This is a genomic window from Streptosporangium sp. NPDC049248 (assembly GCF_040678965.1).
GTDB classification, from domain to species: domain Bacteria; phylum Actinomycetota; class Actinomycetes; order Streptosporangiales; family Streptosporangiaceae; genus Streptosporangium; species Streptosporangium fukuiense.
The window spans coordinates 1-57671 of sequence record NZ_JBFAQY010000008.1; the positions used below are offsets into that span (position 1 = coordinate 1).

General features: G+C 70.5%; 44 protein-coding genes, 1 tRNA gene and 1 pseudogene (1 of these 46 running past the window's edge). 25 read left to right on the top strand and 21 right to left on the bottom strand.

The annotated features are described in order from the left end of the window. Positions 1–845, top strand: a pseudogene (locus tag AB0K21_RS16880) (phospholipid carrier-dependent glycosyltransferase); the annotation flags it as partial. Here AB0K21_RS16880 and AB0K21_RS16885 read toward each other — a convergent pair. Then, positions 793–2358 (bottom strand): hypothetical protein, encoded by a 1566-nt coding sequence (locus AB0K21_RS16885; protein WP_343962630.1) that lies wholly within the window; start codon positions 2356–2358, stop codon positions 793–795. The pseudogene AB0K21_RS16880 and the gene AB0K21_RS16885 overlap by 53 nt on opposite strands. A gap of 101 nt (positions 2359–2459) precedes the next feature. Here AB0K21_RS16885 and AB0K21_RS16890 point away from each other — a divergent pair, with 101 nt between their 5' ends. The 3 genes from AB0K21_RS16890 (at position 2460) to AB0K21_RS16900 (ending at position 6660) form a co-directional block, all read left to right on the top strand. Continuing rightward, positions 2460–3716, top strand: a complete 1257-nt coding sequence (locus AB0K21_RS16890) for a glycosyltransferase (RefSeq protein ID WP_343962627.1) — start codon at positions 2460–2462, stop codon at positions 3714–3716. A gap of 25 nt (positions 3717–3741) precedes the next feature. Next, positions 3742–5523 (top strand): methionine--tRNA ligase, encoded by a 1782-nt coding sequence (gene metG, locus AB0K21_RS16895; RefSeq protein WP_343962625.1) that lies wholly within the window; start codon positions 3742–3744, stop codon positions 5521–5523. 276 nt (positions 5524–5799) lie between these two features. Continuing rightward, a complete protein-coding gene (locus AB0K21_RS16900) occupies positions 5800–6660 on the top strand; it encodes a TatD family hydrolase (RefSeq protein WP_364150845.1) in 861 nt (286 codons plus the stop codon). 5 nt (positions 6661–6665) lie between these two features. Here the strand turns inward: AB0K21_RS16900 and AB0K21_RS16905 are convergent, their stop codons facing one another. The 3 genes from AB0K21_RS16905 to iscB (AB0K21_RS16915) all read right to left on the bottom strand — a co-directional run bounded on the left by AB0K21_RS16905 (position 6666) and on the right by iscB (AB0K21_RS16915) (position 11320). After that, the gene (locus AB0K21_RS16905) at positions 6666–8051 is read right to left on the bottom strand and encodes a hypothetical protein (RefSeq protein ID WP_364150848.1); all 1386 of its coding nucleotides are present in this window, start codon (positions 8049–8051) and stop codon (positions 6666–6668) included. After that, positions 8048–9784, bottom strand: coding sequence for a protein kinase (locus AB0K21_RS16910; protein WP_364150851.1), 1737 nt, complete (start codon positions 9782–9784; stop codon positions 8048–8050). Before AB0K21_RS16910 ends, AB0K21_RS16905 begins: the two co-directional genes overlap by 4 nt. Positions 9785–9976: 192 nt before the next feature. After that, entirely contained in the window at positions 9977–11320 is a 1344-nt protein-coding gene (iscB, locus tag AB0K21_RS16915) for an RNA-guided endonuclease IscB (protein ID WP_343962615.1), read from the bottom strand. A gap of 528 nt (positions 11321–11848) precedes the next feature. Between iscB (AB0K21_RS16915) and rsmA the strand changes: the two genes are divergently transcribed. From rsmA to AB0K21_RS16930, 3 genes are all read left to right on the top strand, one after another. Continuing rightward, positions 11849–12709, top strand: a complete 861-nt coding sequence (gene rsmA, locus AB0K21_RS16920; protein WP_343962613.1) for a 16S rRNA (adenine(1518)-N(6)/adenine(1519)-N(6))-dimethyltransferase RsmA — start codon at positions 11849–11851, stop codon at positions 12707–12709. Positions 12710–12799: 90 nt separating this feature from the next. Continuing rightward, on the top strand, positions 12800–13702 hold the full coding sequence (locus AB0K21_RS16925; RefSeq protein WP_343962611.1) for a 4-(cytidine 5'-diphospho)-2-C-methyl-D-erythritol kinase: 903 nt from the start codon (positions 12800–12802) through the stop codon (positions 13700–13702). 144 nt (positions 13703–13846) lie between these two features. Beyond that, the gene (locus AB0K21_RS16930) at positions 13847–15658 is read left to right on the top strand and encodes an ABC-F family ATP-binding cassette domain-containing protein (RefSeq protein ID WP_343962609.1); all 1812 of its coding nucleotides are present in this window, start codon (positions 13847–13849) and stop codon (positions 15656–15658) included. 74 nt (positions 15659–15732) lie between these two features. Here AB0K21_RS16930 and AB0K21_RS16935 read toward each other — a convergent pair whose 3' ends face one another. Beyond that, positions 15733–16284: a MarR family transcriptional regulator gene (locus AB0K21_RS16935; protein ID WP_343962607.1), complete on the bottom strand. Its 552-nt coding sequence runs from the start codon at positions 16282–16284 to the stop codon at positions 15733–15735. A 56-nt stretch (positions 16285–16340) separates the two neighbouring features. Between AB0K21_RS16935 and AB0K21_RS16940 the strand changes: the two genes are divergently transcribed. Continuing rightward, positions 16341–17105 carry a trans-aconitate 2-methyltransferase gene (locus tag AB0K21_RS16940; RefSeq protein ID WP_343962605.1) on the top strand — a complete coding sequence of 255 codons (765 nt, stop codon included), beginning with the start codon at positions 16341–16343 and terminating at the stop codon, positions 17103–17105. A 113-nt stretch (positions 17106–17218) separates the two neighbouring features. Further along, positions 17219–18697 carry a CYTH and CHAD domain-containing protein gene (locus AB0K21_RS16945; protein WP_364150857.1) on the top strand — a complete coding sequence of 493 codons (1479 nt, stop codon included), beginning with the start codon at positions 17219–17221 and terminating at the stop codon, positions 18695–18697. A 55-nt stretch (positions 18698–18752) separates the two neighbouring features. Here the strand turns inward: AB0K21_RS16945 and AB0K21_RS16950 are convergent, their stop codons facing one another. From AB0K21_RS16950 to AB0K21_RS16965, 4 genes are all read right to left on the bottom strand, one after another. Beyond that, entirely contained in the window at positions 18753–19631 is an 879-nt protein-coding gene (locus AB0K21_RS16950; RefSeq protein WP_364150860.1) for an NUDIX hydrolase, read from the bottom strand. Beyond that, on the bottom strand, positions 19624–21687 hold the full coding sequence (locus AB0K21_RS16955) for an RNA degradosome polyphosphate kinase (RefSeq protein ID WP_343962598.1): 2064 nt from the start codon (positions 21685–21687) through the stop codon (positions 19624–19626). The genes AB0K21_RS16950 and AB0K21_RS16955 overlap by 8 nt, the downstream gene beginning before the upstream one ends. A 62-nt stretch (positions 21688–21749) precedes the next feature. Next, on the bottom strand, positions 21750–22829 hold the full coding sequence (locus tag AB0K21_RS16960; protein WP_343962596.1) for a TetR family transcriptional regulator: 1080 nt from the start codon (positions 22827–22829) through the stop codon (positions 21750–21752). A gap of 280 nt (positions 22830–23109) precedes the next feature. Continuing rightward, positions 23110–24051, bottom strand: coding sequence for a fatty acid desaturase (locus AB0K21_RS16965; protein ID WP_343962594.1), 942 nt, complete (start codon positions 24049–24051; stop codon positions 23110–23112). A gap of 310 nt (positions 24052–24361) precedes the next feature. Here AB0K21_RS16965 and AB0K21_RS16970 point away from each other — a divergent pair. The 5 genes from AB0K21_RS16970 to pth all read left to right on the top strand — a co-directional run bounded on the left by AB0K21_RS16970 (position 24362) and on the right by pth (position 28688). Further along, positions 24362–24433 (top strand) — tRNA-Gln (locus tag AB0K21_RS16970). Between the two features lie 166 nt (positions 24434–24599). Continuing rightward, positions 24600–26051: a bifunctional UDP-N-acetylglucosamine diphosphorylase/glucosamine-1-phosphate N-acetyltransferase GlmU gene (glmU, locus tag AB0K21_RS16975; protein WP_343962592.1), complete on the top strand. Its 1452-nt coding sequence runs from the start codon at positions 24600–24602 to the stop codon at positions 26049–26051. A gap of 73 nt (positions 26052–26124) precedes the next feature. Beyond that, a complete protein-coding gene (locus AB0K21_RS16980) occupies positions 26125–27102 on the top strand; it encodes a ribose-phosphate diphosphokinase (protein WP_343962590.1) in 978 nt (325 codons plus the stop codon). A gap of 319 nt (positions 27103–27421) precedes the next feature. Beyond that, entirely contained in the window at positions 27422–28027 is a 606-nt protein-coding gene (locus AB0K21_RS16985; RefSeq protein ID WP_343962588.1) for a 50S ribosomal protein L25/general stress protein Ctc, read from the top strand. Positions 28028–28091: 64 nt separating this feature from the next. Continuing rightward, on the top strand, positions 28092–28688 hold the full coding sequence (gene pth / locus AB0K21_RS16990) for an aminoacyl-tRNA hydrolase (protein WP_343962585.1): 597 nt from the start codon (positions 28092–28094) through the stop codon (positions 28686–28688). 149 nt (positions 28689–28837) lie between these two features. Here pth and AB0K21_RS16995 read toward each other — a convergent pair whose 3' ends face one another. Beyond that, the gene (locus tag AB0K21_RS16995; RefSeq protein WP_364150868.1) at positions 28838–29446 is read right to left on the bottom strand and encodes a 3'-5' exoribonuclease; all 609 of its coding nucleotides are present in this window, start codon (positions 29444–29446) and stop codon (positions 28838–28840) included. Between the two features lie 198 nt (positions 29447–29644). Between AB0K21_RS16995 and AB0K21_RS17000 the strand changes: the two genes are divergently transcribed. The 4 genes from AB0K21_RS17000 to cysN all read left to right on the top strand — a co-directional run bounded on the left by AB0K21_RS17000 (position 29645) and on the right by cysN (position 34073). Further along, positions 29645–31030 (top strand): sugar transferase, encoded by a 1386-nt coding sequence (locus AB0K21_RS17000; RefSeq protein WP_364151225.1) that lies wholly within the window; start codon positions 29645–29647, stop codon positions 31028–31030. Then, positions 31030–31797 carry a 3'(2'),5'-bisphosphate nucleotidase CysQ gene (locus AB0K21_RS17005; RefSeq protein ID WP_364150871.1) on the top strand — a complete coding sequence of 256 codons (768 nt, stop codon included), beginning with the start codon at positions 31030–31032 and terminating at the stop codon, positions 31795–31797. The genes AB0K21_RS17000 and AB0K21_RS17005 overlap by 1 nt, the downstream gene beginning before the upstream one ends. Before the next feature lie 19 nt (positions 31798–31816). Beyond that, entirely contained in the window at positions 31817–32731 is a 915-nt protein-coding gene (gene cysD / locus AB0K21_RS17010) for a sulfate adenylyltransferase subunit CysD (RefSeq protein ID WP_343962578.1), read from the top strand. A 79-nt stretch (positions 32732–32810) separates the two neighbouring features. Beyond that, positions 32811–34073, top strand: a complete 1263-nt coding sequence (gene cysN / locus AB0K21_RS17015; RefSeq protein WP_364150874.1) for a sulfate adenylyltransferase subunit CysN — start codon at positions 32811–32813, stop codon at positions 34071–34073. A gap of 137 nt (positions 34074–34210) precedes the next feature. Here cysN and AB0K21_RS17020 read toward each other — a convergent pair whose 3' ends face one another. Together AB0K21_RS17020 and AB0K21_RS17025 are read right to left on the bottom strand one after the other, a co-directional pair. Beyond that, complete coding sequence (locus tag AB0K21_RS17020; RefSeq protein ID WP_343962574.1) at positions 34211–35272, bottom strand: hypothetical protein; 1062 nt, start codon at positions 35270–35272, stop codon at positions 34211–34213. Then, a complete protein-coding gene (locus AB0K21_RS17025; protein ID WP_343962572.1) occupies positions 35265–35789 on the bottom strand; it encodes a hypothetical protein in 525 nt (174 codons plus the stop codon). The genes AB0K21_RS17020 and AB0K21_RS17025 overlap by 8 nt, the downstream gene beginning before the upstream one ends. 496 nt (positions 35790–36285) lie before the next feature. Here AB0K21_RS17025 and AB0K21_RS17030 point away from each other — a divergent pair, with 496 nt between their 5' ends. The 5 genes from AB0K21_RS17030 (at position 36286) to AB0K21_RS17050 (ending at position 41754) form a co-directional block, all read left to right on the top strand. Next, entirely contained in the window at positions 36286–36855 is a 570-nt protein-coding gene (locus tag AB0K21_RS17030; RefSeq protein ID WP_364150878.1) for a hypothetical protein, read from the top strand. A 438-nt stretch (positions 36856–37293) separates the two neighbouring features. Continuing rightward, the gene (locus tag AB0K21_RS17035; protein WP_364150881.1) at positions 37294–38382 is read left to right on the top strand and encodes a virginiamycin B lyase; all 1089 of its coding nucleotides are present in this window, start codon (positions 37294–37296) and stop codon (positions 38380–38382) included. Positions 38383–38600: 218 nt separating this feature from the next. Then, complete coding sequence (locus tag AB0K21_RS17040; protein ID WP_364150889.1) at positions 38601–39533, top strand: sulfotransferase; 933 nt, start codon at positions 38601–38603, stop codon at positions 39531–39533. Then, entirely contained in the window at positions 39530–40471 is a 942-nt protein-coding gene (locus tag AB0K21_RS17045) for a glycosyltransferase (RefSeq protein WP_343962563.1), read from the top strand. Before AB0K21_RS17040 ends, AB0K21_RS17045 begins: the two co-directional genes overlap by 4 nt. Positions 40472–40497: 26 nt before the next feature. Then, complete coding sequence (locus tag AB0K21_RS17050; RefSeq protein ID WP_364150892.1) at positions 40498–41754, top strand: WecB/TagA/CpsF family glycosyltransferase; 1257 nt, start codon at positions 40498–40500, stop codon at positions 41752–41754. Between the two features lie 27 nt (positions 41755–41781). Here the strand turns inward: AB0K21_RS17050 and AB0K21_RS17055 are convergent, their stop codons facing one another. From AB0K21_RS17055 to AB0K21_RS17085, 7 genes are all read right to left on the bottom strand, one after another. After that, complete coding sequence (locus AB0K21_RS17055) at positions 41782–42684, bottom strand: sulfotransferase (protein WP_343977900.1); 903 nt, start codon at positions 42682–42684, stop codon at positions 41782–41784. Positions 42685–42701: 17 nt separating this feature from the next. Next, positions 42702–44000, bottom strand: a complete 1299-nt coding sequence (locus AB0K21_RS17060; RefSeq protein WP_364150895.1) for a lipopolysaccharide biosynthesis protein — start codon at positions 43998–44000, stop codon at positions 42702–42704. Then, on the bottom strand, positions 43988–44845 hold the full coding sequence (locus tag AB0K21_RS17065) for a sulfotransferase (protein ID WP_343977880.1): 858 nt from the start codon (positions 44843–44845) through the stop codon (positions 43988–43990). The genes AB0K21_RS17060 and AB0K21_RS17065 overlap by 13 nt, the downstream gene beginning before the upstream one ends. Continuing rightward, positions 44842–45849 carry a hypothetical protein gene (locus AB0K21_RS17070; protein ID WP_364150898.1) on the bottom strand — a complete coding sequence of 336 codons (1008 nt, stop codon included), beginning with the start codon at positions 45847–45849 and terminating at the stop codon, positions 44842–44844. Before AB0K21_RS17070 ends, AB0K21_RS17065 begins: the two co-directional genes overlap by 4 nt. Next, positions 45849–47204 carry an RNA-guided endonuclease IscB gene (gene iscB, locus AB0K21_RS17075; RefSeq protein WP_364150901.1) on the bottom strand — a complete coding sequence of 452 codons (1356 nt, stop codon included), beginning with the start codon at positions 47202–47204 and terminating at the stop codon, positions 45849–45851. Before iscB (AB0K21_RS17075) ends, AB0K21_RS17070 begins: the two co-directional genes overlap by 1 nt. A gap of 328 nt (positions 47205–47532) precedes the next feature. Next, entirely contained in the window at positions 47533–48840 is a 1308-nt protein-coding gene (locus tag AB0K21_RS17080; RefSeq protein ID WP_364150904.1) for a hypothetical protein, read from the bottom strand. Then, positions 48837–50057 (bottom strand): Wzz/FepE/Etk N-terminal domain-containing protein, encoded by a 1221-nt coding sequence (locus AB0K21_RS17085; RefSeq protein WP_364150906.1) that lies wholly within the window; start codon positions 50055–50057, stop codon positions 48837–48839. The genes AB0K21_RS17080 and AB0K21_RS17085 overlap by 4 nt, the downstream gene beginning before the upstream one ends. Positions 50058–50367: 310 nt before the next feature. Here AB0K21_RS17085 and AB0K21_RS17090 point away from each other — a divergent pair, with 310 nt between their 5' ends. After that, positions 50368–51543, top strand: coding sequence for a hypothetical protein (locus AB0K21_RS17090; RefSeq protein ID WP_343977865.1), 1176 nt, complete (start codon positions 50368–50370; stop codon positions 51541–51543). A 30-nt stretch (positions 51544–51573) separates the two neighbouring features. Here AB0K21_RS17090 and cysC read toward each other — a convergent pair whose 3' ends face one another. Continuing rightward, positions 51574–52803 carry an adenylyl-sulfate kinase gene (gene cysC / locus AB0K21_RS17095; protein WP_343977862.1) on the bottom strand — a complete coding sequence of 410 codons (1230 nt, stop codon included), beginning with the start codon at positions 52801–52803 and terminating at the stop codon, positions 51574–51576. A gap of 100 nt (positions 52804–52903) precedes the next feature. Continuing rightward, positions 52904–53632, bottom strand: coding sequence for a class I SAM-dependent methyltransferase (locus AB0K21_RS17100; RefSeq protein ID WP_343977859.1), 729 nt, complete (start codon positions 53630–53632; stop codon positions 52904–52906). 634 nt (positions 53633–54266) lie between these two features. Between AB0K21_RS17100 and mfd the strand changes: the two genes are divergently transcribed. Beyond that, positions 54267–57671, top strand: the 5' portion of a protein-coding gene (gene mfd, locus AB0K21_RS17105; protein ID WP_343977856.1) for a transcription-repair coupling factor. The gene runs 153 nt beyond the window's last position; 3405 of the gene's 3558 nt are visible here — the first part of the coding sequence; its start codon is at positions 54267–54269; its stop codon lies beyond the right edge, outside the window.

Here is a 57671-nt window from a genome sequence, read left to right on the forward strand (position 1 = left end):
AGTGGTCGGGGATCTTCTTCCTGATCGCCTTCGCGGTCATGTCCCTGGTCTGGGACGCCGGGGCCCGCCGGGCCATCGGCCTGCGCAGACCGTACCTGGGAGTGGTCAACCGGGACCTGACCGGCGTCCTGTCGGCGCTGGCCCTGCTGCCGGCCCTCACCTACATCGCCTCCTGGGCGGGCTGGTTCGCCTCGTCGCTCGGCTGGGGCCGCAACTGGGCACAGGCGACCTCGCAGGGTCCCGGGTTCTTCGTCTTCGACTCCTTCCGCTCCTGGCTGAGCTACCACTTCCAGGTGCTGAGCTTCCACACCGGGCTGAGCGAGGGGCACACCTACCAGTCCACCCCCTGGACCTGGCCCATCCTCTCGCGCCCGGTGGCGTTCCACTACCAGACCCCCGGCACCGGGTGCGGCGCCGACGAGTGCGCCGAGGCGGTGCTCGGCGTCGGCACCCCGGTCATCTGGTACGGCGGCCTGGCCGCCCTCATCGCCATGGTCGCCTGGTACGTCGCCACCCGCGACTGGCGTGCCGGGGCCGTGCTCCTCGGCTACGCCGCGGGCTGGCTCCCCTGGTTCTACTACGCCCTCGCCGACAACCGGACCATGTACCTGTTCTACGCGATCGCCATGGTCCCCTTCATGATCCTCGCGCTGACCATGGCGGCCGGGCTGATCGTCGGTCGGGCCGACGCCGCGCCCAACCGCAGGGCGCTCGGGGCGGCGGTCGTCGGGGCCTTCACCCTGCTGGCGCTGGTCAACTTCTGGTGGCTCCACCCGGTGCTGGCCGCCGAGGTCATCCCGCACTCCCAGTGGTGGGCGCGGATGCTGTTCCGGAGCTGGGCGTGACGGGTGTGGCAGGTGCGCCGGAGGCGGCGGGCCGGGAGAGCCCGTGGCGCAGCGAGATCGCGGCCGCCAGGCAGGCCAGCGGCACCGCGGGCAGCAGGTAGCGATAGTCGAACTCGGCGGTCGCGGCCGGGGCCAGGATGAGGCCGAAGGCGGCCAGCCACGGCAGCAGCACGGGGCCGCCCAGCCTGCGCCAGCGCACCGCCACCCCGGCCAGGCCGATCAGCAGCAGCACGCCGATCACGAGGCCGGGCAGCCGGACGATCCGCTGGTAGCCCTGCATGAAGCCCGCCCACGGGTCGTGGACGTCGGTGCCGATCACGCGCAGCTTGCCCTGGATCTGCGCGGTCCGCAGGCCCGGATCGTACTTCTGCGCATCGGTGTCGGTGCTGCCCCGATAGGAGCTCCAGGCCGGAAGGATCTTGTTCTCCGGCAGGAACTCGTACTGCCGGTAGGTGTTGAAATCCGGGAAGCGCGGCCGGTCCCAGTGGAAGGCGCGGAAGAAGTCGCCGGCCACCAGGCTCAGATAGTCGAGCGGCTGGGACAGGATGGCCCGCTGGGCGAACGCGCTCGCCGTCTTGTTCGTCTCCGGGGTGAACGTGCTGCCCACCCCGAAGGCGTGGAAGCGCTGGCCGTTCTGCGCCCACCAGAGGTACTTCTGCCCGGAGAAGCCGCGCTGGCCCGGCGGCGCGCTGATGCACAGCAGCGCCAGCTCCAGCTCCTTGCGGGGGTCGACCCGCATCTTCTCGCAGTCGGCGAAGAGCGCCGTCCGCATGTAGAGGATCGCCCCGTCGCTGTTGGTCATCGCGAAGTTGCCGTGCGCGGAGGCGAACCAGGCCATGTAGCCGACCACGGGGAGCGCGCACGCGGTGATCATCGCCGCGATCGTCTTCCAGGCCGTGCGCTTGACCAGCAGGTAGGCCACGACCAGCGCGAGGATCGGCAGGCCGATCGACCGGGTGAGCGCGGTGAGGGCCAGCAGCAGCCCGATCACCGCGCCGATCCGCCAGGACATCCGCCGGTGCCAGAGCACCAGCGTGATCACGGCCACGACCAGCAGCATGAACATCGCGTCGGACATGACCAGGTGTTCGAGCTGGATCTGGTAGGCGTCGAACAGCACCGGCACCGCGGCCAGCGTCGCCCCCCAGCCGGGCAGGCCGAACCTGCCGCGCAACAGGGTGTAGATCAGCACCGCGATGCCCAGGCCCATCAGGTGCTGTACGAAGACCACCAGGCCGAAGCTGTGCAGCGGCCGCAGCGCCAGGAGCAGGAAGGAGTAGCCGTTCGGGCGCAGCGCACTGGGCCGGTCGGGGTTCACCGCCCCGGAGACGTACTCGTAGGAGTCGTTGAACCACAGGGCCGGGCCGTAGCCGAGCATGGTGACCACACGCAGCAGGAACGCCAGCACGAGGGCGGCCACGAAGAGGCGATGCCGGTGCAGGAACGCCCGCAGGCGAGTGACCCGGTCGGGCGGAGGCACGTCCAGGCGAGGGCGGTCGGCGACGGTCACCATGCAATACAGGATGCCAGCCGTTTCAGGGAGTTGACCCGGGCAAGGGGCTTCAGAGGGCATCATGGTGAGATTGGCTTGTGCCGTGAGCGAAGGGTTGAGACGTGGAACTGACCGTGGTCATGCCTTGTTTGAACGAGGCGGAGACCGTGGAGACCTGCGTACGCAAGGCACTCGCCTGCATGCGGGAGCACGGGATCGACGGGGAAGTGCTGATCGCCGACAACGGCAGCACCGACGGCTCACAGCAGCTCGCGCGCGAGGCCGGGGCCCGGGTCGTGCACGTTGACGCCAAGGGGTACGGCAACGCCCTGATGGGCGGCATCCGCGCCGCGCGCGGCCGCTACGTCATCATGGGCGACGCGGACGACTCCTACGACTTCACGGCGCTGCTGCCGTTCGTCGAGCAGCTCCGTGACGGCGCCGACCTGGTGATGGGCAACCGGTTCAAGGGCGGCATCGCGCCGGGCGCCATGCCCCCGCTCCACCGCTACCTGGGCAACCCGGTGCTCTCCTTCATCGGGCGCCTCTTCTTCCCCAGCGCGATCGGTGACTTCCACTGCGGCCTGCGCGGGTTCCGGCGCGACTCCATCCTCAAGCTCGGCCTGCAGACCGGCGGCATGGAGTTCGCCAGCGAGATGGTGGTCCGCTCGACCCTGTCCGGTCTGGACGTACGCGAGGTGCCCACCACGCTCTCGCCCGACGGCCGCTCCCGCCCGCCGCACCTGCGCTCCTGGCGTGACGGCTGGCGCCACCTGCGCTTCCTGATGCTCTACAGCCCGCGCTGGCTGTTCTTCATCCCCGGCCTGGTGCTGATGACCCTCGGCCTGGTCGCGGGCGCCGCCCTGACCTTCGGCCCGGTCTACATCGGAAAGCTCGCCTTCGACGTCGACACCCTGGTCGGCGCTTCCGCCATGGTGGTGATCGGCTTCCAGGCGGTGCTGTTCGCGCTGTTCACCAAGGTGTACGCGGCCGAGGAGGGCTTCCTGCCGGAAGACAGGCGGGTGCGCAAGCTCATCGACATCGTCTCCCTGGAGAAGGGGCTGGTCGTCGGCGGGCTGCTGGCCCTGGGCGGTCTGGGCGGCCTGGTCGCCTCCCTGGTCCACTGGCAGACCCGCAGCTTCGGCCCGCTGATCCCTTCGGAGTCGCTGCGCCTCGTCGTGCCCTCGGCCACCGCGCTGATCGTGAGTTTCCAGACGATTTTCGCCGCGCTGTTCATCAGCATCCTCGGCATCCGCCGCACCAAGGAGACGCCCATCGACGTGGCCGCCTCCGCGGCGGAGGAGGCCGCCGAAGCCGTCAACCGCGCCGGGGAGGCGGCCGCGAGCGCCACTACCGGCAGGGAGAGCACCAAGGCCTGAGCCCGCGTCCCTTAGGCTGGGCACCATGTCCCAGCACATCCTGACCGCGGTCGCCTGGCCCTACGCCAACGGCCCCCGCCACATCGGGCACGTCTCCGGATTCGGCGTGCCATCCGACGTCTTCAGCCGCTATCAGCGGATGGCGGGCAACATGGTGCTCATGGTGAGCGGGACCGACGAGCACGGCACCCCGATCCAGGTGCAGGCCGACAAGGAGGGCCTGAGCGCCCGCGAACTCGCCGACCGCTACAACAGGGTGATCGTCGAGGATCTCCAGGCGCTCGGCCTGTCCTACGACCTGTTCACCCGGACCACTACCGTGAACCACTACGCGGTGGCGCAGGAGATCTTCAAGGGGCTCCACGCCAACGGCTATATCTTCCCCCAGACCACGATGGGCGCCATCTCGCCCTCCACCGGGCGTACCCTGCCCGACCGCTACATCGAGGGCACCTGCCCCATCTGCGGTTACCAGGGCGCCCGTGGCGACCAGTGCGACAACTGCGGCAACCAGCTCGACCCGGTCCAGCTGATCAACCCGGTGAGCAAGGTCAACGGCGAGACGCCGGTCTTCGTGGAGACCGAGCACTTCATGCTCGACCTGCCCGCGTTCGCCGAGGTTCTGGCATCGTGGCTGCGCTCCAAGGAGGGCGACTGGCGGCCCAACGTGCTGAAGTTCGCTCTCAACATGCTCGGCGACATGCACCCCCGCGCGATCAGCCGCGACCTCGACTGGGGCGTGCCGATCCCGCTGGAGGGCTGGAGCGACCAGGCCAACAAGCGGCTCTACGTCTGGTTCGACGCGGTCGTGGGCTACCTCAGCGCCTCCATCGAGTGGGCGCGCCGCTCCGGCGACCCGGAGGCCTGGCGCCGCTGGTGGCAGGACCCTGAGGCCCTCGGCTACTACTTCATGGGCAAGGACAACATCGTCTTCCACGCGGAGATCTGGCCGGCGATGCTGCTCGGCTACAACGGCCAGGGCGCCCGCGACGGCGAGCCGGGCTCGCTCGGCGCGCTGAACCTGCCCGCCGAGGTCGTCTCCAGCGAGTTCCTGACCATGGAGGGACGCAAGTTCTCCTCCTCCCGCCAGGTCGTCATCTACGTGCGTGACTTCCTGGAGCGCTACGACGCCGACGCGCTGCGCTACTACATCGCGGTGGCGGGCCCGGAGAACCAGGACACCGACTTCACCTGGTCGGAGTTCCTCAACCGCAACAACGGCGAGCTGGTGGCGGCCTGGGGCAACCTGGTGAACCGCTCGATCTCGATGGCCGCCAAGAACTTCGGGGTCATCCCCGAGGCGGGCGACCTCACCGATGTCGACCGCGCCATGCTGGAGCGGAGCCGCTCGGCCTTCCCGAAGGTCGCGGCCGAGTTCGAGCAGTGCCGGTTCAAGAACGCGACGAACGAGGCGTTCGAGGTCATCCGCGAGGCCAACAGGTACCTGGCCGAGCAGGAGCCCTGGAAGATCAAGGACAACCCCGAGCGGGTGAAGACCATCCTGCACGTCGCCCTGCAGGTGGTGGACGACGCCAAGACCCTGCTGACCCCGGTGCTGCCCAACTCCTCCAACAAGATCTACGCGATGCTCGGCGGCACCGGGGTCTGGGCGGGCATGCCGGAGATCCAGGAGGTCACCGACGAGGACGGCCGGAGCTACCCGATCATCACCGGCCGCTACGACGGCGCCGCGCGCTGGGAATCCGTCCCGATCCGGGTGGGCACCCCGCTCTCCCCGCCGACCCCGCTCTTCGTCAAGCTCGACCCGAAGATCGTCGACGAGGAACTGGCCCGTCTGGGCGAGTAGCGGCGAAGGCCCCGGGCTCGGGAGCGGGCCGGTCTCACCCGGTCCGCGCCTGCCCGGCGGATGTTCGGAGCCGCCGGGCCGGTGCCCGGCCCTGTGCGAAAGCCGCCGGTCTGTGCCCAGTCACTGCCCGGCCGGTGTCAGGTACGCGGGCGGGCGGGCCGGTGTGCGCGGGGCCACGGCCCGGTCCCGAGCCTGGGAACGAGGGCCTGGGAACGAGCCGGTCCGCGCGGGGGCGCCGGGCGCGGGCCGGGCCGGCTCCTCGGTAGGTTGGACGGCGTGAGCACGCAGAAGCTTCCCGCCGCCCCCGAGCCCCTGCCGGCAGAGGTGTTCGACAGCCACTGTCACCTGGACATCATGGTGGGCAACCGCCAGGCGTCCTCGGGCGACCCGGTCGCGCAGGCCGCGCAGGCGGCTCAGACGAGCGTCCAGGGCATCCTCGACGAGGCCCGCGCCGTCGGCGTGACGCGGCTCGTCACGATCGGCTACGACCTGCCGTCCTCGCGCTGGAACGCCGAGACGGCCGCGCTCCACCCCGATGTCTACGCCGGGGTGGCCGTCCATCCCAACGAGGCGCACGCCTCGACGCCGGAGACCCTCGCCGAGATCGAGCGGCTGGCCCGCCTGCCGCAGGTCAGGGCGGTGGGGGAGACCGGGCTCGACTACTACCGCGACTGGGCGTCGAAAGAGGACCAGCACGCCAGTTTCCGGGCGCACATCGAGATCGCCAAGCGGACCGGCAAGGCCCTGGTGATCCATGACCGCGAGGCCCACGACGATGTGCTGCGCGTGCTGGCCGAGCAGGGCGCCCCGGAGGTGGTGGTCTTCCACAGCTTCTCGGGCGACGCCGAGATGGCCAAGCAGTGCGTCAATGCCGGATATTTCATGTCATTTTCTGGGCCGGTCACCTACAAGAACGCCGGATACCTCCGCGAGGCCGCGAGGGTCGCGCCGAGCGAGCTGATCCTCGTCGAGACCGACGCGCCCTACCTCCCGCCCACGCCGCACCGGGGCAAGCCCAACGCGCCCTACCTCATCCCGCTCACGCTGCGCTGCCTCGCGGAGGTCAAGGAGATCGGCCTCGCCGACCTCGCCGCCGCCGTCAGCGCCAACGGAGAGACCGTCTTCGGCTCCTGGTGACGGGTTCAGCCCACCGCGGCGCCGAAGTCGGCGGAGACGCCGCCGTCCAGGGCGGGGACCTTTCCGGTGCCCGGCGAGAGCGGGACGCCCTGGGCGTCGTTGCGGCCCAGCAGGATGACCGTTCCGGTGCCCGCCTGGTCGGGGGCGCCGACGACCAGCCGGTTGCCGCTGAACCCGACGGACCAGCCGAAGTGGTCGCCGGCCTGGCTCTGGGTGATCAGCCGGCTCCCCGCCGGGTCGTCCACCGGCACCAGCCGCACGCCGCCGCGCCGGTCGGGGCCGTCGAAGGGCACGCCCACGGCGAGCCTGACCCCTCCGGAGGCGGTGAACGCCAGCGAGAACCCGTACCCCTCGCCCGCCGCCCCCTCGGAGCCCTGGTCGAAGGTGGCGGCAGGGGTGATCTCCAGGGTGCTTGAGGCCCGGAACAACTGGACGAGACCGGAGTCCCGCACGCCCCCGCGGTCGCCGAGCGGGGCGCTCACCGCGAGATAGCCGACGTCGCCCTCCTCGGCATAGGCCATCGCGTAACCGAACCGGTCGCCCGCGCCGGCGTCGACGATCTCGCGGAGCTCCCACTTCCTGCTCCGGTACTCGCTCCGGGACCCGCGTACGTCGAAGATCACTGTGAGCGCCCCCGCGTCCAACTCGCCCCCGCCGGCCTGGGGCCCCGTTCCGTCGTCGTTCTCGTACGGCGACCCGACCGCGAGATCCGGTTGGCCAGGGGTACCACCCAGTTCGCCGATCGCCAGCGACCAGCCGAACATGTCGCCGGCCTCGCCGTTGCCCGTGACGCCCTTGGACTCCTGGGAGATCCGCCGGCCCTCGCCGGACGCCTCGGTGTCGAACAAATAGACCGCGCCGGAGTCGGCGACACCGTCGGCGTTCTCGTGCGGGGCGCCGACCGCCACCAGCGTCCCGCCGGAGGCCAGGGACCAGCCGAAGTGGGCGTCGGCCTCGGGTGAGGGAGAGACCAGGCGGATCGTCCTGGGGTCGGGGCCGCCGTGCACCACATAGACCGCGCCCGCGTCCCGGTAGCCCGCCACGTCCGCGTACGGGGCGCCGATGAGCAGGTCGGCGCAGCCGTCGCCGTCGATCCTGGCCAGCCGCACCGACCACCCGAAGCCGTCGCCCGCCTCGGTCTCGGCGACGGTCACGGCCTTCCCGTCCTCCCCCCGGCCGAACAGCACGTGCACGGCCCCCGCGCCGGCCAGTCCGCCGGGATCGGCGAACGGGTCACCGGCCGCGATGTCGTCCACCCCGTCGCCGTCGAAGTCGCCGGTGGCCGTTCCGGTGCAGTCGGCGGCCGGGGCGGAAGCGGCATCGGACCAGGCGGACCCGGTGGACGACCACACGACCGCGGCCGCGGCCACGAGAGAGAGCAGCAGCCTCATGACACCCTCACCTCTATCTCCCCGCCGCCCTCGATCACCGTTCCGGTCAGCTTCGCGGGTTTGCGGGACGGGGGCAGGTCGTAGACCAGGACGCCGTCCACCTTCGCCCCGGGGGGCAGGGTGGCCGGAAGTTCCGTCGACGCGCTCTCGGCGGTGTGCGCCGTGCCGGCGTCGTCGAGCAGGGTGAGCGGGGTGCGGCTGAGCCGGGCCGCCTCCGCGCCGGTGTTGACCAGCGTCCACGGGATCGCGCAGAGCCTGCCGCGTACCGGGGTGGCGTTCTCGTAGACGGTGAGCCCGCACGCCGGGACGCGCGGGATGATCAGCTGTGGATCCTCAAGGAAGGAGCCTGTCGTGACCCGGCGGCCCACGTCGGTGGCGCCGTCGCCGACGATACCGCCGGTGCCGCCGGTACTGCCCGCCCGAGGCTCCCCCCGGTCACCCGGGTCCGGGCCACGCAGGTTCAGCAGCACGACGACCGTGACGGCCAGTGCCGCGAGCACGGCCAGCCCGGCGAACAGCCAGCGCCGCCGGGGTGCCGTCCCCTCGGCGTCCGGCGCCTCCGGTCCCGCGGGAAGCCGGAAGCCGGGCGATGTCCCGGCCGGGACGGGGCCGGTGAACGGTTGTGACGGCGATGTCGTGGGTTCGGGCCGCGAGGGCGAGGGGGAGTCCACAGGCGCCGGTGCCGTGGAAGGGCCGGGCGGCACGGGCGTGACGGGGGCGGTGGCCGGGTCCGCGGGCTCCTGGGTCGGTGACGAAGCGGGGAACCGCGCCCCCAGGTTCAGCGCGCTGAGCGTCTGGGTGGAGTCGGGTTCCACGTTGGCGGGCGGCTGCCAGGACTCGTGGAGCAGATCACTGGCTATCAGCGTGGGCGGATCGGCCCGGGTGGGGGCCGGTGAGGACGGGGCGCCGATCCCACCGCCGACCAGGGCGATCAGCAGGTCCTGGGCGGTGGGCCGCTGGTAGGGGTCCATCGCGGTCGCGCGGCGGGCCAGGTCGTTCAGCGGGGCGGGGAGCGCGCCCAGGTCGGGCGGGCTGTTGAGCAGCCGGGTGGCCATCGTTATCAGGTCGCCTCGCCCGTAGGGGTGGCGGCCGTTGCCCGCGTACGCGACCAGGCAGCCCCAGGCGAAGATGTCCGCGGCAGGCGTGATGTCCAGGCCCCGGACCTGCTCGGGGGCCCACCAGCCGGGGCTGCCGAGCACCTCGCCCGAGCGGGTGAAGCTGTGCGTGGAGTCGAGGGCCCTGGCGATGCCGAAGTCGATCACACGGGGCCCGGACATGGACAGGATCACGTTGGCGGGTTTGAGGTCGCGGTGCACCAGGCCGGCGACGTGGATCGCGGCCAGCGCCGCCGCCACCCCCAGGGCCACGCCGTGCAGCGTTCCGGGCTCCAGCGCGCCGTGCTCGGAGATCTGGCGGGACAGCGGCGTGCCCGCGATGTACTCGGTGACCATGTACGGCCGGTTGTCGTCGCCGGTGCCGTTGTCCAGCACCTGCGCCGTGCAGAACGAGGCCACCCGCCGGGCGTTCTCGACCTCCGCGTGGAATCTCGCGGCGAAGCCGTCCTCGACCGCGACCTCCGCCTTCACCACCTTGAGCGCGACCGGTCGTCCCGCCGGCGCCAGTGCCAGGTAGACGGTCCCCATCCCGCCCTCGCCAAGGCGCCCGAGCAGGCGGTAGGCCCCGATGCGCTCGGGGTCGGTGGATCGCAGTCCTTCGACACCGGGCTGGTTCACCGCAACCTCCCGAGGATGCCCCGGCCTTCAGGACTCAGTTGCCCAATTCGTTTTCGATCTCCGCGACCTGCGTGCCCGGAACCGGATAACGACGCCAGACGTCGACCGGCGGCAATTAAGCAACAGAGTCCTTCAGGCCGGGGAGGAGCCGGGAGCGGGAGGGCCGTCAAGGCCCGAGCGTGCCCTGACCGATCAGTCATGTCGATCGGCTTCTTTCCGGGTCTTGTAGCCGTAGCCGTCCGCGCGCTGAAGGTGACGGACATGGCGGTGGTTGATCCCGGTGACGCGGCCGTGCCGGGTGGTGATGTCGAACGAGCCAGAAGAGCGGACCAGGACTCGCCCGAGGTGAATCCCGGCCTTCTTGCCCGCCGGGACGTTCGCCCGGACCAGGTCGCCGGTCTGGAAGCCGTGGTGCCGTTTGCTCCGTGGCCGGACAAGACGGGGGAACCCGTACCGGTCAGGAATGGTGCGGGCATAGGTGCCGCGACCGGCCGCCGTGACCACCAGAAGTGTGGACGGCCAGGCGGTCACACTCTCCAGTTCGCCGACGTGCAACGCGTCCAACGTGTGCGACTTGGCGGCGCCGGTACGCGACCGGTTCCACTTCGTACGACCGCCCGAGGCGGTGTGAACGGGCAGGCCGGTCGCTTCCAGGGCCCGCCACAGCGCCCACCTGGTGGCGTTGACGGCGGCGGCATCCCACAGCGGAGCCTTCGCCTGCCGGAGGATCTTCGCCAGGAGGACGGGCTTGTCCTTGAGGAACTCCTCCACCGGGGTGGCGTTCTTGGCCTGGTTACAGCCGATGCAGGCCAGGGTGAGGTTGCTGATCCGGTCCGAGCCGCCCCGGGAACGCGGGTGGATGTGATCGATGTTCAACGGCACGTCCTGCTTGCCGCAGTACGCGCAGGCGCGCCCCCACTTGGTGAGCAGGTATTCGCGGACCTCGTACCCGGCGAGGGTGCCCTGCTGGTACTCCACCCCTTCGAGCGGCCGCCCGGCCGACAGGGCGTGCGTGTCGAAGGAGACCCGCTCCACGTGCACGGCGGTCACGGGCGCCCACCGGGTCAGCCGCGCCACCCACGACATGGTGGTGTCCACACGGTGTCGCAGGGACGGCGCGAGCCATCCCTGCGGTTTGGTGCGGTTGAGGAATCGGGGGGATCGGTAGCGCAGGTTCGCGCCACGGCGTCGCCGTCGATACCGGGAGCGGGCGGTGAGCCTGTCGCGGATCGCCGCGCCCCGGTGGTCGAGCCGGATCGCATACCTCCCTGTCCGGCTCCCGTCGTGGCCGGTGAACACGGCCAGGCCGGTGTGCTTGGAGCCGGGGTCGATACCGACCTGCACGCCTTCGACGGTCGAGGTCGCCGCGTCGCGGTCCTTGAGACGGATGACGAACGGGGTGTGACGCACCACGACCGCCCGCCCGGCCGCCAGCAGGCGGCGGGCGCGGGCGGGGTGGCAGGGGTCGAGCGGGTGGCCGCGGGCGTCCAGGACGAACACGGCCGGGTGAACCTCACGGTTCGCTCCCTCGGACACCGAAGCGTCCTCGGGGTGACGCCGAGCAGACCGGGTGCCGGTCCGCTCGGTCTCCCCTCGCCCAGGTTGAACACCAGGTACCGCCGCGAGGCGGTGTCCGTGAGCCGTTTCGTGCCCACCCTCGGGCGTGTCTGCTCCCACGGATTCCAGAGCGGCAGGCTGAGGAAGCACCCGCCGGTGGGTCTGCGATCTTGTGTTCAACGTAGCCATCACAACGCACCTCTCTGAGCTGACGGCTAGGGCTGGTCAACGCGGGGCTTGTCAAGCGCATCGCTGCACCTCAAGCCCCCTCCTTCAGGAGGGGGTCGTTGACCGGGAAGGTTCCCTTTACTCGCAGTCGGTCCCCCGTATGGCAACGTTATCCACAAGGGAACCTCTCGCGCTTCATCCAGCGTCCTCGCATGTGCTTTGGTGCGGGAAACTTGTCGAATGACATGGGAGAGCGACCTTGGGTGATCGAGGCAGGCAAATGGGAGAGCACAGCGGTCCGGCGGGCGTGGAATCCGGGCCACTGCGTAAGGGACCAGCATGAGCCTTCTTGGTCCAGCGGAAATACGTATTTTGGCGAACAAGCTCAATATTCGTCCTACGAAGAAGCTCGGCCAGAACTTCGTGATCGACGCGGGCACGGTCCGCAAGATCGTGAGGGTGGCCGAGCTTGAGCCCGACGACGTGGTCATCGAGGTCGGTCCAGGGCTGGGGTCGCTCACGCTCGCGCTGCTTCCCGAGGTCCGCGGCGTGATCGCGGTGGAGATCGATCCCGTTCTCGCCGCCCAGCTGCCGCTGACGATCGACCGGCACGCCCCGGAGCTCGCCGACCGGCTCACCGTGGTGCTCGCCGACGCCATGCGCGTGCTGCCCGAGGATCTGCCCGAGGAGCGGCCGAGCGCGCTGGTCGCCAACCTTCCCTACAACGTGTCGGTCCCGGTGCTGCTTCACCTGCTGGAGACGCAGCCGTCGCTGCGCAAGGTCCTGATCATGGTCCAGGCCGAGGTCGCCGACCGGCTGGCCGCCGTCCCCGGTTCCAAGGTCTACGGCATCCCCTCGGTCAAGGCCGCCTGGTACGCCGATGTCCGCCGGGCCGGTCCCGTCGGCCGCACCGTCTTCTGGCCGGTTCCCAACGTCGACTCCGGCCTGGTCGCGATGGTCAGGCGGGAGCCGCCCACGACGGTGGCCACTCGCGAGGAGGTCTTCGCGGTGGTGGACGCCGCCTTCGCCCAGCGCCGCAAGACCCTGCGTGCCGCCCTCGCCTCCTGGGCCGGTACGGCCCCCGCGGCGGAGCGGGCGCTGCGGGCCGCCGGGATCGATCCCGGCGCGCGCGGCGAGCAGCTCACGGTCGAGGATTTCGCGCGGATCGCCGAGAACCGTACGTCTGAAAGCAGTACATAGTGTGATTTGCCGGTTCGTTTGCGTGCGGGGGGGAGGGATCCCGTTACGATCTGACGTCGTGACCAGTGAGCGAGCCCCCATGGGGGACGCATGAACTCCGTGACCGTCCGCGTACCAGCGAAGGTCAACCTGCAACTTGCCGTCGGACCGCTCCGGGATGACGGCTACCACGACCTCGTCAACGTCTTCCACGCCGTCTCGATCTTCGACGAGGTCACGGCCACCGCGGAGACCGGGATGAGCGTCCGGGTGGAGGGCGAGTCCGCGGACCAGGTGCCCGAGGACGGCGACAACCTCGCGATCCGGGCGGCCATCGCGCTGGCCGGGCACGCGGGCCGCCCGTACGGGGTGAACCTGCTCATCCGCAAGTCGATCCCGGTGGCGGGCGGCATGGCGGGCGGCAGCGCCGACGCCGCCGCGGCCCTGGTGGCCTGCAACGAGCTGTGGGGTCTCGGCCTGCCGCGCGAGGACCTGATGGAGATCGCCGCCGACATCGGCAGCGACGTCCCCTTCGCCCTGCTCGGCGGTACGGCGATCGGCACCGGCAGGGGGGAGCGGCTGACCTCGCTGGACGTCGCGGGTACCTTCCACTGGGTGTTCGCGCTGGCCGACGGCGGCCTGTCCACGGCCGCGGTCTACGCCGAGTGCGACCGCCTCCGCCAGGCGAGCGGCGAGCTGGTGGCCTGGCCCCAGGCAGCCGGGGCACTGCTGGCCGCACTCCGCGAGGGAGACGCGGAGGCCCTCGGCGCCCAGCTCGGCAACGACCTGCAGCCCGCCGCCGTGGCGCTGCGCGGCTCGCTGGCCCACACCCTGGACGCGGGGCGAAAGCAGGGCGCGCTCGGCTCGCTGGTCTCCGGCTCCGGGCCCACCTGCGCCTTCCTCGCCCGGTCGGCGGCCCACGCGGGCGAGCTGGCGGCCGGCCTGAAGGACGCCGGCGTGGCGCGCGACGTCATCACCGCCCACGGCCCCGTGCCCGGCCCGGCGGTCGTCTAGGCTCTCCCGGTCACCCGTCCCCCGTGGGCGCACGACCGGCCGTCTCGCCGGTCGGGGCGGTCATCCGATGGAGGCGCCGTCCTGGACGGGACGGTTCTCGCGGCGGGGGCCGGGTGGGCCGGGAGCGGATACGCTTGTCTGGCGATGAATCTGGTCAATCTTGAGTCGGTCTCCCACTCCTACGGTCCCAAGCCCCTGCTCAACGACGTCTCACTCGGCATCGAGGCGGGCGACCGCATCGGCGTGGTCGGCCGCAACGGCGGTGGCAAGACCACCCTCATCTCGGTGATAGCCGGTGACCTCAAGCCGAACAGCGGACGGGTCACCCATAACCGGGGGCTCCAGGTGGGGTCGCTGTCGCAGGGCGACGACCTCGACCCGGCGCGCTCAGTGAGCGAGATCGTCCTCGGCGACAGGTCCGAGCATGAATGGGCGGGTGACGCGGGCATCCGCGAGATCCTCGCCAACCTGCTCGGCGACATCGACCTGACCGCGCTCGCCGGGAGCCTGTCGGGAGGTGAACGGCGCCGCACGGCCCTGGCCAAGCTGCTCATCGACGAGCACGACCTGATCATCCTGGACGAGCCCACCAACCACCTCGACATCGAGGCGATCGACTGGCTCGCCAGGCACCTGGCCGGCCGCAGGACCGCGCTGGTGGTCGTGACCCACGACCGGTGGTTCCTGGACGCGGTCTCCACCAGGACGTGGGAGGTCGTGGACGGCGCGGTCGAGCGCTACGAGGGCGGGTACGCCGCGTACGTGCTGGCCAAGGCCGAGCGTGCCCGGATCGCCGCCTCCGCGGAGGCCCGCCGCCAGAACCTGATGCGCAAGGAGATCGCCTGGCTGCGCCGGGGTCCGCCCGCCCGCACCTCCAAGCCCAAGTTCCGCATCGACGCCGCCCAGGCGTTGATCGCCGACGAGCCGCCGGCCAGGGAGAGCGTCGAACTGGTCAAGTTCGCCGCGGCCCGGCTGGGACGCACGGTCTACGATCTTGAGGACGTCACGCTGCACGCCGGGGGACCCGGCCAGGGGCCGCTGGTCCTCGACCACTCGACCTGGCAGTTCGGCCCCGGCGACCGGATCGGCCTGATCGGGGTGAACGGCTCCGGCAAGTCCTCGCTGCTCCGCCTGCTCGCCGGTACCGTGCACCCCGACTCGGGCAGGCTGGTACGTGGCAAGACGGTCCGCCTGGCGCACCTGTCGCAGGAGCTGGGCGAGCTCGACCCTGAGCGCCGGGTACTGGAGACCGTCGAGGAGGTCCGCAAGTTCGTGCAGGTCGGCAAGAAGGAGTGGACCGCCTCCCAGCTGCTGGAGCGCCTCGGTTTCAAGGGGGACGCGCAGTGGAAGGTCGTCGGTGACCTGTCCGGTGGCGAGCGGCGCCGCCTGCAGCTGCTCCGCCTCCTGATGGACGACCCCAACGTGCTGCTGCTCGACGAGCCGACCAACGACCTCGACATCGAGACGCTCAACGAGCTGGAGGACCTGCTCGACGGCTGGCCGGGCACGCTGATCCTGGTCAGTCACGACCGCTACTTCCTGGAGCGGGTCACCGACAGGACCGTCGCCCTGCTCGGTGACCACAGGCTGTCGATGCTCCCCGGCGGAGTGGACGAGTACCTGTCCCGGCGGGCCTCGGGGGCGGCGTTGTCCGCGCGCGCGGCGTCCGGTGCGGTCTCCGGTGCGGCCTCCGCCACCTCGGCCACGGTCCCGAAGGAGACGACGGCCGGTCTGTCGGCGCGTGAGGAGCGCGATCTCCGCAAGGAGCTCTCCCGCCTGGAACGCCAGCTCGACAAGTTGAGCGGCCGCGAGACGAAGCTGCACGAGTCGATGGCCGACGCCGCCGCCGACTACGAGCGGCTGGCCTCGCTCGACGCGCAGCTGAAGGAGATCCTCGCGGAGAAGGACTCGATCGAGGGCGAGTGGCTGGAGCTGGCCGACCGCCTGGGCGAGTGAGCCCCGCGAGGGTGGCCGGGAACACGCCTTCGGGACGCGCCGGGTTTATCCCGCCGCTCTCGGGCAGGGGAGGGTCAGTGCGCTCCGGTGTCGGTCGCGTCAAAAGGGACGAGTAGCGTGCGCAGCAGGTCCGAAAGGGCCTGCTGTTCGCGTTCCTGCAGGCTGGCCAGGAGCTCGCGTTCGCGGCGCAGCAGGTCGGCGAAGGCGTTGTCCACCCGGGTCCGCCCGGCGTCGGTCAGGGAGACCAGGACGCCGCGCCGGTCCTCGGGGTCGGGGCGCCGCCTGACCAGCCCGGCCGCGGCCAGCCGGTCGATCCGGTTGGTCATCGTGCCCGACGTCACCAGCGTCGCGCGGAGCAGGGCTCCCGGGCTCATCTGGTACGGCTCCCCTGCCCGGCGCAGGGCGGTGAGCACGTCGAACTCCCAGGTCTCCAGATCGTGCTCGGCGAAGGCGGCCCGGCGGGCGCGGTCGAGATGGCGGGCCAGCCGGGAGACTCGGCTGAGCACCTGGAGCGGCTCCACGTCGAGATCCGGGCGTTCCTGGTTCCAGGCGGCGACCAGCAGGTCGACCTCGTCCTTCGCTCCGGCCGAACGGCCGGAGTCATGGTCCGCGTGGTGCAGGGTCATGTCAGGAGTCTATCTGTCTTGACATCGAGATATCTCGCCGGATATCAATTGTCTTGATGTCGAGATATATTTGGGACCCCGTGATCTACGGCCGCTACGCCGACGAGCGCTCGCGCCCCTTCTTCGATCTTGTCTCCAGGATAGCCGTGGCGGACCCCGGCTACGTGGTCGACGCGGGCTGCGGCACCGGCGAGCTCACCGCCGAGCTCGCCAGGCGCTGGCCGGACGCCCGGGTCCACGGCTTCGACTCCTCGCCCGCCATGATCGAGAAGGCGCCGGCGGGCGGTTCGCTCTCCTTCTCCGTCGACGACGTCACGCGCTGGCGCCCTGAGCGGCCGGTCGACGTGATCGTGTCCAATGCCGTCCTGCACTGGGTGCCCGGCCACCGCGAACTGCTGCCGCGCTGGGTGGAGGCCCTCGCCCCCGGCGGCCGGCTCGCCTTCCAGGTCCCCGGCAACTTCGACGCTCCCAGCCACGCCCTGGTCCGCGAGCTCTGCCGGACGAGGTGGCGCGACCGGCTGGGCGACCTGGCCCGTCCCTCCCCGGTCGACGACCCGGCCGGCTATCACGACCTGCTCGCTCGACTGGGCTGCCGGGTGGACGCGTGGGAGACCACCTATCTGCACGTGCTCCCCGGCGACGACGCCGTGCTCTCCTGGATCACCGGTACCGCCCTGCGCCCCATGCTCGGCCGACTGGACCCCGCCGAGGCCGCCGGTTTCCTCGCCGACTGCGCCGCCCTGCTCCGCGAGGCCTATCCCCGCGGGCCGTACGGCACGGTCTTCCCCTTCCGCAGGATCTTCGTGGTCGCCGGGAGGTGACCGGGTGACGCGCCGCCGCCCGGCGGGTGCCGGTGGACCGCTGATCTCAGGAGCGGGTTTCTGGCCAAACAACCGGGCATGAATGGATATATGGGCAAATTAGGGGATGACCTGTGGCAATAGAGATCGAGGATAAGTTCGACGTGCCGGAGGCTTACCAGCTGCCGGATCTCACCGGACTTCCGGGCGTCGGGGAGGTCGTGGGTCCGAAGACCCATCGGCTGGTGGCCCTCTACTTCGACACGCCCGATCTGAGGCTCGCCGCGCGGGGGATCACCCTGAGAAGGCGCAGGGGCGGCACCGATCCAGGCTGGCACCTCAAGCTTCCCAAGGCCAAGGGCGTACGGCAGGAGATCACCCACCCGCTGACCCGGAGCATCAAGATCGTTCCTGCCGAGCTGGCGGATCTGGTGCTCGCCTACACCCGGGGTGCCCCGCTGGCGCCCGTCGCCGAGCTGGACACCCGCCGTGCCGTCACCACGCTGGTCAACGGCGCCGGGGTGAGGCTGGTCGAGATCGCCGACGACCGGGTCAAGGGCACGGTGCTCGGTGACGAGCCCCACGTCGAACGCTGGCACGAGGTCGAGGCGGAGATCCTCCATGGCGACGAGAGGCTGCTGAAGAAGGTCGGAAAGCGGCTGCGCAAGGCCGGTGCCGGTCCCGCCGAGTCGGCGAGCAAGCTCGCTCGCCTGCTCGACGGCGCCGGAGCGACCCACAGGCAGCCGCCTGCCAGGACGGCCCCGGGTTCCGCGGGTGAGGTCGCCGTCGGTTATCTCACCGCCCAGGTCGGCGCGTTGCTCGCGCAGGACCCCCGGGTCCGTAAGGCCGAGGAGGACGCCGTGCACCGGATGCGCGTCGCCGCCCGGCGGCTCCGCAGCGCGATGAAGTCGTTCAGGACGGTCGTCGGGGGCACCGGGAGTGTCCAGGACGAGCTCAAGTGGCTCGGCGCGGTCCTCGGTGAGGCACGCGACCTGGAGGTCATCCGCGAGCGGTTCGCGAGCAGGCTCGACAGCCTGGACAGCGCCCTGATCGTGGGTCCGATCAGGGCGCGCCTCAGCTCCGACCTGCTGGACGACGAGCACGAGGCCCTCGACCGGATCAGGGACGCCCTCAGCGGGGAGCGCTACTTCGCCCTGCTCGACGCCCTCGACGACCTGATCGCCACCCCCGTGCTCACCAAGGCCGCGGGCAGGCCCGCGGAGAGTCTGAAGGCCGTCGCGGCCAAGGGCTGGCGCCGGGTCGCCAGGGCCTACGACACCGCGCTGTCCATCGAGAACCCCGCCGAGCACGAGTCCGCCATGCACGAAGTGCGCAAGGCGGCCAAGCGGGCCCGGTACACCGCGGAGGTGCTCGGTATGAAGAAGCTGGCCAAGCGGGCGGAGGCGATACAGGAGGCGCTGGGCACCCACATGGACGGCGTCGTCGCGCAGGAGCGGCTGGCCGCCGAGGCCGCGAACGCCCGCCTGGCGGGGGAGGACACCTACACCTACGGCGTGCTGACCGGCGTGGAGCGGGCCGGGGCCGAACGCGCCGCCGAGGAGTTCCCCCGGCTCTGGGCCGACACCGAGAACGCCGTCGCGAAGCTTCTCTGACGTCCTCTCGACCGCCACGTACCCGGGACAGGTGAGGAACCCGCTGGGGATCGCGTCAGACGGTGTAACGGTCCACGGCCACGACACGGCCGCCGTTGTGGTGCAGCACCGTGAACGCGCCCTTGGCCGGCCGCGTGTCGCCGGACCGGCCACCGAATTCGGAGATCAGGTCGGGCAGGGTCTTGCCGTGGCCGCAGAAGACCGCGGGCCGGTTCGCGGCCAGGGCCTCCTTGACCAGGAGCAGGGAGCCCTGGAAGTCGTAGTGGGTCTCCGACAGGACGGGTTCGAGCCGGACCGGCAGGCCGGCCCGTTCGGCGTACGGTTCCAGGGTCTGCACGCACCGCCTGCTGGGGGAGCTGACCAGCTCCGCGGGGCCGAAGGCGTCCAGCACCCTCGCGAGCACCTCGGCCTGCCTCAGGCCGTTCTCGTCGAGCGGCCGGTCGTCGTCGTCGCCCTTCCAGTCCTGCCGGCTCCCCGCCAGGGCGTGCCGTACCAGCACGAGCGGGGTGGTCGCGAGCGATGCCGCGCCGAGCGCGCGGAGCAGCCCGGCGTCCCAGTCATAGGTCATGCGCCGTGCGGCCTCCTCGACAGGGAGCCAGACCACGTCGTCGACCTCACGCGTGTCGGTACGGCGCTTCTCGGAGAGCATCCTGGCCACCCAGTAGTCGACGCGCTTGGGCCGGCCGTCCTTCGTGTAGTGGCTCGGCGGCAGCGACCGGCCGAGCTCCACGGTGATCCCCGTCTCCTCGGCCACCTCGCGCAGCGCGCCGGCGATGGGGTGCTCGCCGTTCCTCAGCTTCCCCTTGGGGAACGACCAGTCGTCGTACCTGGGCCGGTGGACGAGGGCGACCTCCGGCGCGCCCGGTGAACCGCGCCAGACGACCGCCCCGGCCGCGCGGATCACGCCATCCGGATGGGTGGTGTGCTCAGCCATCGACGGACCTCCACCTACGGGTGCCGAGCAGATAGGTCTGCAGGTCGTTACCGGGATGCCGGACCCAGGTCCCGTCCGGGTTGAGCCACCAGGTCGCGGTGTCGTCGGACATGGCCCGGTCCAGCAGGCCGCTGAGGTAGTTCCGCTGCTGCTGGCTGGCGACCTTGACCAGTACCTCCACCCGGCGCTCGATGTTGCGGCGCATCATGTCACCGCTGCCGATCCAGACCTCCGGGCGCCGGCCGTGGCCGAACTCGTAGATCCGCGAGTGTTCGAGGAAACGGCCCAGCACGCTTCTGACCCGGATGTTCTCCGACAGCCCCGGTACGCCGGGGCGGAGCGTGCAGACCCCCCGCACCCACAGATCCACCGGTACGCCGGCCTGCGACGCCCGGTAGAGGGCGTCGATGATGGGCTCGTCGACCAGGGAGTTCGTCTTCATCCTGATGCCTGCGGGGCGGCCCGCCTCCTGATGGGCGATCTCCCGCTCGATCCTGGCCAGCAGCCCGCCGCGCAGGGAGTGCGGGGCGACCAGCAGCCGCCGGTAGGCCGAGTGGTTGGAGTAGCCGGTCAGGTGGATGAACAGGTCCGTGACATCCTCGCCGACCAGCCGGTCGGCGGTGAGCAGACCCAGATCCTCGTACAACCTGGCGGTCTTGGGGTTGTAGTTGCCCGTGCCGATGTGGCAGTAGCTGCGCAGCTCGCCCGAGGCTTCCTGGCGCACCACCAGGGCCAGCTTGCAGTGGGTCTTCAGCCCCACGACGCCGTAGACCACGTGGCAGCCGGCCCGTTCCAGCTTGCGCGCCCAGCTGATGTTGGCGTGCTCGTCGAACCTGGCCTTGATCTCCACGACCACGACCACCTGCTTGCCCGCCTCGGCGGCGTCGATCAGCGCGTCCACGATCGGTGAGTCGCCGCTGGTGCGGTAGAGCGTCTGCTTGATGGCCAGCACGTTCGGGTCGGCGGCGGCCTGCTCGATGAACCGCTGCACGCTCGTGGAGAACGAGTCGTACGGGTGGTGCAGCAGCACGTCCCGCTCGCGCAGCACCGCGAAGATGTCGTCCTCGACGTGCACCACCTCCGCGGGCACGAACGGGCGGAAGGTCAGCTCGCCCCGGTCGAGGTCGGCGATCGCGTGCAGCCCGGTCAGGTCCAGCGGCCCCGGCAGCCGGCAGATCTCGTGCTCGGCCACCCCCAGCTCGTCCACCAGCAGGTCGAGCACCTCGGGTGTGATGGTGTCCTCGACCTCCAGCCGGACCGGAGGGCCGAAGCGGCGCTTGAGGAGCTCGCGCTCCAGGGCCTGCATGAGGTTCTCGGTGACGTCCTCGTCGACGTCCAGGTCCTCGTTGCGGGTCACCCGGAAGGCGTGGTGTTCGACGATCTCCATACCTTTGAAAAGCTGCCCCAGGTGAGCGGCGATGACATCTTCCAGCGGGACGAAACGATTCACGGACGCCGCGACGAAGCGGGGAAGCCGGCTGGGCACCTTGACCCGGGCGAAGACCGTGTTGCCGGTCGAGGGATTGCGGACGGTGACGGCCAGGTTCAGTGAGAGTCCCGAGATGTACGGGAAGGGGTGGGCCGGGTCGACGGCCAGCGGCGTCAGCACCGGCCTGATCCGCTCCCTGAAGAGCCTGCGCATCTCGGTGCGCTCGTCGCGGCCGAGGTCGTCCCAGCGCACGATCTCGATGCCCTCGGCGCTCAGCTGCGGCCTGATCCGTTCGTAGAAGCAGGCCGACTGCCGCAGCGCGAGGTCGTTGGCGATCGCCGCGATCCTGGACAGTTCCTCGCGGGGCTTCAGCCCGCTCTTCGTGCGGAGCAGGAGGCCGGTGGCCATCCGCCGTTTCAGCCCGGCCACCCGTACCCGGAAGAACTCGTCCAGGTTGCTGGCGAAGATGGCAAGGAACCGTACTCTCTCCAGCAGCGGCAGAGACGGATCCTCCGCCATCTCCAGAACCCGTTGGTTGAACTGGAGCCAGCTCTCCTCCCGGTTGAGGAAGCGCTCTTGCGGGAGAGGAAGTCCGTCGGGGGTGGAACGAGCGGGTTCAGCGGACATATGACCAGAATGCCCGCTTTTGTTGAACGGAACGTTAATTTCGGCTCAACGGGCGTTGTTGTTTACTCACTTGGCTCAAGCTTTTCCTGCTCTTCACCAACGAGTTTCGCTCGCTTGACGGCCTCGCGCTCGGCGGCCTTGGCCTCACGGAGCATCGCCTTCTCCAGCTCCTTCTGCTCCCGCTCGCGGGCCCGCTCCTGCTCCCTCAGCAGCCGCTGCTGCTCCCGCTGCTCCCGCTCGCGGGCCTTCTCCAGCTCCCGCTGCTCGCGGAGCCGTGCCTTCTCCTGCTCCCTGGCCAGCTTCTCGGCCTCGCGTTGTTCGCGCTCGCGTAGCTTCTCCTGTTCCTTCTGCTCCCGCTCGCGGGCCTTCTCCAGCTCCCGGAGCTCCTTTTCGGTCAGGGGCGTGGGCGGCTGGGGCGCGGGCGAGCGCGATGCAGCGGGGTGGGGTTGCGGGCGCGATCCCGGTGGATGGTGGTCGGCGTCGGCCGGACGCTGGTGCGCCTGGACCAGCCGCTGCCCCAGGCCGCGAGAGGAGGCGGTGAGCCGAGGGCTCGGGTCCAGCCCGGTCAGACCGTTCCAAGCCAGGTTGACCAGATGTGCGGCGACCTCCTCGCGCGACGGTCTGCGCACGTCCAGCCACCACTGGCCGGTCAGTGCGACCATGCCGACCAGCATCTGGGCGTACATGGGGGCCAGTTTGGGGTCATAGCCCCGTTCGACGAACTCGTCGACCATGACGTCCTCGACCTGGCTGGCGATGTCGTTGATCAGGCTGGCGAACGTCCCGGTCCCCGAGGCGGCGTGCGAGTCGCGAACGAGGATGCGGAAACCCTCGCTGTTCTCCTCCACGTAGGCCAGCAGGGCCAGGGCCGCCCGCTCCAGCTTGATCAGCGAGTGCGAGGCGGACAGGGCCTCGGTCACCATGATCAATAGCTTCTGCATCTCCCGGTCGATGACGACCGCGTACACGCCCTCCTTGCCGCCGAAGTGCTCGTAGACCACCGGCTTGGAGACGTTGGCGGTCGCCGCGATCTCCTCGACCGATGTGCCGTCGAACCCTTTCTCCGCGAACAGGGTCCTGCTGATCTGGATCAACTGTTCCCGGCGTTCCTTGCCTGACATCCGCCGTCGGGGTTCGCTCACGGTTCTAATAATGCTGCTCCACTGTGTTGATTGCGACGCTAGCGCGTCGCGGTGAGGCCGCTCTTACCCGGCTCCTTCCCTCGTCGAGGCAGGTCGCTCGTACCTCGCGACCTTCCTCTCCTCAGTCCAGTCGCCGGCGCGGCCTCACGGGTAGTCCCTCAAGGAAGACGTCTCAGGCACGTCCTCAGGGGAGTCTCTCGGGCTGTGGCCGGGCGCGGCCTCACAGGGGTATCCCCGGGGGAGGGAACATATCCCGGTAGGAGGGAGGAGAGGGTGAGGGTCAGGCGGCGATGCGTTTGGCGGCGATGCGTTCGGGGGTGGGCCAGCGGACGTCGTGGGCCCAGCCTGCCTTCTCGAACCAGCGGATGACACCCGCGCTGAGGTCGATCTGCCCCTTCAGCACGCCGTGCCGGGCACAGGTGGGGTCGGAGTGGTGCAGGTTGTGCCAGGACTCGCCGAAGGAGGGGATGGCCAGCCACCACACGTTGCGGGACTTGTCGCGTGATTCGAAGGACTCCTCGCCGAAGACGTGGCAGATGGAGTTGATCGACCAGGTCACGTGGTGCAGCAGGCCGATCCGGACCAGCGTGCCCCAGAAGAAACCGGTGACCATGCCCCACCACGACCAGGTCAGCAGGCCGCCCAGCAGGGCGGGCATGACCATCGTGGTGATCGCCAGGACCGGGAAGAACTTGTGCAGCCTGATGATGTCCGGGTCCTTGACCAGGTCGGGGGCGTACTTCTCACGGTTGGCCCGATCGGCCTCGAACAGCCAGCCCATGTGCGCCCAGAGCAGGCCCTTGGACACGGCCACGAAGCCGGTGCCGAAGCGCCACGGCGAGTGCGGGTCGCCGTCCTTGTCGGAGAACTTGTGGTGCTTGCGATGGGTGGCCACCCAGTCGAGCACCGACATCTCCATCGAGAGGCTGCCCGCGATGCCCAGCGCGATCTTCAGCGGACGCTTGGCCTTGAACGAGCCGTGCGTGAAGTGGCGGTGCAGGCCGACGGTGACCCCCAGCCCGGTGACCACGTAGAAGACCGCCGCGATCGCGATGTCGGACCAGCCGAGTCCCCAGCCCCAGGCGAACGGGACGGCCATGGCCAGGGCGATCAGCGGGGCACCGACGACCACCCCGAAGGTGATGATCTCCGGCAGTGTCTTCCGCTCTGGGTCTACGTCTGGTTTGGGGCCCGGAGCAGGGCGTTCTTCGATGACGGTCATGCGCTACCTCGCGGTGGCTCGGAAAGGCAAGGATTCACGTGCGGCTACGCCACCGTAACCTACGCCATCGTAAGTTAGGAATCCCTAAGCACCAAGTGTGTGGAAGATGGGCCGCCGGGGCTGGTGCCGCAGCGGCTTCGTAATCTGTTCTACCCGTGTCTGACCTGCCAAACGACGGGTTCCCCAGGCTCGTTGCCGGGGCCGCTCGACTTTGCGGACAGAGCGGCTCCCAAACGGCGCGCGTTCGACACCGCGGGCTCTGTATCGTAGGGGTGCCAGGCGTACGGGGTCGTCCCCGCTGTCTGGCCGATCCGGCATTGGGTAATTGGCAGCCCGCAAGGTTTTGGTCCTTGTTGTCCAGGTTCGAGTCCTGGTGCCGGAGCCGTCTCTTATGTCTGCTTTATTGGCTCGGCTAGTCGGCTGGGTGGGTTCCCGAACGGGAAGGTATCCTCACGTTGTCGAGCAGGTGACGGTGCCATGCCCTGGGGGTGGATATCCGTCGTCGTGCTCCGTCATGTCTCAGCCGCGACGCCGAGGGAGCCTCGTCCGTGAGTGTGCCGCGCCCGGCCGCCGTCATTGTCCTTGCCGCAGGCGAGGGCACCCGGATGAAGTCGAGAACACCGAAGATCCTTCATGAACTGTGCGGCCGTACCCTGGTCGACCATATGCTCGCCGCCGCAAGAGGGCTCGAACCCGAGCGGCTCATCGTTGTCATCGGCCACGAACGGGAGCGGGTCCAGGCACACCTGGCCGGCACCGCCCCTGACGCGCGGGTCGTCGTGCAGGCCGAGCAGAGGGGTACCGGCCACGCCGTCCGTACCGTCCTGGAGACGGTGGGCACCATCAGCGGCACCGTCCTGGTGACCTACGGCGATACGCCGCTGCTGCGCACCGAGACCCTCGCGGCCCTGCTCGAACGGCACGGTGAGGACGGCAACGCCGTCACCGTGCTGACGGCCGAGGTGCCCGACCCGTACGGCTACGGCCGGATCATCCGCGATGCCTCGGGGGCGGTCCTGGAGATCGTCGAGGAGAAGGACGCCGACCCCGCGCAACGGGCGATCAAGGAGATGAACTCCGGCGTCTACGCCTTCGACGGGTCCCTGCTGGCCGACGCGGTCAAGCGGGTGTCCACCTCCAACGCCCAGGGCGAGGAGTACCTCACGGACGTCCTCGCGATCCTGCGCCAGGACGGCCACCGGGTCGGCGCCCACGTCGCGGCCGACTACGTGGAGGTGGAGGGCGTCAACGACCGTGTACAGCTCGCCTTCGCCCGTCAGGTCCTCAACGCGCGCCTGCTGGAGACGCACATGCGGGCCGGGGTGACCGTGGTCGACCCGGCCAGCACCTGGATCGATGTGGACGTCACCCTCGAACGGGACGTGGTGATCCACCCCGGCACCCAGCTGCACGGCCGTACGGCGGTCGCCGAGGGCGCCGAGGTCGGTCCCGCCAGCACGCTGACCGACACCGTCGTCGGCGAGGGGGCGCTGGTGCGCAACGCCGTCTGCACCGAGGCCGTGATCGGCCCCGAGGCCCTGGTCGGGCCGTACGCCTATTTGCGCCCCGGCACCGTGCTGGCGCGCAAGGCCAAGGCCGGAACGTACGTCGAGATGAAGAACGCCCAGGTCGGAGAGGGTGCGAAGGTGCCGCACCTGAGCTATGTGGGTGACGCGACGATCGGTGCGGGCGCCAACATCGGCGCCTCGGCGATCTTCGTCAACTATGACGGGGTCAACAAGCATCACACGACGGTGGGCGAGCACGCCTTCGTCGGATGCGACACCATGCTCGTCGCGCCGGTCAACATCGGCGACGGCGCATATACGGCCGCGGGTTCGGTCATCGACGGAGATGTCCCGGCAGGGAGCATCGGGGTGGCCCGCGGGCGGCAACGCAATATCGAAGGGTGGGTCGTGCGCAGGCGCGCGGGCACCAGATCGGCTCAGGCGGCGCGGAAAGCCGCCGAGTCGGGGAAACAGCAGGGGAGCCAGACGTGAGTGAGCGGAGCGAGCGGCCCGGTGGGCGCGGCGTCGCGCGGACATCGATGTGCTCTCCGGCGGGGGGGACGGCATGAGCAGCATCAAGAAGACCGGTGAGAAGAACATGATGTTCTTCTCCGGCAGGGCGCATCCGGAGCTGGCAGCCGAGGTGGCGAGCCACCTAGGCATCGTGGAGACGCCGACCACGCTGCGTGACTTCGCCAACGGGGAGATCTACGCCCGTTACCAGGAGTCGGTCCGTGGCTGTGACGCGTTCGTCATGCAGAGCCACACTCTGCCGATCAACCAGTGGATCATGGAGCAGCTGATCATGGTGGACGCGCTCAAGCGCGCCTCCGCCAAGCGGATCACCGTGATCATGCCGTTCTACGGCTACGCCCGCCAGGACAAGAAGGGGCGGGGCCGCGAGCCCATCACCGCCCGCCTGATGGCCGACATGTTCAAGACGGCCGGCGCCGACCGGCTGATGTCGATCGACTTGCACACCTCCCAGATCCAGGGCTTCTTCGACGGCCCGGTGGACCACCTGTTCGCCATGCCCGTCCTGGTCAACTACCTCAAGGACAAGCTCGACCTGGAGACGACCACGATCGTCTCACCCGACACCGGGCGGGTGCGGCTCTCGGAGCGCTGGGCCGACACGCTGGGCACCCCGCTGGCCTTCATCCACAAGCGCCGCGACCTCGACGTGGCCAACCAGGTGAAGGTGAGCGAGGTCGTCGGCCGGGTGAAGGGCCGGACCTGTGTGCTGATCGACGACATGATCGACACTGCGGGCACGATCTGCAAGGCGGCCGACGCCCTCTACGAGCAGGGCGCCACCAACGTGGTCGTGGCGGCCACCCACGCGGTCTTCTCCGACCCCGCGGTCGACCGGCTGAAGAACTCCAGGGTCTCCGAGGTCATCGTCACCAACACGTTGCCGCTCCCCGAGGAGAAGAGGTTCGACAAGCTCACGGTCCTGTCGATCGCCCCGCTGATCGCCCGCGCGATCAACGAGGTCTTCAGCGACGGCTCGGTGACCAGCCTCTTCGAAGGCGACAGCTAGTTACTCGTCACCTTCCCCGCCGAACATCACCTTCCCCCTCGGGGACGTGCCGTCCACCCACCCTGGGGACGTGTCCGTGCTCCGTCCCTGAGGGACTCCCTGTGAGGCCGCGCCGGCGACTGGACTGAGGAGAGGGAGGTCGCGAGGAACGAGCGACCTCCCTCGACGAGGGAAGGAGCCGGGTAAGAGCGGCCGAACCGCGACGCGTTAGCGTCGCAATAAGCACGGTAGGGTTGTCAAGTTGCGTTCGTAACGCCTTCCGCTAGGGCGGGTGAGGGGGAGCGCATCTTCCGATTCTTGAGATCCCTAGGAGATCAGCATGTCCGAAGTGGTAATCACCACCGAGCTCCGCGACAGGTTCGGCAAGGGCGCCGCCCGCAAGATCCGTCGCGAGGACAAGGTCCCCGTCGTCCTCTACGGACACGGCTCCGAGCCGAGGCACCTGTCCCTGCCGGGTCACGAGCTGCTGCTCGCCCTGCGTACGCCGAACGTGCTGATCCGCCTTGAGGGTGCGGTCGACGAGCTCGCGCTGCCCAAGGGTGTCCAGCGCGACCCGATCAAGGGCTTCCTCGAGCACGTCGACCTCCTGCTCGTCAGGCGCGGCGAGAAGGTCACCGTCGACATTCCCGTCGTCGTGACCGGCGAGGTCGCCGACGGCATCCTCGACCAGCAGCTCGTCTCCGTCTCGGTCGAGACCGAGGCCACCCACATCCCCGAGGGCGTCGAGGTCGACGTCGAGGGCCTGGAGGTCGGCGCCCAGATCACCGCCGCCGACCTGAAGCTGCCCAAGGGCACGAGCCTCGCCGCCGACCCTGAGGTGCTGGTCCTGATCGTCTCCGCGGCCCCGACCGCCGAGCCCGCGGCCGAGGGCGAGGCCGTCGAGGCCGCTCCGGCCGAGGGCGAGAGCGCCGAGAGCGCCGAGTAGTTTTCTCTGCTAGATCTGTCAGGGCGGCCCGTTCCCGGGCCGCCCTGACGCGCGTATGAAGGGGATGCCGATCGTGGACCGCTGGCTGGTCGTGGGCCTGGGAAACCCCGGGCCGGAGTACGTAGGAAACCGGCACAACGCGGGGTTCATGGTCCTGGACGAGCTGGCCGCGCGCGCCGGCGGGCGCTTCAAGGCGCACAGGTCGCGCTCGGAGGTGCTGGAGGGCCGCCTGGCGGGTGTCCCCGCGGTGCTGGCCAAGCCGCTGTCCTTCATGAACCTGTCCGGCGGACCGGTCAAGGCCCTGGCCGACTTCTACAAGGTCGACCCGGCCCGCGTGATCGTGGTCCACGACGAGCTGGACATCCCGTACGGCGCGCTGAGGGCCAAGCTGGGCGGCGGTGACAACGGTCACAACGGGCTGAAGTCGATCACCAAGTCGCTGGCCACCAAGGACTACCTGCGGGTCCGGTTCGGCATCGGCCGCCCGCCGGGCCGGATGGACGCCGCGACCTATGTCCTGCGTGACTTCGCCACCGCCGAGCGCAAGGATCTCGGGTTCCTGGTCGACCGTGCGGCCGACGTGGTGGAGTCGCTGATCAGGGTCGGCCTGGAGCCGACCCAGAACGCCTTCCACGCCGGCGACCTGAACATCTCCAGTTAATGGCGACGCTAACGCGTCGCGGTTCGGCTGTTACATGGCGACGCTGACGCGTCGCGGTTCGGCCGCTCTTGTCCGGCTCCTTCCCTCGTCGACCGGGGTCGCTCGTTCCTCACGACCCCGCTCTCCTCAGTCCAGTCCCCGGCGCGGCCTCACGGGGAGTCCCCTCGGGGAGGGAGCGTGGGCTCGTCCTCGTGATGCTTCCTGGGGCGACTCGTAGGCACGTCCTCACGGGACTTCCGGTGCGGCGATGGGCGTGGGGTCAGGGCCATCAGGTTCTGGAGGAGTTCGGCCTGCTCGATCGCGTCGTCCAGGGCGTTGTGCGTGTGCGGCCGCTGGGAGAGCAGGTGCCTGGGCATCTGCCGCTTGGTCGCCCAGCCGATCGGCACTCCCGCCTTGGCCGCGTACAGCGTCTTCATGTCGATGCAGCGCGAGTGCCCGAACGGTGAGACACCGGCGAATCGCATGAAGTACCAATAAATCCACATCCAGTCGTAGGAGAGCGGGTAGGCCGCCAGTACCGGTGTGCTGTTCCCGCACGCGTCGCGGATCCACGCGGCGGCCTCCCGCATCGCTTCGGCCGGGTCGCGGCCCTCGCGGATCAGCGTCTCCCGGTCGAGCCCGCTCACCGCGAGCGCCTCGGGCACATGGTCGTCGCTGATCGGCCGCAGCTCCGCGTAGAACGTACGGGTCTGCGGATCGACCGGTTCGAAGACCTTTCCGGTCATCCGCCCGGCCACCGCCATACCAAAGCTGACCATTGAATACGGTCCCGGAATGGGGCCATCGGCCTCGACATCCACAGAGATGTACGTTTCGGTCTTCAACCTTCGGGCCTCTCTTGTCGCCGCTACCATTACGTAACTGTCTGTCCGTGAACGGTTACGCAGGGGGAGCGCGTGCGCGACGTGACCGCAGTCCAGGCCGGGTCCGGAGCCGTGCCGGTCTCGCGCCGTCAGATGCCGGACTGGGTGCGGGGGCACCGCGCGATGGCCCTCGCCGCCGACACCGTCTGCGCCGCCCTGGCCGGAGCTCTCGCGCTGCTCGTTCGATTCGGCGAGGTTACCGCCTACGTTCTCCCGTACGTCATGCTGAGCGCCGCCCTGCCCGCCGTCTGGGTCTGCGTGGTCGCGCTGAACCGCGCCTACGAGCCTCGGCTCATCGGCCTGGGCTCGGAGGAGTTCCAGCGGATCCTCCAGTGCGGCTTCATGCTCACCGCAGCCCTCGCCGTCGGCGCCTACCTCACCAAGACCGATGTGGCCCGCGGCTACGTGGTGCTGGCACTCCCGCTGACGACGCTGCTCACCCTCCTGACGCGGTACGGGCTGCGCCGCTCCCTGCACCGCAGGCGGGCCCGGGGCAGGTGCATGCGGCGGGTGGTGGCGGTGGGCCATCGGGTGGCGATCAGCGAGCTGGTCCGCAGGTTCCGCCGGGAGCGCTACCACGGCATGGAGGTCGTCGGGGCCTGTGCTCCGCGCGACGGGATGGGCGACGTGGAGGGCGTACCGGTTCTCGGTGACCTCTCCGACGTCGCGCTCGCGGTCGGGCAGGTCCACGCCGACACCGTGGCCGTGCTCGCCTGCCCGGAGATGGACGGGGTGGCGCTGCGGCGACTGGCCTGGCGGCTGGAGAAGACCGACACGGACCTGGTCGTGGCCCCCGCGCTGATGGAGGTGGCCGGGCCGCGGATCACCATCCGTCCGGCGGCGGGGCTGCCGCTGCTGCACGTGGACCACCCCGAGATCTCCGGCCTGCGCCAGGTGGTCAAGAACCTGTTCGACCGGATCGGCGCCGGGGTGCTGCTGGCGGTGCTGCTCCCGCTGCTGGTGGTGGTGGCGGCGGCGGTGCGGGCCTCCGGGCCGGGGCCGGCGTTCTTCCGGCAGACGAGGGTGGGCCGCGACGGCGCGGAGTTCACGATCTACAAGTTCCGGACGATGCGCGCCGACGCCGAGCACCGGAAGATCACCCTGTCCAGCGACGGGCAGGGCCCGCTCTTCAAGATCAAGAACGATCCGAGGGTGACCCCGCTGGGTGCCCGGCTGCGCCGCCATTCGCTGGACGAGCTGCCCCAGCTGATCAACGTGCTGCTGGGACACATGTCCCTGGTGGGCCCCCGGCCGCCACTACCGGAGGAGGTGGCGGGGTACGGTGACGATGTCCGCCGCCGGTTGCTGGTCAAGCCGGGCATGACCGGTCTGTGGCAGGTGAGCGGTCGCTCTGACCTGTCCTGGGAGGAATCGGTACGGTTGGACCTACGTTACGTGGAGAGCTGGTCTCTCATGCTGGACCTGCAGATCCTGTGGAAGACCTGGTCGGCTGTCGCGCGAGGAACTGGAGCATACTGATGACCGTTCGCGACGATCACACACTCGCCGCGGAGTTGGCGACGACGGCCGGCGAGAAGCTGGCGGCCCTGCGCGCGGAGCGGGGTTTCGACAACCCCTCCGAACTGCGCAAGGAGGGTGACATCGCCTCTCACCTGTTCCTGATGGAGGCCCTGGCGCGGCTGCGCCCGGACGACAGCGTGCTGTCCGAGGAGGCGACCAGCGAGGAGCGGCTCGACCCGCGCAGGCTCCGTGCCGAGCGGGTCTGGATCGTCGACCCGCTGGACGGCACCCGAGAGTTCGCCGAGGAGGGCCGTGCGGACTGGGCGGTCCACGTGGCGCTCTGGGAGCGTGGCACGCTGACGGCCGGTGCCGTCGCGCTACCGGCCCAGGGCCGTACACTCTCCACCGCCGAACCTCCGGTGCGGCCCGCCTCCGAGGCGGGCGCCAGGCCGCGGATCGCGGTCAGCAGGACCCGCCCGCCGGAGTTCGTCCAGAAGCTGGCGGCTCTCGTCGGCGCGGACCTGGTACCGATCGGGTCGGCCGGTGCCAAGATCTCCGCGGTGCTCACCGGAGCGGTCGAGGCCTACGTGCACGCCGGAGGCCAGTACGAGTGGGATTCCGCCGCGCCCGTCGCGGTGGCCCTCGCCGCGGGGGCCCACGCCAGCCGCATCGACGGCTCGCAGCTGGCCTACAACCAGCCCGACCCCTCATTGCCGGATATCCTTGTATCCCTACCGGGACTGGCGCCGACGTTGCTCGCTGGAATCCGGGATCTGCACCGCTAATCCCCGCTAGGAGAGTTTGATGCTTCAGCGCGACTACACCACGTCGCAGCTCGACGTCCTCGAGGCAGAGGCGATCCACATCATGCGTGAGGTCGCGGCCGAGTTCGAGCGTCCCTGTCTGCTCTTCTCCGGTGGTAAGGACTCCATCGTCATGCTCCGCATCGCGGAGAAGGCGTTCTGGCCCGCGCCGATTCCCTTCCCACTGATGCACGTCGACACCGGCCACAACTTCACAGAGGTCATCGAGTTCCGGGACCGCCGCGCCGCGCAGCTGGGCGCGCGCCTGGTCGTCGCCAGCGTCCAGGTCTCCATCGACGCCGGGCGCGTCGTCGAGGAGACCGGCCGCAGGGCCTCGCGCAACCGGCTGCAGACCACGACGCTGCTGGACGCGATCGAGGAGAACGAGTACGACGCCGTGTTCGGCGGTGCCCGCCGCGACGAGGAGAAGGCCCGCGCCAAGGAGCGGGTGTTCTCCTTCCGCGACGACTTCGGCCAGTGGGACCCCAAGAACCAGCGTCCCGAGCTGTGGAACCTCTACAACGCCAGGATCCGCAAGGGCGAGCACATCCGGGTGTTCCCGCTGTCCAACTGGACCGAGCTCGACATCTGGGACTACATCCGGCGCGAGGGCATCGAGATCCCCTCGATCTACTACGCCCACACCCGCAAGGTGTTCGAGCGCGACGGCATGCTGCTGGCCGACAGTGAGTTCATCATCCGCGACGAGGACGAGCCGCTCCAGGAGATGACGGTCCGCTACCGCACGGTCGGCGACGTGACCTGCACCGGCGCGGTCCAGTCGGGTGCCGCGACGGTCGAGGCGATCATCGAGGAGATCGCGGTGAGCCGGATCACCGAGCGCGGCGCCACCCGCGCCGACGACCGCGCCTCCGAGGCGTCCATGGAGGACCGCAAGCGGGAGGGCTACTTCTAGTGCTCACCCACCCTCCCGTCTCCCTTCTTCCCGCGCGGTCCCGCGCCGCGAGCCGTACGACCTCTGGAGAGCACCTCTGATGGACATCCTTCGCTTTGCCACGGCGGGAAGCGTCGACGACGGAAAGTCGACGCTCATCGGGCGGTTGCTCTTCGACTCCAAGGCGATCTTCGAGGACCAGCTGGAGGCCGTCGAGCGCACCTCCCGGGACCGCGGCACCGAGTACACCGACCTGTCGCTGCTCACCGACGGCCTGCGGGCCGAGCGGGAGCAGGGCATCACCATCGACGTGGCCTACCGCTACTTCGCCACTCCCAAGCGCAAGTTCATCATCGCCGACACCCCCGGGCACATCCAGTACACCCGGAACATGGTCACCGGTGCCTCCACCGCCGACCTGGCGATCGTCCTGATCGACGCGCGCAAGGGCGTGCTGGAGCAGTCGCGGCGGCACGCCTTCCTCACCACGCTGCTGCGGGTGCCGCACCTGGTCCTGGCCGTCAACAAGATGGACCTGGTCGACTACTCGCAGGAGCGGTTCGAGGAGATCCGCGAGGAGTTCACCGCCTTCGCCTCCAAGCTGAACGCGCCGGACCTGACGTTCATCCCGATCTCGGCGCTGCACGGTGACAACGTGGTGGCGCGCTCGGAGAACACCCCCTGGTACAACGGGTCCTCGCTCCTGCACCACCTGGAGCACGTGCACATCGCCTCCGACCGCAACCTGGTCGACGTGCGCTTCCCCGTGCAGTACGTCATCCGCCCGCAGCGGGCCACCGACCCGGCCTTCCACGACTACCGAGGCTACGCCGGTCAGGTCGCCGGAGGCGTGCTGAAGCCGGGGGACGAGGTCATGCACCTGCCTTCGGGCCTGGCCACGCGCATCGCGTCGATCGACACCTTCGACGGACCGGTCGACGAGGCGTTCCCGCCGATGTCGGTGACCCTCCGGCTGGAGGACGACATCGACATCTCGCGCGGCGACATGATCTGCCGCCCGAACAACCAGCCGCACGTCTCCCAGGAGCTGGAGGCGATGATCTGCTGGATGACGGATTCCAGCAAGCTGGCCCCGCGCGCCAAGCTGACCATCAAGCACACCACCCGTACGGCCCGCGTCCTGGTCAAGGACCTGCACTACCGGCTGGACGTCAACACCCTGCACCGGGACGAGGCCGCCTCCTCGCTCGGTCTCAACGAGATCGGACGCGTCTCGCTCCGCGTCACCCAGCCCCTGTTCGTGGACGACTACGCCCGCAACCGCCTCACCGGTGGTTTCATCCTCGTGGACGAGGCCACCAACAACACCGTCGGCGCCGGCATGATCGTCGACGCCAAGTAGCTGCCACTGCCCGCGCCCGGCGCCGTGGTCTCCTTCCTCGTACGTCACGGGAGAGACCCGGCCCGGGCCGCGGGCGGTTCCGTGTCCTCGGGGCCGGTCACTGTCGTCCGGCCGTCGGCGCGGTACGTCGGCCGACGTCAGACGAGGTCGCCGCGGAGATGACCGGCGGCCGGGATCCGCTGACGTGCGCGGAGACGACGGAGGCCGATGAGGAGGATCACCGCGGCGACAAGGGCCACCAGCCCGGCGAGCGAGAGGGCCAGCGTCAGTGGGGAGTCCAACGACGCCGGTGGGCCCCAGCTGCCGGGCTTGGCGGGGAAGGTGAGCGTTCCGGTCGCGGTGTGCCCGATCCGGCCGCCCCGGAGGGCGAGGCGGAACTTCCACGGTCCGTCGGGGAGGACCTTGCCCAGCAGTACGGTGACCTCTCCCTGCTCGCCGGGCGCCAGGGTCGTGTCGCGGTCGGTCGGGAAGGGGCCGGCGCTCAGCGAGCTGGGCCCTGCTGACAGGGTCAGCTGTCCCTCGACGTCGATGGCGCGTCGGCCGGTGTTGGCGACGGTTGCCACGACCTTCGGCTGCCCGTCTCCGGTTCGCTGCGGGACTATCCCGCCGATCCGGAAGTCCGAGGGCGGTTCACCGCCCGGACCGACGTCGAGATAGACGCGGATCCCGACGCGGTTGACGAGTGCGACGTTGCCTCTCGGGTCCGGGCCGGCCGAGGAGACCTCTGCCCAGATGACGGCGTACCGCTCCGCCTTGGTCGCCCACGCCGGCACGGCGATGGTGGCCTTGACCGGTGCGCTGCCGTGTGCCGGCAGGTCGGCCGCGGGGCGGTTGAGCGTGATCCATGAGCTCAGCTCATTGGGGGTGCGGCCCGGTGCGAAGGTGAAGCGGGCACCGCGGATATCGGCCGCGCCGGCATACAGCCGCACGTGCTGGGGCTTGGCCGAGGTGCTGTAGACCTCGAAACGCCGGGTGAAGGTGGTGCCGGGATTGACATGGTCGACGATGAAGGCATGTGATCGCGGATCGTCCATCCGGTTGGCGGGAATCTCCAGCAACCTGATGCCGAGGAATGCCTCGTCGGCCGGACGCGCCTCCCGGTGCCCGGTGCCCGCGCTCGCCGGAGCACCGATCATCGTGTGCGACAGGAGCGCGAGCAGCGCCGCCGAGACGAGCCGCCGCAGCAGTGGGCTAGGCAACGGAGTGGCTCACCGTGCCGGTGTAGGTGCCGGTCACGGCCTGGGCGGGAACGCTGATGACGATGGTCGGGTTCCAGGTGGCGGAGTTGTTGCCGGAGCCGGTCGTCTTGCTGAAGGCGGTGCGCGACGCGCTCAGCGTCTGCGCGGCCGCCGCGTTGGCCTGGCCGGGAGCGAAGGTGCCGGTGCCGGTGGTGGCGGTCGCGGGGCCGGACCAGTAGGAGACGTTGGCGGTGGCAATGGTCTCGGCGGCCGTGCCGCCTCCCGTGGTGAAGCCCCCCGAGGCCGCGATGACCGTCGCGATCCAGGTCGCGGTGAGCGCGGCACGCTGGTCGGACACCGTGATCGAGCCGAGCTGCCCGCTGATCTGGTTGCCCGGCGTGCCGCTTCCAACGCTGACCGGGCCATTGGGAACGGTGATCGTCAGCCCGTTCGGGGCGGTCACCGTGAAGGTCACCGTGGTGGAACAGGTGGTCGACGCGGGGCAGGTGTCGGCCTGGGAGGACGGAGCCGTCATCATGGCCGCCACCACTCCGGCGATACCTGCCAGGGGAATACAAAGACGGTTTCTGGACACTGCTGATCTCCTCCGCCGGACTTTCGCCGCTGGGCCGGGCCGTTCTTACGTGATCACATCTTGCGTGGCGATCGGTTTTCGAGAGCCGTCTCCGGAGGCATCTGGAAACATTTGGTGATCACATGATGACTACCGGTAATTATCGGATCGGTGACCTGATCGTCGGAAAGGGCGTGCGGACGAACCGGTCGGGTGACTGGACCAGGCGGACCCTCTCGCCACCTCTCTCGCCGGGGCCGGTCTTTCACCGGTACCGGCCGACCTGCCCGGCCGCGTCGGCGCGAGGTTTCCCGCGATGCCTTTGCCAGGGACTTACCGCCCACGGACGAGTTTGGAGAACATCCCCCGAATCGTGTGATCTAGGCTGCCATCGGTTTCCGTGCGTCACCGAACGGATGCTCCACGTGCATCGCCCACGACTCACATGTGAGGAATCGCCATGAGGAAGAGCCGGGCCGGCAGCTTCGTCGCGCGGACCCCCCTGTCGCTGGTGGCGGCGATCGCCCTGCCGCTGGCCCTCGGCGCTCCCGGTGTCCCGACCTCCGGAGCCGTAACCGGCGCGACGGTCGCCTGGCGTGCCGACTCGCTGACGATCACCGTGCCCGCCTCGGCGAATCTCGGCAGCGGCGCCGCGGGCGACACGATCAGCGCCTCTCTGGGCACGGTGACCGTGGTCGACACCCGGGGCGGAATGCCACCTTGGACGGCGACCGTGTCGGCCACGAACTTCACCACCGGCGGCGGATCACCGGCGCAGACCATCACAAAAGCCAACATCTCCTACTGGTCAGGCACGGTCACCGATTCATCGGGTGGCGGCAACCGCACTCCCGGACAGACCACCGCGGCCCAGGCGGTGCCCCTGTCCACGTCGGTGACCGCCTTCAGTGGACGCAAGCCGCTATCTCTGCCCACCTCCACGAGTTGGGCGCCGACACTCGTCGTCACCGTCTCGGCCGCCGCCGCCACGGGCGTCTACAGCGGCGTCATCACCCACTCGGTCGCCTGAGCGGCGGTTCGCCGTCCGGCGCAGGACGACGATGACGCCGGCCGATCGAGTCGATCTGCCGCCCGCGGGGACCACCCGGAGCCCGCGCGTCCGACGCGTCTGAGATCGCCCGCCGGTGGAACCGGACGCGCCCCTGGTCGCCGCCGATGAGTTGGCGCTTCCATGACCAGCCACGGACGCAGATGATCGGCGGCGAACGGCGGCCGAGCGGGATATTGGGATCGCCGAGGCCGGACAGCGGTGACGAACATCGTCCGGAGCGGGCCTTCAGGGTGTACGTGCCGATGCCCGCAGATTCTCGCTCACAGCGCTCCGACGCCGCGGATCTCACATCGCTCGAACACACCCGGCGGTCCACCCGCCTTCCTTTTGGGCTTTCTTTTTCGAAGGGACGTCATGCATCGCTACTCAAGGCGCCTGGGATATCCGCTCGTGGTCATGGCTCTGGTCCTGGCGGCGGGCATCCCCATGCCCGTGTCCGCCTCCGGTGCCCCGCCACACCGGCCCTCCCTCCCGCGTCCATGGGTGAAGATCTGCCTCAAGCTCAAGCAGATGCCACAGCATCGGCGCATCCGCTGTCACTTCCCGCCCGCGCCCCGGCCCCGGTTCGCCACGCAGGCCGGGCGCACGGCACAGATCCTGCGGACACCGACGATCAATGAGCTGTCGATACCGACCAGCCCGTCGACCCCCATCGGGATCGCCACCGGGCCGGACGGCGCGGTGTGGTTCGCGGAGAACTACGGCAACAGGATCGGGCGCGTCACCACGGCGGGCGTGTTCACCTCGTACGCCATCCCCACCACCGACTCCCAGCCGGGGCACCTCACCGCGGGTTCGGACGGCGCTCTGTGGTTCACCGAGGCGGAAGGCAACAAGATCGGGCGGATCACCACCTCGGGGACGATCACCGAGTACCCGCTGCCCACCGCGGGCGCCTACCCCTGGGGGATCACCGCCGGCCCGGACGGCGCTCTGTGGTTCATCGAGGTGGAAGGTAACAAAGTCGGGCGGATCACCACCTCGGGGACGATCACCGAGTACCCGCTGCCCACCGCGGGTACCTACCCCTGGCGGATCACTACCGGCCCGGACGGCGCTCTGTGGTTCACCGAGGCACTCCTGGGCAAGATCGGGCGAATCACCACCTCGGGGACGATCACCGAATTCACCATCCCGTCCTCCGGCGCGATACCCATCGGGATCACCACGGGCCCGGACGGCAACCTGTGGTACACCGACGCCAACGGCAAGGTCAGCTCCATGACCACCGCGGGCACCTTCACCGAGTACCCGCTCACCGATCCCGACAGCTGCCCGTGGGGCATCACCGTCGGATCGGACAACAACCTGTGGTTCGTCGAACAGTGCGCCAACAACGTCGCCAGCGTCACCACCTCGGGGACGATCACCGAGACCTCGCTGCCGACCGTCATCTCCGGGCCGTTCGACATCACGGCCGGACCCGACGACAACCTCTGGGTCACCGAGGACTACGTCGACAAGATCGCCGTCGTGACTCCCTGAGCACGCCGACCGGCGACCGGGTACGGGGTGCTCCAGGTCCCGTACCCGGGTCGGCCCTCATCGTGGGAACGCGGCACCGGCGGACGGTGCCGCGTTCACTGGGTAGATCCTTTGTCCGTTCTCTGACCCCTCCGTTACGCTCCGCGCTAGCCTCGGCACATTCCGTATCCATCGGGTAAGGATTCGTGCCTGTGTCTGATAGTCCGTCACCTGCTCGGGTGGTTTTCCTGGGCGGCCTCGGCCGCAGCGGGACCACGCTGCTGGAGCGCCTGCTCGGGGAGGTCCCCGGTATCGTGCCGCTCGGCGAGGTCGTCCACCTCTGGGCCAGGAGCGTGCTCGCGGACGAGGCCTGCGGATGCGGCGAGCCCTTCGGGACGTGCCCCTTCTGGGACAAGGTCGGGATGCGCGCGTTCGGAGGCTGGTCCGCGGACCTGGCCCGCCGGATGATCGCGCTCAGGGCCCGCGTCGACCGCACCCGGCGCATCCCGACCCTGGCCAGGATGCTGGCCGAGGAGCGGGCGGGAAACGGCAGGTGGCCGACACCCGGCACCGCCGAGCTGGACGAGTATGTCGCCGTCCACCGCGATCTGTACGACGCGGCGGGGGAGGTCGCCGACTGCCCGGTCGTGATCGATTCGAGCAAGCACGCCTCGCTGGCCTTCTGCCTGGCGGCGGCCGGGGTCGACGTCCATGTCGTGCACGTGGTCCGCGACCCCCGCGCGGTCGCGCACTCCTGGCGCAGGCGGGTCGAGCGCCCGGAGGACGGGCGTCCGATGACCCACTGGTCACCTTCCCGCACCTCGTTGCACTGGCTGAGCGAGAACCTCGGTCTCGGACTCCTCGCCCGCAGGGGTGTCCCGGTCACCCGGGTCCGCTATGAGGACCTGCTCGGCGCTCCCGCCGACACGCTCAGGCGCCTGGTCGCCGGGATCGGCCTCTCCTGCCGCCTCGACTTCCTCTCGGGCAGCTGGGCGGAGCTCTCGACGGCGCACACCGCCTCGGGCAACCCCATCCGCTTCACGGTCGGCCGTACCGAGCTGACCAGGGACGACGGCTGGCGTGCCGCCGCGGGGTCCCGGCAGCTGCGCCTGGTCACCGCGCTTACCTGGCCGCTCATGATCAAGTATGGCTATCACAGGAGACTCGTGTGAACACATCGGTGGGTGTCGTCATCCCCACCCGGGGACACCGGCCCGACCAGCTGCGCGCGGCCACGCTCGCGGTGCTCGGTCAGGACCACTCCGGCCCCGTCGAGGTGGTGGTGGTCGTGGACGGCGGAGATCCGGCCTGGGTCGCCGACCAGGTGGCCGACCTCCTGGCCAGCAGGGCACTGGCACCCGGCCGGCGCGGGGCGCCCTCGCGGGGAGTGCGGGTGATGGCCAACCGGCTCACCCCGGGCCTGCCCGGTGCCCGCAACACCGGCATCGCGGCCCTCGGCACCGATCTCGTCGCCTTCTGCGACGACGACGACCAGTGGCTGCCCGGCAAGGTCGCCGCCCAGGTCGCCGCGCTTGAGGCGGAGCCGGACGCCCGCTTCTCCAGTTGCGCCATCGAGGTCGAGTACGGCTCGCGCCGCATTCCCCGCCTGGCGGGGACCAGTCGCGTCACCTACCGTCACCTGGTGCGCTCGCGCATGGTGATGGTGCACTCCTCGACGTTCGTGTTCCGGCGCGGCGGGCTCTGGGTGGACGAGAGCGCCCCCAAGGGCCAGAACGAGGACTGGGACCTGGCGCTGCGCGCCGCGGCCCAGCACCCCATCGTGCACGTCGACCGGCCTCTGGTCCGGGTGCGCTGGGGAGGCTCCTCGTACGTGGCCCGCTGGGCCGACCGGATCGCCGGGCTGCAGTGGATGCTCGCCCGGCACCCTGATCTGGCCGTGGATCCGCGCGGCGCGGCGCGGGTCTACGGTCAGCTCGCCTTCCACCACGCGGCCCTCGGCCAGCGGCGGGAGGCGGGCCGCTGGGCCTGGCGGGCGTTCACCGCCCGCCACGGCGAGCCCCGGGCACCCATCGCGCTCGCGGTGGCGGCCGGCCTGGTCCCCGCGCGGACCCTGCTCAGCGTCCTGCACCACCGAGGGCACGGCATCTGATGGCGCCCATCACCGAGCGTCCGCGGGTGACGGTCCGCTATGGCCCGCAGGTCGCCCCGCCCTCGGCCGGTCAGGCCGTCGAACGCCTGCCGGTGCTCGCGCGCCACGGCGTGCAGGTCGTCCCGCTCCTGCCGGGGCGGGGCGCCGAGCGCCCGTCAATGACCGCTCGCCATGATCTGCTCGCCGCTCCGTCGGAGGTGGGGCGGACCGCCGATCGTCCGCGCGCGTCCGCCCGCTACGGCCTGCCGGTGGTTTCCGCCGTGATGGGGCAGGTCACCGGGCATCCTTTGGCGCCATCTCGCTACGACCCGCAGATCGCCTCGTTCGCGACGGGCAAGGCCGTTCACGCCGTGATGTCGATCCCGCCCGTCACCGACCACCGGTCCGCGACCACCGGGTACGGTCCGGTGCCCGGCCTGCCCGCCGTCGCCGGGCGGGCCGGGACGCCGGCCGCCAGGCGGGGGGCGACGCAGGTCGCCCCCCGCCGGCGGCCCAGGCCGGACAGGGCCACCCGCAGACGCCTGCGCAGGCGCGTGCGGGTGGCGGGCGTCGCGATCGATCCGATGACCGAGGGCGAGGTGGTCGACCACGTGGTCGCCGCGCTGAAACGCGGTGAGGGCGGCCACCTCGTCACTCCGAACATCGACATCAGCCGGATCGTCGCCCGCGACGAGCGGGCCCGCGGGTTCGTCGAAGGCGCCGACCTCGCGGTGGCGGACGGCATGCCGTTGGTCTGGGCGGCGAGACTGCTCGGCACCCCCCTGCCCGGCCGGGTCGCCGGTGCCGACCTGATCTGGTCCCTGTCGGAGGCCGCCGCCTTCTACCGCCACCCCGTGTACCTGCTGGGCGGCCCCGCGGGCGCGGCCGTGCAGGCGGCCTGCGAGCTGGTGGGCCGCCACCCGAAGCTGATGATCGCCGGAGTCGACGCCCCGCCGTACGGGTTCGAGGACGATCCGGAGAGCTATGCCCGGGTACGCGACGCCGTGATCGCCGCGGCACCCCGGCTGGTCTTCGTCGGGCTCGGCTTCCCCAAGCAGGAGCGGCTCATCGCCTCGCTCCGCCGGGACCTGCCGGGCACCTGGTTCGTCGGCTGTGGCTCGGCGATCGCCTTCGCCGCGGGCACCGTCCGGCGGGCTCCGGCGTGGATGCGCGGGGGCGGCCTGGAGTGGCTCTTCCGGCTGACCCGGGAGCCTGGCAGGCTGGCTCGCCGCTATCTGGTCGACGACCTGCCGTACGCCCTCAGGCTCCTCGCGGTATCCCTGCTGCGCGGGCTCTTCTCCTGAAAGACCCTCCTGAGAGAACGCCGTCCGTCAGGAGGCCAGCTCCCTGACCCGGAGGGCCTCCTGCGGGCTCAGCCTGGCGTCGGCCTCGGCGAGGGCGCGGCGCGAGTCCATCGGCCGGTAGGCCGTACGGGACAGGCCGCTCCAGGCGAAGCCGTCGCCACTCGCGCCGGACGCGGCGGTGCACGCGTGGCGAACGCGCCCCTCGGCGCGGGCCGACCAGGTCAGGCCGGTCCGTTCGTACAGGCGGCGAAACTCCGTCAGCGGGTCGCGGGCCAGGTCCTCGTAGCGGGCCAGGGTTATCCGAGGATGCCGTCCGGCCAGGTCGGCGGCGGTGATCCCGGCCGCCCGCCACAGGGCCACGGCCTTGGCGATGCGGTCCTGGGAGCCGACCAGCGGGCGCAGCGCCTCCAGGTGGGGCTGGTCGCGCATCAGCAGCGGCTGTTCGAGTAGTTCGTGGAAGTAGACGGTCCAGCCGAGCCGTTGCCAGCTACCGACGAAGGCCACCGGGTCGCGGAGCAGGATGATCACCCGACATCCGAGCCGGTCGGCGAACCATCCGGCGGAGAACAGCGCGAACGGGTCGTCGAGCAGCGCCCGGCGGCCACGCAGCCGCCCCAGCGTGAACGCGGTGCCGTACCGGACCATCCGCGCCAGGTCGTACGGTGAGCGGTTGCGGCGCAGTTCGGCCCAAAACCCGTAGCGCAGCGCGACGGTGCGGGTGAAGGCGGGCAGCCAGCCCCGCTCGTTGTCGGTGCAGATGTACTGGAAGCGGTGGCCGACCACGGAGTCGAGGACGCCGGGGGAGCCGCCAGGCGGATGCTCGGGGTTGAGCGGTTCGTTGACGTAGACCAGTTCCCCGCTCGCCGCGAGCATCCTGCCCGTCCAACTCGTCCCGGTCCTGGGCAGCCCGGTGACCAGCACGGGGGGCATGGGGGGCACAGCGCCCATCAGGATGCCCGCCACGGGCTCAGGGCGGCCAGGCTGTGCGCGCCGAAGGGCCGCAGACCGTACCGGCGGTGGATGTGCCAGAGCGGCAGCAGGTTCTTGACCATCGTGCCCCCCGCCCAGCCGAGGGCGGCGCCGAGCGAGCCCAGGGAGGGGATCAGCAGCAGGTCGAGCAGCACGGTCGTGGCGACGGCGGCGGCCAGGTTGGCCAGGCTGGCGCCGGTGTGCCCGGCGGCGGTCAGCACCACGTCGGCCATCCCGCAAGCGGTGGCGAGCGTCATCGTCACGGCCAGCACGATCGCCACCGGTGCACCGGAGGCGTAGCCGTCCCCGAAGACGGCTCCGAGCAGCCACGGAGCGAGTGCCGCGTACCCGAGCCAGACCGGCCAGGTCAGCAGGACCAGCCAGAGGGTGGCCGACTGGTACAGCTCCCGGGCACGTGGCAGGTCGCCTTCGGCCAGGGCCCGCACCAGCCTCGGTTGGGTGGCCTGCGCCAGGCCCTGGCCGGCCAGCTGGCCCACGATCTTGAAACGGGTGGCGGCGGTGTAGACGGCGGCCTCGGCCGGCCCGGCCAGCAACGCCACGATCACGATGTCCAGCCGCTGGAACACCGCCTGGATTCCGGCCGCCAGCGATCGGGGCCAGGTGTGGCGCCACAGGTCGTGCGCGGTGCCCGGCAGGTAGGACGTCCGAGGCAGCCGCCGGTGCAACCAGACCGAGGCCAGCAGCAGCACCGGCAGGTACGGCAGTGCCCAGGCCGCGGCGAGCAGCGGCACCGAGTCGCGGCCCGCGAGCACCACGGTCCCGACCAGGGCGAGCTGGGCCGACGGCTGGAGCACGCCGTCCAGCAGCACGGTCGGCCGCATCGAACCGAACCCCCGGGTCGCGCTCACCATGACGCCCGAGCACGTCACCGCGGGCAGGGCCGTCGCCAGTACCCGCAGCGCGGGGTCGGAGGTGCTGAGGATGATCGCGCAGGCGGCCGCCAGCGAGAGTGCCGCGACCGGGACGAGCGCCGCGCGGACGTAGCCGGAGGTGCGGCGGTGGTCGAAAGGACGGGACCTGGCGACGAAGTAGACGAGCCCGTTCCCCACGTCCAGTCGCAGGACCGTGGCGACCGCCAGGCACAGGGCGGTCACCGAGAAGAAGGCACCCGCCGTCTCCTGGCCCACCCCCCTGGCGACCAGTACGACGGTCAGGAACTGAGCGGCGGCCCCGGCACCCGCCCCCAGCAGCCCCGCCACCCCGCTCCGCGCGGCCCCGGTCAGACCCGCCAGACGGGTGGGGCTCAGCGGCGCCACGACGGCTCCCCGCCCAGCCACGAGGTCAGCAGGGTGTCCTGCTCCTCGAAGCGGCCGGCCAGCTCGCGACGGAGCCTGCGGGGCATCGGAGCGGGTCTGGTCCGGGAGTTGTGCCGTTCGAACACCGGATCGCCGAGGTGCGGCAGCCCCAGGAAGGCCAGCACGCGGTCGTAGACGAGCTCCGGTTCGGCGAAGAACCGGCCGCTGTCGATGACGAGCAGGCGGTCCCTGCCGACCAGTGGCTCCAGCCGGGCGAGCTGCTCGGCGTAGCGGCCCCTGGCCAGGTAGGCGTGGTGGCGGTGGGACAGGTTCGTCGAGTGCGGCGAGTCGCGCAGGGCCCGCACCGCCCCGGCCAGCCGCTCCTCCTCCAGTTCCACGGCCCTGGCGAAGGACGGCTCCGTCTCGAACCCCCTGGCCAGTTCGTGGGCGTGCGCGGAGTAGGCCCGCTCGACGGGGTCGCGGACCAGCACGATCAGCCTGGTACCCGGCAGGTCGCGGGCGATACGGGGGCCGGCCAGGGGGTGGAACAGGTAGTAGGGCGACGACTCGAAGGCCTGGGGCCGGCAACCGTACCTGCGTGCCAGTGCGGAGGCCGACACCCGCAGCGGAAAGTGCGCCCGGTACCAGGACAGGCCCCGGTCGTACGCCATGTCGAAGTAGTGCACGCCCTTGCGCAGCACCGGTTTGAGGATGAGCGGGTGCTGGGACAGGGCGCGGTACAGCGAGGTGGTGCCGCAGCGCTGCGCCCCGACGATGAGGAAGGAGGGCAGCACTCGGCTCCCCGAGGTGAGGCGTCCCATGCCCCAGGTGGCCGCGTGGAGCGAGCGCTTCAGCGCGGGTTTCACGGCAGGGCCTCCTGGGAGTCGACGACGGGGTTGAGCCAGAGTTCCGGCGGTCCGAGGGGCGCGTGGCCGTCGGCCGCGTGCCGGTCGGCGAGCGCGATCAGGTAGCGGATGGCGGTCAGCCGGGATTCGGCAGCCGACAGCCCGAACGGGGCCAGGATCCGCAGGGCCCGCGCCACACAGGCTCTGGCGGCGGTGATCGGGGCGTCGCGGCGCAGGGCCCGCTGGAAGAAGTGGTGGACGGCGTCGAAGCCGAGCGGTACCCCGGTGCCGAACCGCTCCCAGTCCCAGACCAGCAGCCGCCCGTCGGGGCCCCGAGAGATGTTCCAGGGCGTCAGGTCACCGTGCCAGGCGAACTCCCGTCCGGTGCGAGGCTCCGTCCCGGTGGCCCGAGCGCGGTCTCCGAGGGCACGCCCCGCCGGGTCCGGGCAGCCGGGGTCTTTGGAAGGCGCGCGCTCCGGGACCGGCTCCGCGGGGACACGGGCGATCTCGGCGATCGCGTCGGTGAGGACGCCGCAGGGGATCCGTCCCCGCCGTACCGGGAGCGGGGTCAGCGCCAGCACGGACAGGCCGCGCCAGGATCCGTGGTGCAGCACGGCGGGTGGGACGACCGTCTTCAGCGGCACACCGGCGAGCAGGTCGAGCGTCCGCGCCTCGTGCGCGACGAGCTCCCTGGTCAGGTCGGTGTCGCCGACCTTCACGAAGGCGATCGGCCCGTCGGGGCCGCGCGCCTCCAGAATCGGCTTGCGGTTGGCGCGCAGTGCGGGGCGCACGCGCAGCGTGACGCGGACGGGGGTGTCGAACACCTCGCTCAGGTGGTTCTCGATGCCGTCCTGCCCGGACGGCACGATGAGCCTCCCGCCGGGATGCCACCAGGCACGGGGGACCAGCCTGCGGGGGAGCAGCCGGTGGGGGAGCAGGGTGTAGGGCCTCGGGGCGCCGGGACCGGGGAACAGCAGGTCGATGGTCTCGTCGAGGTAGCGCAGCCGGGCGCGCGCGTCGTTCATCAAATACCTTCAGCGTGGAGACCCCCGCCTTCGGGCGGGGGAGGAAACGTGGCACGGTGCCGCGTTTCCGGGTGGGTGGTGTAGCCGTAGCCGTCGGCTCGTTGGAGCAGGCGGACGTGGCGGTGGCCGATGCCCTGCACGGTGCCGTGCCGGGTGGTGATGTTGAAACTGCCGGTGCTGCGGACCGCGACCCGCCCGGTGTGGACTCCGGCCTTCTTGCCGGTCGGGACGGTGGCGCGGACCAGGTCGCCGGTGGCGAACCCTTTGACCTGCTTGGTCCGGGGCAGTCGCAGGCGAGGGAAGCCGTAGCGGTCGGGGCGGGTGCGTGCGTAGCTGCCGCGCCCGGTCGCCTTGACCACGAGCACGGTGGACGGCCAGGTGGTCACGGTGTCGAGGTGGCCGACGTGCAGCGCGTCCAACGTGTGGGACTTGGCGGCACCGGTGCGCGACCGGTTCCACTTCGTGCGGCCACCGGAGGCGGTGTGAACGGACAGGCCGGCCCTTTCCAGGGCCCGCCACAGCGCCCACCGGGTGGCGTTGGCCGCCGCCGCGTCGCGCAGCGGAGCCTTCGCCTGCTTGAGGATCCTCGCCAGCAGGGCGGGCTTGCCCTTGCAGAACACCTCTACCGGTGTCGCGTTCTTGGCCTGGTTACAGCGGATGCAGGCCAGGGTGAGGTTGCTGATCCGGTCGGAGCCGCCCCGGCTGCGGGGGTGGATGTGGTCGAGGTTGAGCGGTACGCCACTGGCGCCGCAGTAGGCGCAGGTGTGCCCCCATTTGGCGAGCAGGTATTCGCGGACCTCGTACCCGGCGAGGGTGCCCCGCTGGTATTCGGCTCCTTCGAGCGGCTTGCCCGCCGAGAGGGTGTGGGTGTCGAAGGAGGCCTTCTCTACGTGGACGGCGGTGACGGGCGCCCACCGGGTCAGCCGCGCCACCCATGACATGGTGGTCTCGACGCGGTGTCGTAGCGACGGTGCGAGCCACCCTTTCGATTTGGTGCGGTTGAGGAACCGGGGGGCGCGGTGGCGCAGGTTGCGTGATCTGCGGCCCCGGCGTAGCGCGGCCCGCGCGCTGAGCCTGTCGCGGATCGCCGCGCCTCGGTGGTCGAGCTGAATCGCATACCACCCGCTCCGGCTTCCGCCGTGGTCGGTGAACACCGCCAGACCGGTGTGCTTGGAGCCGGGGTCGATACCGACCTGTACGCCTGCCACGGTGGAGTCGGCTACCGACCGGTCTTTGAGACGGATGACGAACGGGGTGTGACGCACCACCACCGCCCGCCCGGCCGCCAGCAGGCGACGGGCACGGGCAGGGGGACAGGGGTCGAGCGGATGGCCGCGGGCGTCCAGGACGAACACGACGGGGTGAACCTCACGGTTCGCTCCCTCAGACGCCGAAGCGTCCTCGGGGTGACGCCGGTGCGGCGGTGCGGCCGGACCGGTCTCCCCTCGCCCATGGTGAACACCAGATACCGCCGCGAGGCGGTGTCCGTGAGCCGTTTCGTGCCCACCCTCGGGCGTGTCTGCTCCCACGGATTCGAGAGCTTGGAGCTGAGGAAGCACCCCAAGGTCGGTCTGCGCTCTTGTGTTCAACGTAGCCATCTGGATCACACCTCCAGTTCATGACGGCCAGGGCTGGTCAACGCGGGGCCTGTAAAGCGCATCACTGTGCCTCAAGCCCTCTCCTTCAGGAGGGGGTCGTTGACGCGGCGGTGCTCTCCATCGAGTTCCTCCAGAGCAGCGCGAAGGAGATCAGATACAGGCTGAGCGGTGTGAACAGCCCGTCGTAGACGAACATGTAGAGCAGGGTGAGGATCATCACGAGAACCCCCGCCATGCCGATCGGGCTCCGGTCGCGCCAGTGGCGGCGGACGGCCCCGGCGAAGAACGCCACGTAGAGCACGGCCCCGGTGAAGCCCTGCGTGATCATCAGGTACCAGAGCTGGCCGTCGCTCCCCAGCGGTGGGTGGCCGCAGGTGGGACACCAGCCGCTCCTGCCGGTGGTGATCGTCCGGTGGTTGCCCGTGGCGTTCCTGGTGTTGCCGTAGCCGATGAGCGGTGAGGTGCCCGCGGCGGCGACGGTCGCCGACACGGTGAAGGCGCGGATGTCGTTGCTGTGCGGGCTGTCCAGCCGCTGGGCCACCATCGTCTGCAGCGGGCTGAGAGCGAACACCAGTGCCCCCGCGACCAGAGCCGAGCAGGCCGCGATGCGGGCCCGCGCGTTCAGGCGCACCAGGACGTACGCGGCGGCGACGCCGAGCCCGATCCACAGGCCGCGGTTGAGCGAGTAGACGACGGGGATCGCGGCCAGCGCGGTCAGCGGGATCATGGCCAGGCGCCTGCGCGGGCCGCCGTACACCCACCAGCCGATCACGAACCAGACGAGCAGCACCGAGATGTTGCCGCCCCAGGCGTTGGCCCACTCGAAAGGCGCCTCCGGGCGGGGGGAGGCGTGGCCGAGGACCTTCTGCACCTGGGCGGCGGTGGGATGGATCAGGTTGTGGACGAAGGGGTTGCCACTGATCCAGCCGGGGAGGATCAGCTCGACCGGTGAGGTGAACTCGGCGCGCGGGGCGAACACGCCCAGCAGGCCGCCCGCCACGGTCGTGACGAACAGCGCGCCGAGCATGCGCACCAGGGTGAGCTGGGGCAGCTCCTCCTCCGTCAGGTTGCCGAGGTAGAGCACCATGATCGTCAGTGACAGGTAGAGGCAGAGGCGCATCAGGTAGCCGGCGAGCCGCCCGGCGCCGAACTCGCCGTAGGTGCCCGGCGGCATCTCGCCGAGCATCAGCGCGCTGATCAGGTAGCCCGCCAGGAGCAGCAGCCAGAGCCCGAATCCGCGCGGCGCCCTGATCGGCCGCCTCCGCAGCAGGATCAGGGCCATCGCCGGGGCCGTCACGACCACCGACAGGCCGCCGAAACCGAGCGCCCACCAGACTGGATATCCCACCAGGAGCGCGGCGATCGGCCAGGCGGCCGGACGCAGCCTCCTCACAGCCGATGTCCCCTCCGCCCGGCCGTGGCCTGCCGTCCGGATGGGAGGTTCCCGGATGTTCCGGGTGCGACTCCGGTGTCCGGGGAGTCCGGTGCGGCCCGGTCACCGCCCGCCAGGCCCGCGAGGGGCCGTTCGGTTCTCCTGGGGCGGGCCGCGCCGGGCTGTGCCGCGGACGAGATGTGCGGGGTCCGCGCGGGGCCGGACGGGAGATCGGGCGGTGGGGCGTCACCGCGGCCGACGAAGGCGCCGATCACTCGGACTCCGCGGTCGTTCAGGGTCCGTACGGCGTCCCGCACCTCGCGTGAGGAGGTGCCGGGCACGGCGATCACGAGCACCGCACCCGCCAGGCCGCGGATCTCCTCGCCGCCGAGGGCGTCGAGACCGGTCAGACGCCTGACGTCGGCGGTGGTCCGCAGGGTGGTGTCGAGGCGGTCACGGAGCCAGGCGACCCCGACCCCGCAGAGCAGTCCCGCCATGAGGCCGCTGCCCAGGTAGAGGGGCGGGCGGGGGGCGCTGGGGGCGGTGGGCGCCACCGCCTTGCTGATCACCGATCCGGGGGTGACGGCGATGGTCTTGAGGGCGTCGTACCTGGCGGTGAGGGTTTGGGCCTGGCGGCCGAGGATGTCCTGCCGCTGGAGGGCGAGGGCTCGCTCCGTGGTGCCCCTGCTCAGCAGGGGGAGCGTGGTGGCGACCTTGGCGAGGCCCGCGTTGACCTGCCTCAGCTTGACCAGCACGGCCTTGAGCTGGGCCGTGAGCATCTGGGTGGACGACTCCCGGCGCTGGGCCAGGTAGGCGAGGGCGTAGGCGCTCGCGCCCGAGGCGGCCGCCTTCGGGTCGGCGGCGGTGCAGGAGATCTCCAGGACCGAGGTGTTGGGCGGCACGGAGACCACGGCGGGACAGCCGGGAGCGCCGGACAGCTCGTGGGCCTTCGCCGCGACCACTGCGGACCGGGCGACCTGGGCCTCGGTGTCGAGGTTGAGCGGTTCGCGCTGGCGGTTGGTGACCTGGTTGGTCTGTTCCGGCGAACCGGTGGCGGTCACCAGGACCTGAGCGGAGGCGGTGTAGGAGGGCGGGACGAGCCGTAGCAGGACTGCGCCGGCACCGGCTCCGGTGAGGAGCAGGGAGCAGATGATCAGCCATCGGCGGCGGAGGAACGACGCGTAGTCCGCCAGGTCTCCGCCTGCGCGGCGGCCGGGGGCGTCCGGTGACGGGCTCATGTCTCGCGAGTGCCTCTCCGGCGAACAGACGCTGGGAACCCTAGGAACTATAGGTCGGCCGCCCATTTCCCCGAACCAATACACAAGATTTTCTTCGCGTCGATCCCGCTAATCACGATGAGATAACAGCTATTTATCCGACATTTCCCACCGGCTGCTCCGGGGCTCCGGCACGGGCCGGTAAAGTCGGGGGCGAGGCACGTCCAGGCGGTGGGAAGGTGTTTCCGGTGATGGTCGAAGAATGCGTGCGCGCGACGGCTGTGAGGAACCGGTGCATCGGACAAATGCCACTATGGACATAATTCCACGTATGGTAAGAATTGCCGGTTCGGCTGTCATCCTGGTGCTGGGACTGGGCACTCTCGGACTGGGCATGGCGGGGCTGAGCGGGCTCGGCCGGACCTCCAGCGCCTCGAAGACCTCCGATGCCGCGGGTGCCCGGCAGGCGCCGAGTACGCCGGGCACACCGGGGGCGGAGAGTCCCGGTGCGTCCCGGGAGCCTCGGACGTCCGCGCGCGTACCGGATCCGGCGGGCGAGCGCCCACGGGCCGCCTGCGAGGTCACCGGCAGGCTCGTCCCCTCCTGCGGAGCCTGGTGGGGCGTCGCACCGGAGATCTTCACCGGGAGGCCTCCCGAGCGGGCGCTGGCCAGAGCCGAGCGGCGCATGGGCCGCCCGGCCGACATCATGCACGTCTACCACCGGGGGGACGAGCTCTTCCCGACCTCCGCGGAGCGTGCCATCGCCCGCGATCCGGACGGCCGCAGGCTCCTGCTGATCAACTGGAAGCCCTCCCTGGAGCACACCTGGGAGCAGATCGCGCACGGCGCGCTGGACGAGCGGATCGACCGGCTGGCCGCCCACATCGTGCGGACCTTCCCGGAGAAGTTCTTCCTCACGGTCCACCACGAGCCGGAGAACGACGTACGGGAGGCCCGCGGCGCGGGTATGTCCGCGGCCGACTACGCGGCGATGTTCCGGCATGTGGTGCGGCGCCTGCGGCACGGGGGTGTGACCAACGCCGTCACCGTGATGACCTACATGGGGGCGCCCAACTGGGCGTCGGAGCCCTGGTTCGAGAAGCTCTACCCCGGTGACGACGTGGTCGACTGGGTGGGGATGGACCCCTACGTCGACCACCGGGTGCACAGCTTCGACGGGCTGGTCAACAAGACCCGGCCCGACTTCCCCCGGTGGCCCGGGTTCTACCGCTGGATGAGTGGGCGCTTCCCGGGAAAGCCCGTCATGCTCGCCGAGTGGGGCGTCTTCGAGCGCCACGACCGGCCCGGGTTCAAGGAGTGGTTCTTCGCCTCGGTACGCGAGGAGATCCGCGACTACCCGCGGATCAAAGCCCTGGTCTACTTCGACTCGCCACGCGCCCCCCGGGGCGACACCCGCTTCGACACCACCCCCGGCGGCCGGCGGAGCTTCGCCGAACTCGCCCGCGACCCGTACCTCGACGCCGCCGTCCCCGCGGGCCGATCCTGACGTCGACGCGGGTCACGGGACCGGGATCCGTCAGCGGATCCAGCCGCCCTGGATCAGCGGGTCGAGCACCTGGTGCACGGCCCGGTCCACACTGATGCCCGTGGTGTCGATCTCCAGGTCGGCGTCGTCCGGCTCCTCGTACGGGTCGGAGACGCCGGTGAACCCGGGAATGAGCCCCGCGCGGGCCTTGGCGTAGAGCCCCTTGCGGTCGCGGCGCTCGCACTCCGCCAGCGGGGTGGAGACGTGGACCAGCAGGAAGTCGGCGCCGACGGCCTCGACCATCGCGCGCACCTCCTCGCGGGTGGCGGCGTAGGGCGCTATGGGGGCGCAGATCGCCAGGCCGCCGTGCCTGGCGGCCTCGGCGGCGACGAAGCCGATGCGGCGGATGTTGAGGTCGCGGTCCTCCTTGGAGAAGGTCAGCCCCGCCGACAGCAGGTGGCGCACCACGTCGCCGTCGAGGTAGGTCACCGTGCGGCTGCCACGCTCAAGCAGCGCGTCGCGCAGCCCTCGGGCGACGGTCGACTTGCCGGAGCCCGACAGGCCGGTGAAGAAGATCACCAGCCCCCGTCGGTGCGGGGGCCCGGGAATCGTCACGGGTTCCGGGCCCGCCAGGTGCTCGGTCGCGCCGTAGGCCTCGGCCACGCGCTCGCGCAACTCCAGGTCGATGGCGGGCTCCCTGGGCGCCAGCGGCACCACCGCCACGAGCGTGCCCTCCGGCAGCGCGTCACGGGCCTTGAGCGCGGCGCGGACCACCGCGGGACCACCCTCGCCGTACGCCAGCGGGAGAAGCAGGATCGACGCCTTCAGCTCCTGCGCGGTCGCCACGATCTCGTCGAGATCGCCCAGCGGCCCGCGCATGGTGACGGCCAGGACCGCCTCCTGCTCGCCCACCTCCTCGCGGACCCGCGCCGGAGTGTGGCGGAGCCGGGCGAACGGCCCGTGCTCGGGGGCGTCCAGAGCCTCCACGGGACCGGCGACGAAGCCGTCCTCGCGCCCGGTGACGGTCAGCACAGCCAGCGCCGCGCCCTCGGGGTCGCGCAGGGTGATCCGGTCGCCGGGGGCGGCGGGGTGGTCGTCGGGCAGCGTGAGGGTGACCGGCGCGGGCCACGGCGTGCCGTCGGCGAGCGTGCCGTGCTCGTCCACGGAGTGCGCGTCGGCCGAGCTCAGAAAGCCGGTCAGCGGGCTGAGGGCGCCGGAGAGCAGCAGTTCGAGGTCGGCCAGCTCACGGGCGTCGGGGGTCCACTCGAAAGGCGCCGTCATCTGCTCCCGCTCCACAATCCTGATCGTCGGACTTTCCGGTCCCGCCTGCTCAGGATGGGCGCCCCGTCCGGCGACCCCGGCTCCACCGCTCCGGCGGATCTCAGATCAGCCGGGCGAAATGGCTCTGGGGATTGCGGATCACCATGGTTATCTCGTCGTGAGACGCGGGCCGGCGTCCCCTGGAGAGGACCTCCACCACCGAGCAGGCGGCGCGGGCAAGCTTACCGAGAGGTCCGTTGAGCGCGGGCCCGCTGCTGGCGGAGATGTCCTCGGTCACCATCAGCCCGCGCACCAGGCAGAAGGAGTGCATCCCCTCGCGCGAGGCGATCTGCTCGTAGACGGCGGGCAGCGGGCCCACCGTTCCCGAGGGGACGAACCTGCGCCACAGCATCCGCCGCAGCCTCGACGGCGCCAGCCGGTCGCAGGCTCCGTACGCCGAGGCACGGTCGCGCATTCTGACCAGCAGCAGCCCGCCGGGGCGCAGACCGGTGAGCAGCCGGTCGAGCACCAGCTCGGAGTGTTCGATCCGCTCAAGCAGGAACGGCACGTAGACGACGTCGAACGCCCGCGGCGGCACCGGCACGGAGCGCAGGTCGCCCAGCGCCCACGAGTCCAGATCCTTGCGGGCGGACGTGCTCTTACGCAACGCGGGCAGGTCCTCGTCGATCCCGATGACCCTGGCCTCCGCCTGCCCCAGGTCGAGCGGTTCCGGCCATCCGCACCCGGCGATCAGGACATCGAGCCGCCGACCGAGCTGGCTGGTCCACTGTTCCCTGACCCGCTGACTCAACAGGTCGTCTCGATCGACGACCGATCTCACCTCTGACATGTAACCGAGAGTAGTCAACCCGGCACGATTCATCTACATGGCGACGCTGACGCGTCGCGGTTCGGCCGCTCTTGTCCGGCTCCTTCCCTCGTCTAGGGAGGCCGCTCGTTCCTCGCGAGTTGCCGGCGACGCTAACGCGTCGCGGTTCGGCCGCTCTTACCCGGCTCCTTCCCTCGTCGAGGAAGGCCGCTCGTACCTCGCGACCTCCCTCTCCTCAGTCCAGTCGCCGGCGCGGCCTCACGGCCCCGCTCTCCTCAGTCCAGTCGCCGGCGCGGCCTCACGGGTAGTCCCTCAAGGACAGGAGCATGAGGCACGTCCTCGGGGTGATTCTTGAGGTGGGAGAACGGTGCGTCCCTTCTCCTGGTCCGGTCTCCGGCGCGGCCTCACGGGTCGTTGGCGACGCGGGCACGTTGCGGTTCGGCCGCTGGAATCCGGCTCCCTCCCTCGTCGCTCATCTGCTTCGCTCCTTCACTCCTCGGGCCAGTCGCCGGCGCGGTCTTATGGGGTGCGGGCGGTCCCGGGCGCCCGAAGGCCGGAGCACCGGCCCGCAATTCGGTAGCCTTGACCAGGTACCCCCCGTGTCCGTACGGCTCGGGGCTGTCGTGTTGCCGTCGTGGGGCTGTGGGCGAATCTGATGAGTCTTTCCGGACTTCTGGACCTTGTCGCCGGGGAGCCTGAGCTGGCTTCCCTTCTTCGGGATGTGCGCGAGGGCGACTCGTCCGACGTGTCGCTGGTCGCGCCGCCGGCGCTCCGCCCCTTCGCGGTGGCCGCGCTGGCCAGGGAGGGCGCGGAGAGGGCGGCCAGGACCGTCCTCGCGGTGACCGCGACCGGCCGCGAGGCCGAGGATCTCGCCTCGGCCCTCACCAGCCTCCTGGACGAGAGCACCGTCGCGGTCTTCCCCGCCTGGGAGACGCTCCCGCACGAGCGCCTGTCGCCGCGCAGCGACACCGTGGGCCAGCGCCTGGCGGTGCTGCGCAGGCTGGCCCACCCGGTCGAGGGCGACCTCTCGGCCGGTCCGCTGCACGTGGTGGTCGCACCGATCAGGGCGCTGCTCCAGCCGATCGTGCGCGGCCTGGGCGACCTGCGGCCGGTGCGGCTGCGCGCCGGGGACGACGCCGACCTCGACGGCGTCGTCCACAGCCTGGTGGAGAACGGCTATCACCGGGTCGACATGGTGGAGAAGCGCGGGGAGGTCGCGGTCAGGGGCGGGCTGCTCGACGTCTTCCCGCCGACCCAGGAGCACCCGCTCCGGCTGGAGTTCTGGGGCGACACCGTCGAGGAGATCCGCTGGTTCAAGGTCGCCGACCAGCGCTCGCTGGAGGTGGCCGAGGACGGGCTGTTCGCCGCCCCCTGCCGGGAGCTGCTGCTGACCGCCGAGGTCAGGGAGAGGGCGAGGGAACTCGCCGAGACGCACCCCTCGCTGGCCGAGATCCTGGAGCAGCTGGCCGAGGGCGTGCCGATGGAGGGCATGGAGGCGTTCGCGCCTGTGCTCGCCGGGGAGATGGACCTGCTCGTCGACCACCTGGGGGAACGAGCGGCGATCTTCGTGTGCGACCCGGAGCGCATTCGCGGGCGCGCGGACGAGCTGGTGCGGACCAGCCAGGAGTTCCTGGAGGCGTCCTGGATCAACGCGGCCTCCGGCGGCGAGGCGCCGATCGACCTGGGCGGGGCGGCCTTCCGCACCCTGGAGGAGATCCGCGACCACGTGCGGCGGCTCGGCCAGCCCTGGTGGTCGCTCGCGCCGTTCGGTGTCGAAGGCGAGGGTGACGGTGCCCAGGGCGGCGGGCCGGACGGCGGGCTGGTGCTGAGGGCGCGCGAGGCGGAGGCGTACCGGGGCGACACCCAGCGGGCGCTGTCGGACATCAAGGGCTGGCTCGACTCCGAGCGGGTGGTCGTCCTGCTGAGCGAGGGCCACGGCCCCGCCGAGCGCATGGTCGAGCTGCTCAAGGGCGTCGACCTGCCCGCGCGCCTGGAGCCGGGCCTTGAGCGGATCCCCGACTCCAAGGTCGTCCACGTCACCACCGGCCTGATCGAGCACGGGTTCGTCACCCCGTCACTGGCCGTGCTGACCCACCTCGACCTGGTCGGCCAGAAGGCCTCGACCAAGGACATGCGGCGGTTGCCGTCCCGGCGCCGCAACATGGTCGATCCGCTCCAGCTCAAGGTCGGCGACAACGTCGTGCACGAGCAGCACGGCGTGGGCCGCTACGTCGAGATGGTGCAGCGCACCGTACAGGGCGCCACCCGTGAGTACCTGGTGATCGAGTACGCCAGGGGCGACCGGCTCTACGTGCCGACCGACCAGCTCGACGAGGTCACCCGCTACGTCGGTGGCGAGTCGCCCACCCTCAACCGGATGGGCGGTGCCGACTGGGCCAAGGCCAAGACCAAGGCCAAGAAGGCGGTCAAGGAGATCGCCGGGGAGCTGATCCGCCTGTACTCCGCCCGGATGGCCTCGCCGGGACACGCCTTCGCGCCCGACAGCCCGTGGCAGCGCGAGATGGAGGACGCCTTCCCCTACGCCGAGACCGGTGACCAGCTTGAGGCCATCGACGAGGTCAAGCGCGACATGGAGCGCCCGATCCCGATGGACCGGCTGATCTGCGGCGACGTGGGCTACGGCAAGACCGAGATCGCGGTGCGGGCGGCGTTCAAGGCGGTGCAGGACGGCAAGCAGGTGGCCGTCCTGGTGCCGACCACGCTGCTGGTGCAGCAGCACATGTCGACCTTCGCCGAGCGGTTCTCCGGATTCCCGCTCAACGTCAGGCCGATGTCGCGGTTCCAGAGCGACGGCGAGGTCTCCGCGACCCTGGAGGGGCTGCGCGAGGGCTCGGTCGACGTGGTGATCGGCACGCACCGGCTGTTCTCGTCCGAGGTCAGGTTCAAGCAGCTCGGCCTGATCATCATCGACGAGGAGCAGCGGTTCGGCGTCGAGCACAAGGAGGCCATGAAGCACATGCGCACCCAGGTCGACGTGCTGGCCATGTCCGCGACCCCGATCCCCCGCACGCTGGAGATGGGGCTCACCGGCATCAGGGAGATGTCCACGATCCTCACCCCGCCCGAGGAGCGGCACCCGATCCTCACCTTCGTCGGCCCGTACGACGAGAAGCAGATCGGTGCCGCGGTCCGACGCGAGCTGATGCGCGACGGCCAGGTCTTCTTCGTCCACAACCGGGTGGCCAGCATCAACAAGGTCGCGGCCATGTTGCGTGAGCTCGTGCCCGAGGCCAGGATCGCCGTCGCGCACGGCCAGATGCAGGAGCACCAGCTGGAAAAGATCATGGTGGGCTTCTGGGAGCGCGACTTCGACGTGCTCGTCTGCACCACGATCGTCGAGTCGGGCCTGGACGTGCCCAACGCCAACACCCTGATCGTCGACCGGGCCGACAACTACGGCCTCTCCCAGCTCCACCAGCTGCGCGGCCGGGTCGGCCGGGGCCGCGAGCGCGGCTACGCCTACTTCCTGTACCCGCCGGAGAAGCCGCTCACCGAGACCGCCCACGAGCGCCTGGCCACCATCTCCCAGCACACCGAGATGGGCGCGGGCATGTACGTGGCGATGAAGGACCTGGAGATCCGTGGCGCCGGCAACATCCTGGGCGCCGAGCAGTCGGGCTTCATCGCAGGCGTCGGCTTCGACCTGTACGTGCGGATGATGGCCGAGGCGGTGCAGGAGCAGAAGGCCAAGCTGGCCGGCACCTACCAGGAGGACGAGCGGCCCGACGTCAAGGTCGAGTTGCCGATCAACGCCCACATCCCGCACGACTACGTCACCTCCGAGCGACTGCGGCTGGAGGCGTACAAGCGGATCGCCGCGATCGGTTCCGACTCCGACATCGGCGCGGTGCGCGACGAGCTCGTCGACCGGTACGGACGGCCGCCCCAGCAGGTGGAGAACCTGCTGGAGGTCGCCCGCTTCCGGATTCGCGCCCGCCGCGCCGGGCTCACCGACGTCACCCTGCAGGGCCAGAACATCAAGTTCGCGCCGGTCGAGCTGAAGGACTCCCAGCAGGTCCGGCTCCAGAGGCTGTACCCG

Excerpts from the sequence above, each read along its gene's own strand:
- AB0K21_RS16980 (WP_343962590.1), top strand. The coding sequence starts at position 26,125 with ATGAGCAGCATCAAGAAGACCGGTGAGAAGAACATGATGTTCTTCTCC.
- AB0K21_RS16940 (WP_343962605.1), top strand. The coding sequence starts at position 16,341 with ATGTCGAGATATATTTGGGACCCCGTGATCTACGGCCGCTACGCCGAC.
- cysN (WP_364150874.1), top strand. The coding sequence starts at position 32,811 with ATGGACATCCTTCGCTTTGCCACGGCGGGAAGCGTCGACGACGGAAAG.
- AB0K21_RS16955 (WP_343962598.1), bottom strand. The coding sequence starts at position 21,687 with ATGTCCGCTGAACCCGCTCGTTCCACCCCCGACGGACTTCCTCTCCCG.
- AB0K21_RS17025 (WP_343962572.1), bottom strand. The coding sequence starts at position 35,789 with ATGATGACGGCTCCGTCCTCCCAGGCCGACACCTGCCCCGCGTCGACC.
- AB0K21_RS16905 (WP_364150848.1), bottom strand. The coding sequence starts at position 8,051 with ATGAGGCTGCTGCTCTCTCTCGTGGCCGCGGCCGCGGTCGTGTGGTCG.
- AB0K21_RS17090 (WP_343977865.1), top strand. The coding sequence starts at position 50,368 with ATGGTAAGAATTGCCGGTTCGGCTGTCATCCTGGTGCTGGGACTGGGC.
- AB0K21_RS17085 (WP_364150906.1), bottom strand. The coding sequence starts at position 50,057 with ATGAGCCCGTCACCGGACGCCCCCGGCCGCCGCGCAGGCGGAGACCTG.
- AB0K21_RS16930 (WP_343962609.1), top strand. The coding sequence starts at position 13,847 with ATGAATCTGGTCAATCTTGAGTCGGTCTCCCACTCCTACGGTCCCAAG.
- AB0K21_RS17000 (WP_364151225.1), top strand. The coding sequence starts at position 29,645 with ATGCCGGACTGGGTGCGGGGGCACCGCGCGATGGCCCTCGCCGCCGAC.
- AB0K21_RS16885 (WP_343962630.1), bottom strand. The coding sequence starts at position 2,358 with ATGGTGACCGTCGCCGACCGCCCTCGCCTGGACGTGCCTCCGCCCGAC.
- cysD (WP_343962578.1), top strand. The coding sequence starts at position 31,817 with ATGCTTCAGCGCGACTACACCACGTCGCAGCTCGACGTCCTCGAGGCA.
- AB0K21_RS17070 (WP_364150898.1), bottom strand. The coding sequence starts at position 45,849 with ATGAACGACGCGCGCGCCCGGCTGCGCTACCTCGACGAGACCATCGAC.
- AB0K21_RS17035 (WP_364150881.1), top strand. The coding sequence starts at position 37,294 with ATGGCTCTGGTCCTGGCGGCGGGCATCCCCATGCCCGTGTCCGCCTCC.
- AB0K21_RS17005 (WP_364150871.1), top strand. The coding sequence starts at position 31,030 with ATGACCGTTCGCGACGATCACACACTCGCCGCGGAGTTGGCGACGACG.
- AB0K21_RS17055 (WP_343977900.1), bottom strand. The coding sequence starts at position 42,684 with ATGCCCCCCGTGCTGGTCACCGGGCTGCCCAGGACCGGGACGAGTTGG.
- AB0K21_RS16950 (WP_364150860.1), bottom strand. The coding sequence starts at position 19,631 with ATGGCTGAGCACACCACCCATCCGGATGGCGTGATCCGCGCGGCCGGG.
- cysC (WP_343977862.1), bottom strand. The coding sequence starts at position 52,803 with ATGACGGCGCCTTTCGAGTGGACCCCCGACGCCCGTGAGCTGGCCGAC.
- metG (WP_343962625.1), top strand. The coding sequence starts at position 3,742 with ATGTCCCAGCACATCCTGACCGCGGTCGCCTGGCCCTACGCCAACGGC.
- rsmA (WP_343962613.1), top strand. The coding sequence starts at position 11,849 with ATGAGCCTTCTTGGTCCAGCGGAAATACGTATTTTGGCGAACAAGCTC.
- AB0K21_RS16965 (WP_343962594.1), bottom strand. The coding sequence starts at position 24,051 with ATGACCGTCATCGAAGAACGCCCTGCTCCGGGCCCCAAACCAGACGTA.
- AB0K21_RS16995 (WP_364150868.1), bottom strand. The coding sequence starts at position 29,446 with ATGGTCAGCTTTGGTATGGCGGTGGCCGGGCGGATGACCGGAAAGGTC.
- AB0K21_RS17030 (WP_364150878.1), top strand. The coding sequence starts at position 36,286 with ATGAGGAAGAGCCGGGCCGGCAGCTTCGTCGCGCGGACCCCCCTGTCG.
- pth (WP_343962585.1), top strand. The coding sequence starts at position 28,092 with ATGCCGATCGTGGACCGCTGGCTGGTCGTGGGCCTGGGAAACCCCGGG.
- AB0K21_RS16925 (WP_343962611.1), top strand. The coding sequence starts at position 12,800 with ATGAACTCCGTGACCGTCCGCGTACCAGCGAAGGTCAACCTGCAACTT.
- AB0K21_RS16935 (WP_343962607.1), bottom strand. The coding sequence starts at position 16,284 with ATGACCCTGCACCACGCGGACCATGACTCCGGCCGTTCGGCCGGAGCG.
- AB0K21_RS17100 (WP_343977859.1), bottom strand. The coding sequence starts at position 53,632 with ATGTCAGAGGTGAGATCGGTCGTCGATCGAGACGACCTGTTGAGTCAG.
- AB0K21_RS16985 (WP_343962588.1), top strand. The coding sequence starts at position 27,422 with ATGTCCGAAGTGGTAATCACCACCGAGCTCCGCGACAGGTTCGGCAAG.